Annotated in this window: 43 protein-coding genes, 2 tRNA genes and 1 pseudogene (1 of these 46 running past the window's edge); 13 read left to right on the top strand and 33 right to left on the bottom strand. The window is 45.3% G+C overall.

The window, feature by feature from the left end:
- Together QUA38_RS01565 and QUA38_RS01560 are read right to left on the bottom strand one after the other, a co-directional pair.
- Nucleotides 1–869, bottom strand: the 5' portion of a protein-coding gene (locus QUA38_RS01565) for a class II fructose-bisphosphate aldolase (protein ID WP_333158604.1). 109 nt of this gene lie to the left of the window's left edge; 869 of the gene's 978 nt are visible here — the first part of the coding sequence; its start codon is at nt 867–869; the stop codon falls past the left edge of the window.
- A 294-nt stretch (nt 870–1,163) separates the two neighbouring features.
- Nucleotides 1,164–1,898 carry a phosphoadenylyl-sulfate reductase gene (locus QUA38_RS01560; RefSeq protein WP_333158602.1) on the bottom strand — a complete coding sequence of 245 codons (735 nt, stop codon included), beginning with the start codon at nt 1,896–1,898 and terminating at the stop codon, nt 1,164–1,166.
- A 927-nt stretch (nt 1,899–2,825) separates the two neighbouring features.
- On the opposite strand from QUA38_RS01560, the gene QUA38_RS01555 reads away from it, so the two are divergent.
- The 6 genes from QUA38_RS01555 to QUA38_RS01530 all read left to right on the top strand — a co-directional run bounded on the left by QUA38_RS01555 (nt 2,826) and on the right by QUA38_RS01530 (nt 14,396).
- Complete coding sequence (locus QUA38_RS01555) at nt 2,826–3,191, top strand: response regulator (RefSeq protein WP_333062848.1); 366 nt, start codon at nt 2,826–2,828, stop codon at nt 3,189–3,191.
- A 257-nt stretch (nt 3,192–3,448) separates the two neighbouring features.
- Complete coding sequence (locus QUA38_RS01550) at nt 3,449–3,952, top strand: chemotaxis protein CheW (RefSeq protein WP_333158600.1); 504 nt, start codon at nt 3,449–3,451, stop codon at nt 3,950–3,952.
- Nucleotides 3,953–4,042: 90 nt separating this feature from the next.
- Nucleotides 4,043–9,835, top strand: coding sequence for a PAS domain S-box protein (locus QUA38_RS01545; protein WP_333158598.1), 5,793 nt, complete (start codon nt 4,043–4,045; stop codon nt 9,833–9,835).
- 277 nt (nt 9,836–10,112) lie between these two features.
- Complete coding sequence (locus tag QUA38_RS01540; RefSeq protein ID WP_333158596.1) at nt 10,113–12,923, top strand: hybrid sensor histidine kinase/response regulator; 2,811 nt, start codon at nt 10,113–10,115, stop codon at nt 12,921–12,923.
- A 189-nt stretch (nt 12,924–13,112) separates the two neighbouring features.
- Nucleotides 13,113–13,589, top strand: a complete 477-nt coding sequence (locus QUA38_RS01535; RefSeq protein WP_333158593.1) for a chemotaxis protein CheW — start codon at nt 13,113–13,115, stop codon at nt 13,587–13,589.
- A 66-nt stretch (nt 13,590–13,655) separates the two neighbouring features.
- The gene (locus QUA38_RS01530; protein ID WP_333158591.1) at nt 13,656–14,396 is read left to right on the top strand and encodes a pentapeptide repeat-containing protein; all 741 of its coding nucleotides are present in this window, start codon (nt 13,656–13,658) and stop codon (nt 14,394–14,396) included.
- 199 nt (nt 14,397–14,595) lie between these two features.
- Here QUA38_RS01530 and urtE read toward each other — a convergent pair whose 3' ends face one another.
- The 19 genes from urtE to QUA38_RS01435 form a co-directional block, all read right to left on the bottom strand.
- Nucleotides 14,596–15,294, bottom strand: a complete 699-nt coding sequence (gene urtE / locus QUA38_RS01525) for an urea ABC transporter ATP-binding subunit UrtE (protein WP_242721685.1) — start codon at nt 15,292–15,294, stop codon at nt 14,596–14,598.
- 91 nt (nt 15,295–15,385) lie between these two features.
- Nucleotides 15,386–16,132 (bottom strand): urea ABC transporter ATP-binding protein UrtD, encoded by a 747-nt coding sequence (gene urtD, locus QUA38_RS01520; protein ID WP_333158588.1) that lies wholly within the window; start codon nt 16,130–16,132, stop codon nt 15,386–15,388.
- Nucleotides 16,133–16,266: 134 nt separating this feature from the next.
- Nucleotides 16,267–16,989 carry a TIGR00266 family protein gene (locus QUA38_RS01515; RefSeq protein WP_190662987.1) on the bottom strand — a complete coding sequence of 241 codons (723 nt, stop codon included), beginning with the start codon at nt 16,987–16,989 and terminating at the stop codon, nt 16,267–16,269.
- A 190-nt stretch (nt 16,990–17,179) separates the two neighbouring features.
- Nucleotides 17,180–18,322: an urea ABC transporter permease subunit UrtC gene (gene urtC, locus QUA38_RS01510; protein WP_333158585.1), complete on the bottom strand. Its 1,143-nt coding sequence runs from the start codon at nt 18,320–18,322 to the stop codon at nt 17,180–17,182.
- A 27-nt stretch (nt 18,323–18,349) separates the two neighbouring features.
- The gene (locus QUA38_RS01505; protein ID WP_333158583.1) at nt 18,350–19,504 is read right to left on the bottom strand and encodes an ABC transporter permease subunit; all 1,155 of its coding nucleotides are present in this window, start codon (nt 19,502–19,504) and stop codon (nt 18,350–18,352) included.
- 293 nt (nt 19,505–19,797) lie between these two features.
- Nucleotides 19,798–21,114 (bottom strand): urea ABC transporter substrate-binding protein, encoded by a 1,317-nt coding sequence (gene urtA, locus QUA38_RS01500; protein WP_333158581.1) that lies wholly within the window; start codon nt 21,112–21,114, stop codon nt 19,798–19,800.
- 524 nt (nt 21,115–21,638) lie between these two features.
- A tRNA-Ala gene (locus QUA38_RS01495) sits at nt 21,639–21,711 on the bottom strand.
- A 120-nt stretch (nt 21,712–21,831) separates the two neighbouring features.
- A complete protein-coding gene (locus QUA38_RS01490; RefSeq protein ID WP_333158579.1) occupies nt 21,832–22,560 on the bottom strand; it encodes an HAD family phosphatase in 729 nt (242 codons plus the stop codon).
- Nucleotides 22,561–22,624: 64 nt separating this feature from the next.
- On the bottom strand, nt 22,625–23,524 hold the full coding sequence (locus tag QUA38_RS01485; RefSeq protein ID WP_333158577.1) for a methyltransferase domain-containing protein: 900 nt from the start codon (nt 23,522–23,524) through the stop codon (nt 22,625–22,627).
- A 234-nt stretch (nt 23,525–23,758) separates the two neighbouring features.
- Nucleotides 23,759–26,185, bottom strand: coding sequence for an ATP-binding protein (locus tag QUA38_RS01480; RefSeq protein WP_333158575.1), 2,427 nt, complete (start codon nt 26,183–26,185; stop codon nt 23,759–23,761).
- Between the two features lie 431 nt (nt 26,186–26,616).
- Complete coding sequence (locus QUA38_RS01475) at nt 26,617–27,342, bottom strand: TVP38/TMEM64 family protein (protein ID WP_333158573.1); 726 nt, start codon at nt 27,340–27,342, stop codon at nt 26,617–26,619.
- A gap of 98 nt (nt 27,343–27,440) precedes the next feature.
- Nucleotides 27,441–28,427: an arsenosugar biosynthesis radical SAM (seleno)protein ArsS gene (arsS, locus tag QUA38_RS01470; RefSeq protein ID WP_333158571.1), complete on the bottom strand. Its 987-nt coding sequence runs from the start codon at nt 28,425–28,427 to the stop codon at nt 27,441–27,443.
- Between the two features lie 201 nt (nt 28,428–28,628).
- Nucleotides 28,629–29,024 (bottom strand): arsenate reductase, glutathione/glutaredoxin type, encoded by a 396-nt coding sequence (gene arsC, locus QUA38_RS01465; RefSeq protein WP_333158569.1) that lies wholly within the window; start codon nt 29,022–29,024, stop codon nt 28,629–28,631.
- Nucleotides 29,025–29,081: 57 nt separating this feature from the next.
- Nucleotides 29,082–29,741 (bottom strand): arsenical resistance protein ArsH, encoded by a 660-nt coding sequence (gene arsH, locus QUA38_RS01460; RefSeq protein WP_333158567.1) that lies wholly within the window; start codon nt 29,739–29,741, stop codon nt 29,082–29,084.
- A 7-nt stretch (nt 29,742–29,748) separates the two neighbouring features.
- Complete coding sequence (locus QUA38_RS01455) at nt 29,749–30,453, bottom strand: MIP/aquaporin family protein (protein ID WP_333158565.1); 705 nt, start codon at nt 30,451–30,453, stop codon at nt 29,749–29,751.
- Between the two features lie 103 nt (nt 30,454–30,556).
- Nucleotides 30,557–30,898, bottom strand: a complete 342-nt coding sequence (locus tag QUA38_RS01450) for a metalloregulator ArsR/SmtB family transcription factor (protein ID WP_333158563.1) — start codon at nt 30,896–30,898, stop codon at nt 30,557–30,559.
- Nucleotides 30,899–31,037: 139 nt separating this feature from the next.
- On the bottom strand, nt 31,038–32,153 hold the full coding sequence (locus tag QUA38_RS01445; protein WP_333158562.1) for an inorganic phosphate transporter: 1,116 nt from the start codon (nt 32,151–32,153) through the stop codon (nt 31,038–31,040).
- Between the two features lie 237 nt (nt 32,154–32,390).
- Nucleotides 32,391–32,645: a hypothetical protein gene (locus QUA38_RS01440; RefSeq protein ID WP_333075830.1), complete on the bottom strand. Its 255-nt coding sequence runs from the start codon at nt 32,643–32,645 to the stop codon at nt 32,391–32,393.
- Between the two features lie 177 nt (nt 32,646–32,822).
- Entirely contained in the window at nt 32,823–33,497 is a 675-nt protein-coding gene (locus QUA38_RS01435; protein ID WP_333158560.1) for a HEAT repeat domain-containing protein, read from the bottom strand.
- Nucleotides 33,498–33,765: 268 nt separating this feature from the next.
- On the opposite strand from QUA38_RS01435, the gene QUA38_RS01430 reads away from it, so the two are divergent.
- Nucleotides 33,766–36,225: a CBS domain-containing protein gene (locus QUA38_RS01430; RefSeq protein WP_333158558.1), complete on the top strand. Its 2,460-nt coding sequence runs from the start codon at nt 33,766–33,768 to the stop codon at nt 36,223–36,225.
- Nucleotides 36,226–38,334: 2,109 nt separating this feature from the next.
- Here the strand turns inward: QUA38_RS01430 and QUA38_RS01425 are convergent.
- The 3 genes from QUA38_RS01425 to QUA38_RS01415 form a co-directional block, all read right to left on the bottom strand.
- The gene (locus QUA38_RS01425; RefSeq protein WP_333158556.1) at nt 38,335–39,588 is read right to left on the bottom strand and encodes an S-layer homology domain-containing protein; all 1,254 of its coding nucleotides are present in this window, start codon (nt 39,586–39,588) and stop codon (nt 38,335–38,337) included.
- Nucleotides 39,589–39,995: 407 nt separating this feature from the next.
- Nucleotides 39,996–41,567 (bottom strand): GmrSD restriction endonuclease domain-containing protein, encoded by a 1,572-nt coding sequence (locus tag QUA38_RS01420; RefSeq protein WP_333158554.1) that lies wholly within the window; start codon nt 41,565–41,567, stop codon nt 39,996–39,998.
- A gap of 167 nt (nt 41,568–41,734) precedes the next feature.
- Complete coding sequence (locus QUA38_RS01415; protein WP_333158552.1) at nt 41,735–42,427, bottom strand: GDSL-type esterase/lipase family protein; 693 nt, start codon at nt 42,425–42,427, stop codon at nt 41,735–41,737.
- Nucleotides 42,428–42,507: 80 nt separating this feature from the next.
- Between QUA38_RS01415 and QUA38_RS01410 the strand changes: the two genes are divergently transcribed.
- The 4 genes from QUA38_RS01410 to QUA38_RS01395 all read left to right on the top strand — a co-directional run bounded on the left by QUA38_RS01410 (nt 42,508) and on the right by QUA38_RS01395 (nt 44,486).
- Nucleotides 42,508–42,738: a DNA-directed RNA polymerase subunit omega gene (locus QUA38_RS01410; RefSeq protein ID WP_333071758.1), complete on the top strand. Its 231-nt coding sequence runs from the start codon at nt 42,508–42,510 to the stop codon at nt 42,736–42,738.
- A gap of 300 nt (nt 42,739–43,038) precedes the next feature.
- Nucleotides 43,039–43,635, top strand: a complete 597-nt coding sequence (locus tag QUA38_RS01405; protein WP_333158550.1) for a hypothetical protein — start codon at nt 43,039–43,041, stop codon at nt 43,633–43,635.
- A gap of 371 nt (nt 43,636–44,006) precedes the next feature.
- Nucleotides 44,007–44,375: a DUF1818 family protein gene (locus tag QUA38_RS01400; RefSeq protein WP_333158549.1), complete on the top strand. Its 369-nt coding sequence runs from the start codon at nt 44,007–44,009 to the stop codon at nt 44,373–44,375.
- A 37-nt stretch (nt 44,376–44,412) separates the two neighbouring features.
- Nucleotides 44,413–44,486, top strand: a tRNA-Pro gene (locus tag QUA38_RS01395).
- A 233-nt stretch (nt 44,487–44,719) separates the two neighbouring features.
- Here QUA38_RS01395 and QUA38_RS01390 read toward each other — a convergent pair.
- A complete protein-coding gene (locus QUA38_RS01390; protein ID WP_333158547.1) occupies nt 44,720–46,396 on the bottom strand; it encodes a mechanosensitive ion channel in 1,677 nt (558 codons plus the stop codon).
- Between the two features lie 234 nt (nt 46,397–46,630).
- Entirely contained in the window at nt 46,631–47,698 is a 1,068-nt protein-coding gene (locus tag QUA38_RS01385; protein WP_333158545.1) for a transposase, read from the bottom strand.
- Nucleotides 47,699–47,845: 147 nt separating this feature from the next.
- Here QUA38_RS01385 and QUA38_RS01380 point away from each other — a divergent pair, with 147 nt between their 5' ends.
- Nucleotides 47,846–48,310 (top strand): SRPBCC family protein, encoded by a 465-nt coding sequence (locus QUA38_RS01380; RefSeq protein WP_333158543.1) that lies wholly within the window; start codon nt 47,846–47,848, stop codon nt 48,308–48,310.
- A gap of 140 nt (nt 48,311–48,450) precedes the next feature.
- On the opposite strand, the gene QUA38_RS01375 is transcribed toward QUA38_RS01380, so the two are convergent.
- From QUA38_RS01375 to QUA38_RS01345, 7 genes are all read right to left on the bottom strand, one after another.
- Entirely contained in the window at nt 48,451–49,221 is a 771-nt protein-coding gene (locus QUA38_RS01375) for an alpha/beta hydrolase (protein ID WP_333158541.1), read from the bottom strand.
- 226 nt (nt 49,222–49,447) lie between these two features.
- Nucleotides 49,448–50,272 carry a transglutaminase family protein gene (locus QUA38_RS01370; RefSeq protein ID WP_333158539.1) on the bottom strand — a complete coding sequence of 275 codons (825 nt, stop codon included), beginning with the start codon at nt 50,270–50,272 and terminating at the stop codon, nt 49,448–49,450.
- Between the two features lie 425 nt (nt 50,273–50,697).
- Nucleotides 50,698–52,575 carry a DNA mismatch repair endonuclease MutL gene (gene mutL / locus QUA38_RS01365; protein ID WP_333158537.1) on the bottom strand — a complete coding sequence of 626 codons (1,878 nt, stop codon included), beginning with the start codon at nt 52,573–52,575 and terminating at the stop codon, nt 50,698–50,700.
- Nucleotides 52,576–52,759: 184 nt separating this feature from the next.
- A complete protein-coding gene (locus QUA38_RS01360; RefSeq protein ID WP_333158535.1) occupies nt 52,760–53,869 on the bottom strand; it encodes an ATP-binding protein in 1,110 nt (369 codons plus the stop codon).
- A 337-nt stretch (nt 53,870–54,206) separates the two neighbouring features.
- On the bottom strand, nt 54,207–55,469 hold the full coding sequence (locus tag QUA38_RS01355; protein WP_333158533.1) for a beta-ketoacyl synthase N-terminal-like domain-containing protein: 1,263 nt from the start codon (nt 55,467–55,469) through the stop codon (nt 54,207–54,209).
- 218 nt (nt 55,470–55,687) lie between these two features.
- Nucleotides 55,688–56,473, bottom strand: a complete 786-nt coding sequence (locus QUA38_RS01350) for a peptidylprolyl isomerase (RefSeq protein ID WP_445305016.1) — start codon at nt 56,471–56,473, stop codon at nt 55,688–55,690.
- A 309-nt stretch (nt 56,474–56,782) separates the two neighbouring features.
- A complete protein-coding gene (locus QUA38_RS01345) occupies nt 56,783–57,349 on the bottom strand; it encodes a photosystem I assembly protein Ycf4 (protein WP_333100937.1) in 567 nt (188 codons plus the stop codon).
- 203 nt (nt 57,350–57,552) lie between these two features.
- On the opposite strand from QUA38_RS01345, the pseudogene QUA38_RS01340 reads away from it, so the two are divergent.
- Nucleotides 57,553–57,671, top strand: a pseudogene (locus tag QUA38_RS01340) (photosystem II D2 protein (photosystem q(a) protein)); the annotation flags it as partial.

Raw genomic sequence — 57,671 nt, 5'->3', positions numbered from 1 at the left:
TCATCCGCGTAGGGAGAGTGATGCAAATGAGCTTTACCGACAGAACCGAAAAGTTGCAGTTTGTCAGAAATGACCCATCGCATGGCATTGATAGATTTTTCCATTATTTCCAACAAATCCGGATCTGACAAAGAAATGCTACTTTTTAACACGTCCATATAAGCTTCGCGAACTTCTGTACTCACATTGAATTTCGATACCCCGAATTGAATACATTGATGAATCATTGATTCCGGCAAACCGCTAGCACCGTGCATCACTAATGGCACTGAAACAGCAGCCCGGATTTTTGCCAGACGCGGAAAATCTAGTTTTGGTTCGCTTAAATATTTGCCGTGAACGTTACCAATTGTTACGGCTAAAAAATCCACATTAGTTTCTTTGATAAACTCTACTGCTGCTCCGGGATCGGTCATTCTTGCGGCTTTTTCATCCATTGTCAAACCGTCTTCCCTGCCACTAATTCGGCCGATTTCTGCTTCAACTGCCGCACCGTTAGCGTGGGCTAATTTAGTCATTTCCCGGCTAAATATTAAGTTTTGTTCGTAGGGCAAAAAAGAACCGTCTGCCATAATTGATTTAATGCCCGCACCTAGGCCGAGGTGAATGTCTTTTTCTGAGGTGCTGTGATCTAAGTGTACTGCGATCGGCACTACAGATCTGCGGGCCGCTTCCATGCACAGTGCGACTAAAGGCGATTTTCCGTATTGGAGGGCGCTGGGGTGAAGTTGCAGTATAGCAGGACTGTGCAGCGCTTCGGCCGCATTGATGACGGCTTTTACTCCTTCGAGGTTGTAGACGTTAAAAGCGCCGATCGCATAACCATTTCTCAAAGCCGTGTTCAGCAATTCGCTAGTTGAGGCGAGCATATAGTACCTACTTTAAAAACTTTTCTGAATATTGATCATTCTATCCAAGTTTAAGGGCAAGCTCAGCTTAATTTGTGTTTATTTTAATTGCGAATTCTTCGGCTAGCATTTATTCTGAATATTGATCGTTCTATCCAAGTTTAAGGGGAAGCTCAGCTTAATTTGTGTTTATTTTAATTGCGAATTCTTCGGCTAGAATTTATGTGAAGTGCATTTATTCTTGGGTAAGGTGCGCCTAGCGCACCCTACTATTTGTAAGGTGAGCCTAGCGCACCTTACTCCTTGAGTGATTTACTATGTTTGTGCGTTACCAGCGTGCAAACCGCATTCTTTTACGGTTGCTTCTTCCCACCACCAGCGACCTTCGCGTTCGTGTTGGTTTGGCAAAATCGGCTTCGTACAAGGTTCGCAACCAATACTTACAAAACCGCGTTCGTGCAACTTGTTGTAAGGCACATCCAAAGCGCGAATGTATTCCCAAACCTCTGCCGAAGACCAGTTTGCTAAGGGGTTGAATTTAATTAATTCATGGTCAGGAGTTGAGAATGCAGTGTCAACTTCAATAACCGGAATACCGTTGCGGGTACTGGGACTTTGGTCTTTCCGCTGACCGGTAATCCAAGCATCGAGAGTATTCAATTTGCGGCGCAGCGGCTTGACTTTCCGCACGCCACAGCATTCTTTGTGACCGTCTTGATAAAAACTAAACAATCCCTTTTCTTCTACTAGGGCTTGTACTTCTGCTGCATCGGGAAACATTACTTCTAATTTAATGCCGTAATGTTTTCTGACTTGATCCAAAAACTGATAAGTTTCTGAGTGCAATCGTCCGGTGTCTAGGGTAAAAACGCGGAAATTCTTGGTAATTTTTGAGGCAAGATCGATCAGAACTACATCTTCAGCCCCGCTGAAAGAAATGGAGATATTGTCAAAATTTTCTAGGGCAAATTTGAGAATGTCTCGCGGTGTTTTTTGACTGTATTCTGCTTCTAGCGCGGCAATGTTGAGATTTCTTTGGATGGCAACCATATTTTCAGATTTTCGGTGTTCTTTTCCTCTAGCCCTTTATTATAGCCGATCGCCGTCTCTCTCTCACCGACTAATTTGACAATCAAGCAATGTCGTCCGGTGCCTCCGAATTCATCCGTGAAGGGAGAAAAAATCTCCGACTGCTGATCACCAGCCCCCGGATTTATCAGTGTGAGCGCTTCTTCAATTCTGAAACCTAAAATCTAAAATCTAAAATCGATTGACCGTATCTTGCAGGAGTCTTTTCGGCTGGACCCGCAATCAAACTCAAGGATGGCGATCGGCTGCTGGTAGTAGTTCTGATGAACCCAACACTTCTCTACTGGGTAAAATAGGACTGCCGGGCGGTCCATTGAATTTGCCCCCAAATTATAAATCATAGACAATAAAATTCTTTAATAAATGTCATTGTTACAATCCTCAATTTTGACTTGTCTAATTTATAAAAAAATAGCGCTTACTAAGCGATATTTTGCTATTTTTTAAGTTAAAAAGAACGAGTGCCAGTAAAAATACCGCTATTACTACTTTTGAATTACTGTTAAGGGCGCTAATTAAAAAATAGTCTGCATTCTTTAGGCAATTTTATAAAGTAGGTGAGTGGAATAAAGCTAAAACAATATCATAGAAAATCCGTCTTTGATCTTCCCATCGCTCCTTCTACTAAGACCTGTTGGTTTCCAAACCGCGAATTACCGATCATCAATTACTAATTACCGATTAATTTATTCAGGATGATTCCGTTAGCCAAGTAAATTTTTATCGTTTTTTATCGCTGAGAGCTAACCTTCAGCCATACGATCGGCTATATTGTATTTGGAAGTACATTAATTTGTCGGCAAAGCGGTCTAGTCCCATCGCCGCCGGTCGCGCCAGCTTCTAAATAAACATAGTCCGCTGTCAATAACAGCAAGGAAGTGTGGAATCATGTCAAAAATTTTAGTAGTGGACGACGTTAAGACCGAACTAGAAATCATCTGCCGCATTCTTCAAGATGCCGGACTGGATGTGATCCGGGCAGGCGACGGCGAAGAAGCGATCGCCATGATCCGCAAAACCCCTCCGGCTTTGGTCGTTCTAGATGTAGTGATGCCACGAATGAACGGGTTTGAAGTGATCAGAGAATTGCGGGGCGATCGCGCAACTGCCAAATTGCCCGTAGTATTTTGTACTCATAAAAACACCGAGATCGATAAAGCTTGGGGAACGGATTTAGGCGCCGACGCTTACGTTAGCAAACCCTTTGAACCTCAGCAACTGGTTCACATAGTGCAGCGTCTGCTTTCGGCGTAATCCGAATATAAAGTCATCGGCAACTTTCCAAAAAACCTTATACCGACAAACCCCGTTTTTATTAAATAAACTGGGTTTTGGAATTCCATAAAAGTTTATGTTTAATGATAGCAACCTGCTTATTTGCCCATCGGCGATTTATTTAACAGAAACATTTGACGCACCAAAACTGATCCAGAAAAACTAGATCGGCGAGCTGCTTTAGGGTCAAAGCAAAATTCTAATTTGTAAGCTACACTATAAACTAAAAATAAGCCATGAAAAGAACGGCTCCCCCGGCTGGGGGGAATCAGACAAGTGGAACAAAGCAATTTCTCCTGTTTGGTCAAGGAGGCAGTCTGTTCGCCATAGACTTAGAGGCAGTGCGGGAAGTCCTTTCCCTCAATGAACAACCGATTTCCCTGGTTCCCAACACCCTGCCATTTTTGCTGGGATTAACCAACTTGCGGGGCGAAATCTTAGCAGCAGCAGACTTCGGACTGTTCGTCGGTATTGAGTCGGTTGACATCCACAACCCAAACAGCCGCATCTTAGTTGTAGAAGCCCCCGATCCACGAGACGTGAGATTGTTGTCGAGAATCAGCCTGGGATTAGCCGTCTCCCGCGTCGAAGGAGTTTTACCTCTCAATCCCGATCGCATTGTCTCAGCACTAGATGTGAGTTCCGACCTCGCTCCATTCTTAAAAGGTCTGTACAATTCCGAAGGACGCTTGCTAATGATTGTCGATGTAGAAGCGATCGCCCATTCCGAACGCTGGTAAAAATCAACAATACAGATAAGTCTGCAACGGCTGTGCATCAATAATTTTAACTAACGATCGCCCGCATCCGATTTGCCCATCCTTAATTTTATGATCAAAATTCTCTATACCTGGATCGCAACGACATTCACTCTGACGTTGCCTGACTTCTCCCAATCGGTGGTAGCTGGAGCTGCTAATTGCATCATTTGTGTGTGTTACTTTGCCATCGCCTGGATAATCAGCTTAGGTTTGTGGCGAAACCGTCAATTCGGGTTCGACATCTTCGCCACAGCCACAGCAGCCATATTTTGGAGCTGCGCTTTCGGCCACAGCGGCCACGCCGCCCAATACCTAGGGCTGCCGCACTCTCCGGTGGCACAAACTGTCTTCGATTGGATAACTGTAATGGCGGCGCTCGTTTTTTTGAGTTTGTCCAACCGCTACGGATTCTTAGTAGGTTCCAAGCAAATCCTGAGTTCTAAAAAAGAAACAGAACAAGCACTGAGCGAAACTAACCAGCGATTTCACGCCATCTTCGACCAAGCTTTTCAAGTGTTCGCATTATTGGAGCCAGACGGTACTCTGATCGAAGCAAATCAGACAGCGCTAGAATTGGGCGATTTGCAACCATCAGAAGTCTTGGGGCTGAAATTTTGGCTGACACCTTCGTGGGCATCATCTCCAACCAACCAGCAGCGCCTAAAAACAAACATAAAACAAGTCTCCGCCGGCAAGTTTGTCCGGGAAGAATACGAAATCACCGGCCCCAACAACCATGTGACAGTAATGGACGTGTCGTTTAAGCCGCTGTTAAATGAAACAGGAGAAGTATTTCAAATCCTCGCCGAAGGCCGCGACATTACCCAGCGCAAACAGGCAGAAGCCACATTGCAGCAGCTAACCGCAGAACTAGAGCAGCGAGTGAATGAAAGAACCGAGCAGATCCTGCAAACTAACGTACAATTGGAACAGGAAATTCGCGATCGCACCGCAGCCCAAGAGCAATTAAAAGCCTCAGAACAATTCTTAAACAACATCCTCAACAGCATCCCCGACCCGATTTATGTCAAAGACCAACAGCACCGCTGGATAATATTAAACGATGCCTTTTGTCAATACATAAATCACAGCAGAGAAGAACTAATTGGCAAATCCTACGACCTGTTCTTGTCCAAACAGGAAGCACAGACATATCGAGAAAAAGACGAATTAGTTTTCTTGACAAATACCAGCACCGAAATCCAAAAAACCATCACAGACCGAGCAGGAAAGACGCGCTTTCTCTCCGCCAAAAAATGTACCTTTGTAGATGCCGACCGCAGGAAATTTCTCGTTTGCGCGATTAGAGATATCACCAATCGCGTGGAAATGGAAGAACAACTGCGGCAGACACTGGCAGAAGTAGAAAGTTCCCAAAACTTGCTGCGAACAGTCATTGATGCTACGCCAGACTGCATCTTCGTCAAAGATCGAAACTTGCGCTACACCCTAGTCAATGCAGGTTTCGCCGCCGCCTTCGGCAAAACTCAAGCAGAAATTATCGGCAAAGACGACACAGAAATAGGCATATCGGTCGATCGAATCTTCGCCAACTTCCACGCCGAAACCGATTCCGAGAACCAAATCCAAAACTTCCGGGGCGGCAACCACCTCGCGCCGGCCTCCAACGACTTAGCCACCTTAGCCGACGGCCAAGTACACACCTTTGACACCCAGAAATTGGCCCTCAAAGATGCAGAAGGCAACATTTTAGGAATGGTCGGCTTCGCGCGCGACATCACAGATCGTCGCAAATCTGAACAAGAACTATTGCGGTTCAAAGCAATTTTAGAAACCACAACAGACTGGGTAGGCATAGCCGACACCCAACAGCGCACCATTTATCTCAACCGTGCCGCCAGAGAAATGCTGAAAGTTGCCGAAAACGCAGATGTAGCCGGAGTCAACATTTCCGACCTGACATCGCCCAAAAGTATTGACACTATTATGAATGTCGGCATCCCCGCAGCTTGCCGGGACGGGGCGTGGAGCGGTGAGACAATTTGGCAAACTTTAGACGGCAAAGAAATACCAGTTTCTCAAGTAATTATTGCTCACAAATCCGAAAAGGGAGAAATTGAATTTCTCTCAACCATCGCCCGCAACATTACAGAACGCAAGCGCGTAGAACAAACCTTGCAGCAGAACTTGCAAATGCTCGATCTTGCCAGCGATGGCTTGATCGTTCGGGATATTGACGGCACGATTAATTTTTGGAATCAGGGAGCCGAACGGATGTACGGCTGGACAAAAAAAGCAGCTTTGGGGAAAGTCACCCATACTATATTGCACACCATTTTTCCCCAGCCTTTAGCCGCTATTTTGGCACAGTTAGAAGAGCAGGATTATTGGGAAGGTGAATTAATTCATACCACCAATTATGATACCAAAATCACTGTATTCAGCCGCTGGAATTTGCAGCGAGACGAACAGGGAAAACCCAAAGCAATTTTAGAAACTAACAACGACATCACGGAGCGCAAGCAAGCCGAAATCGAAAAGCAAAGATTGATTTCGATCGTAGAAAGCAGCTCGGATTTTATCGGCACTGCCACCCTGGAGGGAGAGGCAACATACCTGAATCCCGCTGGAATGAACCTAGTAGGATTGCCAAATATTGAAGAAGTCAAAAGCAAAAGTGTTTATGAGTTCTTCTGTGCAGAAGATGTTAAGTTTTTCCAACAAGAAATCCTGCCCCCTACTGTGCGAGACGGTTTTTGGCAGGGTGAATTCCGCTTGAGGAACTTTCAAACCGGCGAAAACATTCCGGTTGACTTCACCATATTTACCGTCAAACACCCAGAAACCGGCGAGCCTATCGGGTTGGCAACAGTTACTCGCGACATCAGCGATCGTAAGCGTGCAGAAGAGATGTTGCGCGAGCGCGAAAGACTATTCCGAGCGATTTTTGACCAATCGTTCCAATTAGTGGGGCTGCTAAAACCAGACGGAACCGTTTTGGAAGCCAACCAAACAGCCCTCGACATCGCCGGACTGGAGCGCGAAGACTTCGTAGGCACGCAGTTTGCAGATAATTTGTGGTGGCAAATTTCCCCAGAAGCCAAGCAAAAAGTGCAAGCAGCGCTCATAAAAGCTGCCGCCGGCGAGGTAGTCCGCTACGAAGCCGACGTGCTCGTTGCTGGGGGTGCTGTGATAACTGTGGACTTCTCCCTCAAGCCGATCGTAGACGACAGCGGCAAAGTCGTGCTGCTAATTCCAGAAGGCCGCGACATCAGCGATCGCAAAGCCCTAGAACGAGAATTAGTTTTGCGTCAAAGCCGCTTTGACGCATTTTTCGCAGCCGCCCCCACCTCAATGTGTATTTTTGACGAGCAGTTGCGCTTCGTGCAAGTCAACGAGAAATTAGCGGAAACCACCGGCGTCTCAGTTGCCGAACACTTCGGTAAGACGGTGAGGGAAGTTATACCCGAAATGAGCGATACCCAAGTGCCGATGTTGCAGCAGATTCTCGCCACCAACCAACCGTTGTTAAACGTTGAGGTATCGGGATCATTCTTCAACGAACCGGGCGTCATGCGAGATTGGCTGGCGTCATACTTTCCTTTGCCCGGATCTGACGGCAAACCCATCGGTATCGGGGCTGTGGCGATCGAAATTACCGATCGCAAAAAAGCAGAAGTAGAGCGCGATCGATTTTTTACCCTTTCCCTAGACTTGGTTTGTATTATAGGTTTTGAAGGCAAATTCAAGCGCATCAATCCCGCTTGGGAAAACACGCTCGGCTACAAGGCGCATGAACTTGAAGACAACTATTATATCGATTTAGTCCATCCAGACGATCGCGAATCAACCATAGAACAAGCGGAAAAAGTAGCCAGCGGCGCCGAATTAAAGTCTTATGAAAATCGCTACCGCTGCAAAGACGGTTCCTACAGGTGGCTGTCGTGGAAAGTGCGACCTGTAACCGAACAACAGCTCATGTATGCAGTCGCTCGCGACGTTACCGAAACCAAACAGGCGATGGTGCAACTGGAAAAAACAACAGCCCAATTAGCCAGTTCCGAAGACCAATTTCGCCAGCAAAGCAATCTCTTGCAACTGCTAATAAACAGCATTGGCGACGGCATAATTGCTGCCGACGAAAAAGGCAATTTTGTTTTGTTTAACCCCGCCGCCGAAGATATGTTTGGCATGGGTTCGACAGAGACTCTTCCCAACGAATGGTCGGCAAAATACGGTCTATTCTTGCCCGATACCGTAACTCCCTATCCCCCTGCCGAAATACCTTTAGCGCGCACGGTTCGAGGAGAAGCCGTTGACGACGTAGACCTTTTCACCCGCCACGCAGGCAAGCCAGAGGGCCTGTGGGTGAAAATTAACGGCCGGCCGCTCAAAGACGAAACGGGGGCGCTTAAAGGCGGCGTAGTCGTTTGCCGCAACGTCACCGAACAAAGAGCATCCCAGGAGCGAATGCAGCAGTTAGCCGAGGCACAGGAACGCTTGCTGCAAGAACTCAAAACTCGGCAGAATGCTCTCGACGAATCGGCGATCGTCAGCGAAACTGATGTCCAAGGCCTGATTACCTACGTCAACGACGGATTCATTGAAATCTCCGGTTACAGCATGGGAGAACTCCTGCACCGCAACCACCGCCTCGTCAATTCCGGCTACCATCCCAAATCATTTTTTGAAGAAATGTGGGTGACACTTTCTCGCGGTTTGGTGTGGAAAGGTGAAATCAAAAACCGACGCAAAGATGGCTCGTTTTACTGGGTAGATTCGACGATCTCCCCCATCTTTGATACCAGCGGCACAATAGTCAAATATATCGCCATTCGCTTTGACATCACCGAGCGCAAAGAGGCAGAAGAACGACTAGGAAAATTGGCAGCCGAACGTAAAGCTGAAGCTGATTCTCTGACGCAACAAGTCCTTAAATTGTTGGGAGAAATTAAAGGCGCGGCTCAAGGCGACTTGACAGTCAGGGCGGAAGTGACTAACGACGTTTTAGGTGCTGTCGCCGACTCTTTCAACTTCTTAATCGGTTCTCTGCGGAAAGTGGTAACTGGAATTCAAACTTTAGCCGAACAGGTAACATCTGCCACCGACGAGTCAATTAACAATACCAGTCAACTCACCCAACAGGCGGAAATTCAAGCAGCCAAAATATCTGCCATCATGCGCGAAATCGAGCGGATTGTGAATTCGATCCGCGACGTGCGAGATGTTTCGGTGCGCGCCGAAACAGTGGCTCAGCAGTCTTCTCAAACGGCTGAAGTCGGCGGTATGGCGGTCGATCGAGCTGTCGAAGGTATTAACGGGCTCCGGTTGACGATCGCCTCTACCTCGAAAATGATGAAGCGTTTGGGCGAATCTTCGCAGCAAATTGGCAAAATTGTGACTTCGATTTCTCAACTTGCTTCTCAAACTAATTTATTAGCTCTGAATGCTACTATTGAGGCGGCGCGAGCCGGCGAACAAGGTTTAGGCTTTGCTGTTGTTGCCGAAGAAGTGCGGAAATTAGCAGAAAGATCCGCCGGCGCTACTGAGGAAATCTCGGAAATTGTCGGTACAATTCAAGAAGAAATCAGCCGCGTGATGAAGGCAATGGAATCGGGGACGCTGGAGGTAGTGGAAGGCACTAAGCTGGCAAGCGAAGCTAAAACTCACCTCAATGCCATCATCGAAGTTAGTCGAGAAATGAATGCTTTGGTGCAGAATATTACTATTGCATCTGCCAAGCAAACTGTTTCGGCTGAGGGAATTGCTAACAGTATGCAGCAAGTCAACGAGATTGCTAATACGACTGCCCAAAAAGGTGCGGATGTCAAAGCATCTTTGGACGAGTTGTCTGGTTCTCTGGGCCAATTGCAAAAGTCGGTGGCGAATTTCCGCAGTTAGTTCCGTTGACTGTTAACAGTTAACGGTTGACGGTTGACGGTTGACTGTTGACAGTTAGTTCAGTTGACAGTTGACAGTTATACGAATCACTAATAACTATCGTTGTTGCCGGGGCGGGTTGACAAATATCCTGAATGCAAAGTTATAGATAATCGTGAACCAGCCCCGACAACAATTACAGTTAAATTAACGGGACATCATATATAAAAAACCTGCCAACAGTTAACAGTCAACAGTTAACAGTTAACTGTCAACAGACAACAGACAACAAACTAATATGAATGATGACGATTTAAACGAATTAATAGATGCTTTTACCGCAGAATGCGAAGAATTTCTGCAGTCAATGGAGACGAATCTGCTGGCGATGGAAGCTGCGGGTTTGAAAGAGCGACAAGCGGCAGTTAAAGAAATGTTTCGCGCCGCTCACTCGATTAAAGGTGCGGGTTCGATGTTGGGCTTTCAAAACGTATCGGCGGCGGCTCACACGCTGGAGGACTGTTTTGTCATTTTGCGCGATCGCACAGACTTGGCGGCCCTGGAACCGACTACTGTGAGTGTTTTGCTGCAGGGGGTGGATGCTCTCAAAAAGATTACGATCGAATCAGTTCAACACTCCGATGTCACAACTCCGGATCAAACGGAAAACTTGGAGGCGATCGCCCAAATTTTCGCTCAGTTCCAGGCCAAGTACGGCAAGTCAGAACAGCCGCCAGTCCCCGCGGCCAGCCAATCGTCCGCCCCGGAAACCCTGAAACTGATTTTTGAACAGCAAGTGCCGCCACTCTTCAATCGCCTAGAAACCGAGCTTTCCCAAGCTTCCGAGGCAGATTTGACAACAAGCGTCACCACCCTCAAGCAGGTTTACTACCAACTCTCCGGTTTGGCTGGAATGCTGCAATTGCCGGATTTTGGGAAAGTCGCCGCAGCCCTCAGCACTTTGATCGAGTCTCCTGACTTGACTCTACAACGGTTGCAATCCGAGGGTTGGGCGATCGCCCAAAACTTGCAAACCGCACGCCAACAAATATTGGAAGGAAGGGCGATCGACATCCCCGAAATCTCCCCCACTCCCCCCCTCTCCCCTTCTCCCCCTCTTCCACTCTCCCCCTCTTCCACTCCCCCGGAAATCTCCCCCTCCCCGACTCTCCCAGTCCCCAACCCGCAAAGGCCGACAATCCGGGTAGACTTAGAACGCTTAACTGAATTGGTGAATCTAGTCGGGGAATTAGTCATCAACCGTACAAATTTAGAACTTCAAGAATCCGAACTGCGCGGCGAAGTCAAGCGCATCCGCCGCAATATCGTAGATTTAAGCCAATTCGGCGGTCAGTTGCGAGAAGAATACGACAGACTGAGCTTTGCAGAGTGGAGAGGGGGAAACGGGAGCTCTGGATTGGGAAAAGTTGCAGCAGTAGAAACAGAATTCCCCATGATTGCTAACGGCAAATCCTCTCCGGTTCATGCTCACTTCGATATCTTAGAGATGGATCGTTATACAGAGTTCCACTCGACAGCCGCAGAAGTCATCGAAACTGCCCAAGCAATTTCTCACTCCGCCACCAAATTAGACACCTTAGCCATAAAATTCGAGCGCAGTACCGACCAACTGCGCCGCATTACCGAACAACTACGCAGCCGCGTCATGCAGTTGCGAGTCGTGAGTTTCAGTCGCGCCGTCGATCACTTGCCCAGAGCGCTGCGGGAGATGTGCCTCACATATGATAAAGATGTCAACCTGCTGCTAGTGGGAAGAGATACCAAAATTGACGAAAGTTTGCTCGATGCTTTGCGCGACCCCTTAATACACTTAGTGAGAAACGCTTTCGACCACGGCATCGAAATGCCCGAAGTTCGGCAAGCAAGCGGCAAGCCGGCCAGCGGTCAAATAGAAATAGAAGCCCGCCACCAAGGCGGCCAAACTATTATTACTGTCGCCGATGACGGCAAAGGCATTGACCCGGAAATCATTCGCCGTAAAGTTGTCACAAAGGGTTTGGCGACGGAGGAACAAGCTCAAGAATTTTCCATTGCCGAACTCTACGATTTTCTGTTTTGGCCGGGTTTCAGCACTACAGAAGGCGTCAGCGACCTTTCGGGGCGCGGAGTCGGGCTCGACGTGGTGCGAACAAATTTGCGGACTGTGCGGGGGACTGTGAAGGTAGACTCTCGCCTGGGAAAAGGTACCAGTTTTATCATTAAACTGCCACTGCTGCTGTCGATTACTGATGCTTTGATGGTGAAGACCGATCACAATAAAATAGCGGTGCCGCTGGATGCAGTCGAGGAAATTCTGCACATTAAAGCCTCGGAAGTTCACCTTGCTGGCAATCAGCCGATGCTGTGGTGGCGGGAGGAATTTATTCGTTTGGTGAGAATGCAAGATTTGCTAGAATACAGCGTCCTCCCGCCGGATGCCCCCTCTCCTGACCCTTTGACCCAAGACGAAATTCCTGTCCTGGTTTTGGCTTCTACTGAAGGAATGCTGGCGGTGGCCGTGGAACGGCTGATCGGTCAGCAGGAAATTGTGGTTAAACCTTTGCCACCGCCTCTATCCAAGCCTCGTGGCGTTTTGGGGACTACGATTTTGGGGGACGGGCGCGTGGTGAATATTCTGGATGTGGACGATTTGGTGGGTCAACCTGTGGTAAATAGTTCGATCGCCGCTGTCTCCGGTAAACTGCAGGAGCTACCGCCGAGTTCGAGTCAGTCACCGCAGATTTTGGTAGTGGATGATTCCTATACAATTCGCCAGTTGCTGTCTCTGACGCTGACTCGTGCTCGCTACCGCGTGGTACAGGCTAAAGACGGCGTGGATGCCCTGGAAAAGTTGCAAAATGGTCTTGATTGCAGTTTGGCGATCGTGGATATTGAAATGCCCCGGATGGATGGATTTGAATTATTGCGATCGATCAGATCGACCGAGCGGTTTGCTAAGATTCCCGTAGCCATGCTGACATCCCGTAGCGGGGAAAAACATCGGCAAATGGCAATGGAATTAGGCGCAAATCAATACTTCACCAAACCTTACAGCGAAGCCCAACTTTTACAAGCTATCCCCAAATTAATCCACCACTCAATAATTTAATATGCAATCTAAAATTTCCCATCAAATAATCCCTAATCTCCAACAAAACTTAGGCAAAAAATAATTGCACCTGCAAATAAATAATAGTGGGAAGCGACGCAGCCGACTCACCTACTATTATTCAATAATCTTGAATCTAAAATCTAAAATCCAATAATCTTCAATCTAAAATCTAAAATCTAAAATCGAATGACTCACACCAATTACAATCGCCGATTTCGGAGCAAGAAACAAGCCACTGTTAGAATTGCCCCTAAAAAAATTGTTTCCTTTGAACTAGGAAATATTTACTATGCTGTTCCTATTGAACGAGTGGAGCGCATTGTTAAAAACTTTAATGCCTACGGCACTTTACCTAGCGGGAATAGTTTATTGCGGCATCAAGAAGAACTGATTACCATAATTAATTTATCCACAATATTTCCTAGCAGTCCGAGCATTGCTGAGTGCAAATACCTGATTATTTGTACCTTAAATAAGAGCGAGCGGCTGGGGATTCCTCTTCCTGATATGCCAAAAATTTTAGAAATTACCGAAGAAAGCTTCTGCGAGATTCCCGAATTGTACCGTCAACAGCAACTGCCTCCGGTAATAGAAAAGTTAATTCGCGCACCTGATGGTTCCGAAGTTTTTTATCTGAATTTTGATCTATTTAACCCAATGTAGGGTGCTCACTTTTCGAGGTATTATACCATATAAATAGTATTTTTGCAAACAAAAAGTTATTGATTTATGAAAAAACTCACAGTCATGTCGATCGCCCTACTAATTTTTGCAGCAAATCTCGAACTGCCGAAGGTGGGGCTGCAACTAAGTGCGATCGGGCAAATAGAAACGCCCCAACCAATCCCAACACCCCAATCCATCCCAACACCCCAACCAATCCCAACACCTCAACCAATCCCAACACCCCAACCACAAACACCCCAACAAATCCAAACACCCCAACAAATCCAAACACCCCCAATACAAACACCCCAACCAAAAGCAAACGACCCCAAAAAGCTCGGCTACGTCTCCCCAGAATTTGCCGAAAATTTCTCCCAGCAACAAATCGACCAAATCAACGCCAACGTCGAAACGTTGTTGCTAACTCAAAGCTGCTCCCGCTGCGACCTCCGAGCCGTAAAATTAGTTAACATTAACTTAAAAAATCCCATCCTGACAGGATCAGATTTATCAGATGCCAACCTCAGCGGTAGTCGCTTCGAGATCTCAGATTTTGTCAACACCAATTTAGCTCGCACAAACTTAAGCGGAGCCGAATTAGTAGGAGCGAGAATCAGCAACGCTAACCTCAGAAAAGCTAACTTGACAAAGACAAATCTAGACGGTGCAGACCTACGATTTTCCGACTTGAGAGATGCCAATCTTTCCGATGCCAACCTCCGCAATGCTAATATAGATGGCGCTACTATCGATCGAGCAAGTATGGCCGGCACCACAATGCCAGACGGTCGAAAAAATCAATAATATAGTCTCGTTTCCGGCGCGATTGAAATCGCTTCTTGTCCAACAAAGTGGGAATGGTGCCCGAAGGGAATGCCTTTTTCCCAGGCTCTGCCTGGGAATCAATATCTAGAGGCTCTGCCTCGTTTCCTGGTTTCCTCGTTTCCAGCTTCCCTCTTCCCTCTTCCTTCTTCCTTCTTCCTTCTTCCCTCTTCCTCCTGAATCAAACAGCCAAAAACCTCTGAATCACCTCATCGCTTAGCTCGCTAGTGCTTCCAGAAGCCACAATTCCGCCTTTTTGCATAGCATAATACCAGTCAGCTTGCCGCACAAAATGCAAATGTTGCTCCACCAACAAAACAGAAATTCCCCTAGTCGCAACCACACGGCGCACCGCAGCTTCAATATCTAAAATAATAGACGGTTGAATCCCCTCCGTAGGCTCATCCAAAACCAGCAACTGTGGCTCACCCATCAAAGCCCTAGCAATAGCTAACTGCTGCTGCTGTCCCCCGCTCAAATCACCTCCCAGGCGATCGAGCATAGTTTTCAAAACAGGAAATAACTCAAAAATTTCATCAGGAACTTCAGGATTTTTGATTTTGGTTGGTTTTGCTTCCAAACCTAACAATAAATTTTCTTTAACCGTCAAACGTGGAATAATTTCACGCCCTTGAGGCACATAACCAATTCCTAATCTAGCCCGCTGGTGAGTCAACTTAGAAGCAATAGATTCTCCGCCAAAAGCAATAGTGCCACTGCGCGGTTGCAGCAACCCCATAATCGTTTTTAGCATAGTAGTTTTGCCCACACCATTGCGGCCGATCAAGCAAACCATTTGCCCCGCCCTGACGCTTAAATCGACATCGCGCAAAATGTGACTTTCGCCGTAGTAAACATTCAAATTAGAAACTTGTAGCATAGTTTTAAATTGGTAATGGAGCCTGAAATTAGTAACAACTAACAAATAACTTCTTCCTTCTTCCTTCTTCCTTCTTCCTTCTTCCTTCTTCTTACTCTTCCGGTTTGCCCAAATATACCTCAATTACCCGATCGTCATTTTGCACCTCATCCATAGTCCCCTCACACAAAACTGCACCCTGATGCAACACCGTAACCTGCCGCGCAATTTGCCGCACAAACTCCATATCGTGTTCAATTACCAACACCGAATGACTTTCCGCCAGCGAAATTAGCAACTCTCCAGTTAACATCGTTTCCTCATCCGTTAAACCCGCCACAGGTTCATCTACCAACAACAAATCAGGAGATTGAGCCACCAACATTCCAATTTCCAACCATTGCTTTTCCCCGTGAGAAAGCAAACCCGCCGAAATATCAGCCTTAGCAACTAAACCAATTGTTTCTAACAAACCCGCCACTGTGCGTTTTTCAGCAGCCGAAGCAGGCTTTAACAAAGTCGAAAAAACATTTTTATGGCGGCTGCAAGACAATTCCAAATTTTCGCGTGGCGTTAAATTTAAGTAAACTCGCGGCGTCTGAAACTTGCGACCAATTCCCAAACGCGAAATCCTATCTTCCGACAACTTGCGTAAATTTTGTCCCTTAAATAACACCCTACCCTCTGTCGGCTGCACCTTCCCGGTAATGGAATCGAGAAAAGTTGTTTTACCAGCACCGTTGGGGCCAATGATAACTCGCAGTTCGCCCGCATCCATGCTAAAATTTAAACCGTTTATGGCTTTAAAACCATCAAAACTAACAGTCAAGTTTTCTATGTCTAATACTTTTCCATTCATAATTAACAATTCACTCACTAAGGGACAACAACCCATACCTGTTGTAGGTGCGGAAGGCAAATATCCTCCCTTATTAAGGAGATTTTCTCCCCTTCCGTGACACCCTACTTACTAATTTTTCTAGCAGTTTACTCTCAAGTAAAACTGCTAGAACTGCTCGACACTGGAGATGGAGCGGCAGCCATAATTCGCTCAGCTAATTTCGAGAGCGGCAGACTTTGCAAATAGACTTTTCCAGGCCCGGTTAGCTTGACTAAAAACAAGCCTTCGCCGCCAAATAGAGCATTTTTAAACCCGCCAACAAACTGAATATCGTAATCTACAGTCGGCGCAAAAGCTACCAAACAACCAGTGTCCGCTCGCAACACTTCGCCAACTCCCAAATTTTTCTCAACTATTGTTCCTCCCGCATGAACAAAAGCTAGCCCATCACCCTGCAATTTTTGCAGAATAAAACCTTCTCCGCCAAAGAAACCGGCACCGAGTCGCTTGGTGAATGCTACCTCAATTTCAATGCCGTTGGCCGCACAGAGAAATGAGTCTTTTTGGCACAAAAATTTACCGCCAAGTTGGCCTAAATCTAGGGGAATTACTTTACCCGGATAGGGGGCGGCAAAAGCGACGCGGGCCTTACGATTTCCGGCGTTGACAAAGGTGGTAATGAAAAAACCCGCTCCTGTGAGCATTCGTTTGAAACCTTGAAATAAGCCGCCGCCTGTGGATGTTTGCATTTGGATGTCGCCTTCCATGTATGTCATGGTTCCAGCTTCAGCCCTGACGCCTTCTTTGGGGTCGAGTTCAATCTCGATGAGTTGCAAATCGTCGCCGTAGATTTTGTAGTCAATAATATCTGCCATATGTTGCCCCTCAAGTTAAAGAACGAAGCTACTTGCTACGGATATCTAAGTAGGTGGACATATATATTACGTTTTCTCAGACATAGATAAACGCAGCGTTTGCCAAGTCTATTGCGATTGCTTTGTTTGTCTGTTGTAGGTGACATTTATTTATGTCAGCCTACTTATAAATTACACGATATTTTTGCACTCAATGTTCAAGTTCTTCTTTTTCGAGCTGCACTTGGGGGTCTTGTTCCAGGCTGGGGTAAGTAGATGCGTACTTCGGTCTTCGGAACAAGCTGCGGAGTTGGTCGAAACCTTGATGTTGCAGCCATCCGACTAAGCCGTCGGGCAGCACTGTGACTACTATGAGGAATAGCGCACCTTGGAAAAACAGCCAAACTTCGGGGAATTGTTCGCTCAAGAAACTTTTGCCAAAGTTGACTAGCAGTGTTCCCAATATTGCTCCCGATAATGTGGCGCGACCTCCCACTGCGACCCAGATTACCATTTCAATTGAAAAGGCAATATCCATTGCTTTTGGCGAAATGATTCCGGTTTGTACGGTAAATAATGCGCCTGCAATCCCGGCTAAACCGGCGGAAATTGCAAAGACTAAAACTTTGTAGCCTGTGGGATTGTAACCTGAGAAACGCAGCCGCACTTCGTCGTCGCGAATTGCTACTAGCAGGCGGCCGAAACGCCCGCTGGTCAGCCACCTACAGAGGGCATAAGTCGCTGCTAGAAATATTATGGTGAGAATGTAGAAAATATATTGAGTATCTCGGTCATTTACTGTGGCGCCGAACAGGGTTTTAAAGTCGGTAAGTCCGTTGGTGCCGTTAATTAGTTTTTGCTGGCCATTAAAGAAGTTGAAAAATACAATGGTTGCTGCTTGGGTGAGAATTGAAAAGTAAACGCCTCGAATTCGATTGCGGAATACTAAATAACCCAAAAGTGCGCCCAATATAGCGGGGATGAGAACTACTGCTAATGCTGAGAAGGGAAATGAATAAAAGGGTTGCCAAAACCAGGGGAGCTCGGTAACGCCGTAGAGGTTCATAAATTCTGGCAATTGACTGCTGGCGGTTGGGGGAATTTGCAGTTTTAGGTGCATGGCGAAAGCGTAACCGCCGATCGCAAAAAACACTCCATGACCTAAACTGAGCAAACCCGTGTATCCCCAAATCAAGTCTATGCCGAGGGCGGCAATTGCTAGTGCTAAAAATCGCCCCAATTGATTGAGCCGAACGTCGGGGAGTATTCCTGGGATGAGTAAGATGAATGTGAGGGCTATCGCGCTGACAATTGCCGCTTCTTTTAGCCAGGCTTTTTGATGTTTTTTCTGCATTTTGCGCTACACTCGCAGTTGTAATTTTTAATTTTCTACGGTCCGCCCTTTTTGCGGGAAAATCCCTCCCGGCTTCACTTGCAGAAAAGCCATAATTAAGGCGAATACCATTACTTTTGCCATGCTGGTTGTGGCGAAAAATGTGAAGAAGTCGGCTAAAGGCTTGATAGGAGCGAACATTAATGCTAAGGTTCCCGAACCGATCAGGTAATTTGCAGTGCCGATCGCGATCGCAGCAACTACACTCCCCACAATCTTGCCGACACCGCCCACAACCACCACCATAAAGGTATCGACTATATAATTTTGTCCGGTATTTGACCCTACCGAACCGATCAAACTAATCGCGCACCCAGCCACACCTGCCAACCCCGAACCCAAAGCAAAAGTCAGCGCGTCTACTTGTTCAGTAGGAATTCCCAAACACGCACTCATGCTGCGATTTTGGGTCACGGATCTAATCCGCAATCCCCACACAGACTTTTGCAAAAATAGGTAAATTCCCGCCAAGCAAATTCCGGTAAGGACAATAATAAAAATTCGGGCGTAGGGCAACTGAAAATTGCCCAGCGGTATGCCGCCCCGCAACCATTGCGGTGCAGTTACGTCCACATTTTGAGCGCCAAACCAAGGTTTAGTTACTGCGAGTTGGTAATTTTGCCCTAAAAAGGCGCTCACCGCCCAGGAAATACCGAAAGATAAGGGCAAAATTAGGGCGATAACTTTGCTGCGAATGCGATCGAAATCCAGGCGAGATTTCAGCACCCGCAAACCGCCAAAAAACAGCAAACAAAACACCGCAATCCCAATTACCAGAACCCAACTAACACTGCGGACAAACTGCTGCAAAATTAAGCTTACGCCCCAAGTTGCTAGCAGAGTTTCTAGCGGCCTCCCGTAAAGATAGCGAATCACTCCGCGTTCGAGAATTAATCCTACCAAGGCAGCTACTAAAAAAGCTAGGGGAATTGCAAATAAAATATAGGTTTCAAAAGCAAATCCTCCCATACCTTTGAAGACATTTTGCACCACGAAAGTTGTATAAGCCCCCAGCATCATCAACTCGCCATGAGCCATATTAATCACGCCCATCAGCCCGAAAATAATCGCTAGTCCCAGGGCTGCAATTAGTAAAACAGCGCCGATGCTAATGCCGTTAAATAAACCATCTAATATCGCCAATTTTGTTACTCCTGCATCAAGTCTGTTAACTTTGTTCGCGGATAATTAGGGGCGGATTTTACCACGTTGGTGTCAACTTAAACGTCAATTTTTCTATAAATTATGCTTAGAGTGGGTATCTCGATACCCCTAAGTCTCCCTTAATCAGGGGGACTTTGAAGACTCCAGTTCCCCTTGATTAAGGGGAGTAGGGGGTGACGCAAGAACGCTTTTGTCCCCCCCCTTATTCAGGGTGGCTAGGGGGGATCGAATGATACGTTGCCAACGTTAACAAAATTGGTATTACCTACTTATCAAGCTTTGAATTTGCCACCTTTTGCGGGGTCTGACCAATCGCAAGCAAAGCCTTTTGTTTCAGCGACAAATTGATTCCAAGGCACCGGCTTCACTGCTTCTGGTGTAGAAAAAGCGATGTTAAATAAACCGTCGTCTCTCACTTCACCCAATCGCACAAATTTAGAAAGATGATGGTTAACATCCATCGTTACTGTGCCCCCTGGCGCGTCAAAGGTTTGACCCAAAGCTGCTGCCCGTACTTTTTCCAAATCGTCGGCTGTCCCGGCTTTTTCGACGGCTTGCTTCCACAGGTAAACCATGATGTAAGCTGCTTCCATCGGGTCGTTAGTCACTCTATCGTTGCCGTATTTTGCTTTGAAAGCTTGCACAAATTTTGTATTGGCCGGAGATTCCACAGTCATGAAGTAATTCCAGGCGGCGTAATGGCCTTTAAGATATTCTACGCCGATCGCCTTTACTTCTTCTTCTGCAATACTGACCGACATTGACGGATATTTGTCCGGGCCCAAACCAGCACCCTGCAACTGTTTGAAGAATGCTACGTTGCTGTCGCCGTTTAGAGAATTGAAAATGACGCCGCCGTCTGGCAAAGCTGCCTTAATTTTAGTAATAATTGGCGTGACTTCTGTGCCGCCTAAAGGAATGTAATCTTCCCCAACTAATTCGCCGCCTTTGGCTGCTAGCTGTGCCTTGATAATGGTATTTGCCGTGCGGGGGAAAACGTAGTCCGACCCGACTAAGAAGAATTTTTTGCCTTTATTTTCTAGCAGCCAGTCAACTGCTGGTTCGATTTGTTGGTTTGGTGCCGCGCCGGTGTAAAAGATATTTTTGGAACACTCTTGCCCCTCGTATTGTACGGGATACCAGAGCATATGATTCTTTTCTTCAAAAACTGGCAATACTGCTTTGCGACTAGCGGAAGTCCAGCACCCGAAGACGGTGACAACTTTATCTTGGTCGATCAATTTTTTTGCTTTTTCGGCAAAAGTCGGCCAGTCTGAGTTGCCATCTTCTACGACTGCTTCGATTTGTTTGCCGAGGACGCCACCCGCTTTATTAATTTCTTCGATCGCTAATTGTTCGGCATCGACCACGCTTTTTTCGCTGATTGACATCGTGCCGCTCAAGGAATGCAAAATTCCTACTTTGATCGTGTTTCCGCCCCCGGCTGCTGGTGTAGTTCCTGTTGATGTGGGAGAAGCTGCGGGAGTAGCTGTTTGAGTTGGAGTTCTACAAGCTTTGAGAAATAAACTTGATGTTAGGGTAGCAGAACTGTATAAAATAAATTTCCGCCGATCGAATCGCTTTGTCATTTTTTCTTGTTACTCTTGAATAGATGAGTCAGATGATTGAGAATAATAACACATAGCGACTTGATATTAAGACTCGCTTCAGCAGACTGTTGTATTTTTAGCTACAAAACTTATTGTTTTTGACAAATTGAATGTTTTGTGGGGATTGAGGGTAACTGCGACAGAAACCGGGCTGAAATCATGTTGGATTTTAGATTGACTGATGACATCAGGGTTGGGATCACGGGCTTACCGGATTTTTTTGGGAAACCGGGTTTAGACACCAAAATACGTCTTTTCAGCAATTAGTGTGTAATTAGAAACCCGCTTTCTTTACATAAATTATCTTATTGATGCTACCACTTAGGCAGCAACCGGGTCGATCGCACAAAAGAGCAACCGGCTTTCTCGCTCTCAACAGATTATTGATGCTAAAACTTAGGCAGCAATCCGGTAGATCGCATAAAATAGGCAAGTGTCAAAGCAGGTGACGATCGCACTTCGCTTTGAGTACGATCGTCACCTGTAGAAATGCCCCTGATTTATGGAGAATAGCGGACTCGAACCGCTGGCCTCTGCGGTGCGATCGCAGCGCTCTACCAACTGAGCTAATTCCCCTGATTGAGTTTTAATTTAGCATTTTAGATGCGAGATTGCCGAATCTAAAAGGCTTACAGGTCTTGCTGGATATCACGTTCGCAGACCGTCACTTACACTAGCACGTAACTGCTAAAAAGGTCAAGTGTTCTCCGCAGCCGGCTCAGTGGGGGCGATCGAGCAAAGTGCGGCCACTCTGTCCAACTCTAAATCAGCAAAATAGTCCACCGTCCAATTAGCTTGGCGCTGGATCATGTGAAACGGGTAAGTGTGAGTCACACCCGCAACCTGAATCCCCGCTTTTTTGGCCGCTTCAATCCCCGCAAAAGTATCTTCTATCGCCAAACACTCGATCGGTTGCAGCTTAAAGTCGGGATATTTCTGGTTGAGAAGTTCCACAGCCAATAGATAGCCGTCGGGTGCAGGTTTGCTCGCCATCAAGTCGTCGCCTGCGACAATTAACTCAAAGTTTGCTGCCAAACCGGCCCGATCTAACACCAATTCTATATCCGATCGCATTGCCCCGCTAACTACGGCCATTTTCAGTCCGGCGACCCGAATTTTGTCAATAAATTCTGCCAAACCGGGATAAATCGGCACTTTCTCCAAAGTATCTATTTGAGCTTTGTAAGCTTGGGCCTTGCACCGCAGCAGCCGATCGAGGTATGTTTCTGTTAGATATCGTCCTCGGCGCTTGAGTAGTTCGGTAATGCAAGCGCGATCGCTTTTTCCCAAGCAAACTTCTCGAAACTCCCCACGTTTGAGCTGGAGATTTTCATCGAGCATCAATTGTTCGATTATTTTTTCGTGAATCGGCTCGTCATTAACAATCACGCCATTAAAATCAAATAAAACTGCTTTTAGAGTCATTAGTCATGAGTCATTAGTCATTAGTTTGCTAACAGTTAACCATTAACAGGCAACAGTTAATAGATCAAGCAGGAGCTGGAATGCCTGGTAAATCGCCATCAAAATCAGGAGTTCGATCGCCCCAATTCCACTCCCTCGCCACCGGCACCTGTTCCAAATCTTCCCCCGGCAAAGGTTTCACACCCTGCGTCACCTGATTAGTCCACCAGTGTTCGTGAGTTTGCACCGCCGCAAATCCAGCCGCCCCCGCCCAAGCATCGAGGCTGCCAGCCGCGTAAGACTTAATATAAGGCTCCTCAAAGATATCAGTCAGCCACTGTGTCTGCCGCAAAGTTTTTTGATTTCCGTCCAAGATTGCCACTTGTCCCCCAACCTTCAGCAGTCGGAAGCTTTCTCGCAAAATTGCCCGCGATACAGCAGGCGGCGTCTCGTGAAACAGCAAGGAAGCTGCTACTAAATCGAAGCTGGCATCGGCAAAAGTAACGCTTTCGGCATTTCCATGCAACCACTCGATATTTAAGCCGGCTTTTTGCGCTTTCATTTCGGCAACTACCAGCATATAAGGCGACAAGTCCAGCCCGACAACTTCTGCTTGGGGAAAAGCTTGCTTGAGCATGAGCGTTGTAGAACCGGTGCCGCATCCCAAATCGATGATTCGGCGCGGTTTCACCCGCACAGCGTCAATTAAGCCTTGCCTGACGACTGTTTCGTGGGGAGGCAAAACATATTGCGTGATGGGATCGTAGGAAACGGCGGCACTGGGGTTGAGGTAGCCACCTTTAATGCCGTGAAAGTTTTGGCTGCTGTAATATTCGGGATAAACTAAGTTGGGTTGTCGGTAGCGATCGCCCGCTGTTTCCCAGTCGATGCCTTCGTAGAGTCGTTTCAGTGCTTCTTCGTCGATCGCCAGTCGAATCAGGGGCGACAAAAAGCGCTCGAAAATTGTATCCTTGCCAACAGCCATAAAACACCTTTAACAAAAACTCTTATAATTTTACCCAACGGCCGTCAACTTAGCATGAATTCAAACCGTTGAACCCCTCGAACCTCTCCCCTCTATCAGTTACCTCGGTTACCAAATCCGTGGGCTTCCTTTCCCACTTTCTTCTTATACCAGTTTTTATAAAAAATGCAACTGTATACCAGCTTCAAAAGCTTGTTTTATCAGGTATTCCAAAATCTAAAATCTAAAATAGTATTACTTCCCGTTACTAATAGGAAGTTTTACCATAAACTCCGTGCCGCCGCCGGGAGGTTTAGAAATTTCGATGCTGCCACCGTGTCCGTCCACTATAATTTTGTAGCTAATTGCTAACCCCAAACCAGTACCTTTGCCCACGGGTTTGGTAGTAAAAAAGGGGTTATAAATTTGGTCTTTAACGCTGTCGGGAATGCCTGGGCCGTTGTCGGCTATCGCCACTTTCAGAAATTTACCGCCATGTTCGCGAACTACTCCTGTGGAAATAGTAATAATTTTATCCAGGCGATCGATCTCGTTCAAGGCATCGATCGCATTGCTCAGCAAGTTCATAAACACCTGATTGAGCTGAGACGGATAGCATTCGACTGAAGGTACTTTTCCGTATTTCTTGACTATATAAATTCTATTTTTGATGCGGTTGGAGAGCAACAGCAAAGTATTTTCTATACCTTCGTGAATATCCGCCTGCTTTTTGTCAGATTCATCAAGGCGAGAAAAGTTACGCAAAGAAAGAACGATGCTGCGAATGCGTTCGGTTCCTATTTTCATAGAATCCAATATATGCGGCAAATCTTCCTCGATAAATTCTAACTCAATTTCTTCTGTAAAATCTGCTATTTCCTGGGGGACCTCTGGGAAGGCTTCTTTGTATAAACTCACCAACTCTAATAAATCTTTAGTATATTTGCTGGTGTGAGGCAAATTAGCCGAAATGAAGTTAACGGGGTTGTTAATTTCGTGCGCTATTCCCGCCACCATTTGACCTAGAGATGACATTTTTTCGCTTTGCACCAAATGAGTTTGAGTTTTTTTCAGTTCATTTAAGGCGCTATTAAGCAGTTTTACTTGGTCTTGGGTTTGACTGTAAAGGTGAGCTTGAGTAATTGCGATCGCCAATTGGTCTGCCACAGCTTTTAATAGTTGGATTTCCTCCCGGCTCCAAAGCCAATGACTAACGTGGCTGCAAATTAAATACCCCTGCGGCTGGTTTTGAGTGTGGACAGGAACCGCTAAATAGCTATTAGCTTTAACTTCGCTCGTTTGAGCTGCACCCTCCGCCCAAGTATCCCTCGAAAGAATAATTGGCTCGCATTGGCCACTCGGTATTGACAAATTTCCGACAAAGTAAGACTCAAACTTATTAGCGACCGTCGAACAATCAGATGGGCAACATTCCCATAGGATGTGTAACATTTTTTCTTTGGGTTTGTACCACCCAAAAGCCGCCCGTTCTAGGTGCAGCAAACTTACTATTTCTTCGACTGTACTTTGCACAATCTTGTCTAATTCCAGGGAAGCGCGAATGCGTCCAGCAATCCGGTTGAGCATGGCTTCTCGCTCCGCTTGAGCGCGATTGTTTTCGGAGGAGTAAATTAGCCAAATTGCTGCTAGCATTGCTGGACCGAGCAGTCCGGCGACGACCGATGTCAGCAAATTTAAGGCTTGCAGTTGGGATTCAATATTTTCCCGGGGAATTACTAAAGCCATCGACCAGCTAACTTCCTTGAGGGGTGCGTAGGCCACATACACCCATTTGTTATCTATTTTTACCAGTTCGATGTTCGTCTGGCCGTCGATCATCTGCCGCGCAATTATGGAGAGTGCGGGGTCTTGTGACTGTAAAAAGCTTGGGGCCTCCCGGTCGATATTTCCAATTAAGCTACTGTTGGGATGAACAATTGGCACTCCTTGTGAATTGAGCGCAAAAGCATAACTGTCAGAACCGTACAGCAAGCTGTTAGCGACAGATGTAACTCGGTCTAATTTAATGCTGCCCGATAGGACTCCAATTACTTGATTGGGAGCGGGAGGAGAAGCCCAAATAGGAGCTGAAATAATGATTGTAGAAACTTTTGTACTGCGGCCTATCAGCGGGTCGGAAACGTTGAGCTGCCCAGCCATTGCTTTTTGAAAGTGTTGGCGGTCTTTACTGTTGGCGCGATTGCCTAAAGTATTGATAAATAAGCCGTCCGGTTGAGTCAATGACAAAATAAAATACTCTTTTAATCTGTATATTTCTCCTTGTAACCGGGGTTCGACTAATTTCCAATTAAGAGTGTTAACCGTAGGATCGTAAGCAAGGGTTTCTATTTCTGCTTTGCGAGTGCTGAGCCAGCGGTCGATTTCGTCCGTGCCTTTTTCTAGTTTTAATAGTGCTATTTGCTTTAAATTGTCGAGGATTAGCCCGCGCACAAAAAAATAGCTGATGCAAGCAGTTGTGCTAATGGTTAAAGCCGTGGTGGCCAGAATTAGCAGGGTCAGCAAATGGCGGCGCTGCCGTCTGTGCTGCCAAAGACTATGCGCTTGCTGCCACCGCGATTGAGCAGAACTACTGATGTTGTCCCAAAAGTGGCGCAGCTTTTTTGCTTGGTGTGGCGGCGGCGCAGACACTGATCCGGCTTGATTTGCTGGGTTTTGCATCATCAAATGTTCTCTCCGAATCAAATTCATCAAACGGTATTGGTCATTCGCCAGAATTAATATCCGGCAAGTCGTGAGACCAGTTTCAGAAAATAATGCAACTCTAGGCTGGTGATCCCAACCCTGGTTCCTCAGTCATTCCCAATCTCAAATCTCAAATCTCAAATTTAAAATGGTATGACTTGCATTCCTGGCTGCAAACAATTCTTATTCCGATCGCACGCTCGCCTTCTATTTTGGCATCAGCTTTATATTTTGACCTTCGGTTTACCTAATAGAGGTTACTGCTTTACGATATCTTTAATATCTATCTCGTTTGTATAACAAAATAATTGTAAATAACATAGAGAAACTACGGAGTTTTTTAAATTAGCAATGTATTCTAATGTAGAGGTAAATACTTATTGACAGTTTGACTAATTTGTGCGCTGGCTTCAAGGAGAAATTTTTTCGTCTAAAGCTTTTTTGGCGAAGCGGGTTGCATAAACGGTGAGGGCGATCGTTGCTAGCAAACCAATGCCGTAGAGAGTCCATTCAGCAGCAGTGCGCGATCGCCCTTGCGATCCAAGTGCAGCCAAACTCCCGGCCAAGGAACCGATATAAACATACATGACAGTTCCGGGAATCATGCCGATCCAAGATGCGAAAAAATAGTCTTTTAGAGATACCTGCGTGACTCCAAAAGCATAGTTAAGTAAATTAAACGGGAAAATGGGAGAAAGCCGCGTCAGCAGCACAATTTTCCATCCTTCAGAGGCAACTGCGGAGTCGATCGCCTTAAATTTTTGATTGCCCTCTATCTGTTTGGAAACCCAGTCGCGAGTTAAATACCGCCCTACCACAAAAGCGCAAGTTGCGCCTAAAACCGAGCCGATGGAAACACAAACCGAACCGCCAACGACTCCAAACAAAACGCCAGAACCAAGGGTCAGCAAAGAACCGGGGATAAATAGAACCGTTGCGACAATGTAAATTAAAATAAAAACTGCCGGGCCCCACGGGCCTAGAGTCGCGATCGACTCTAGGGTATTTTTCACAATTCCTTGGAAGTTAAAAAACTTGGTCGCAGCAATTAAAGCCACAGCTAAACCAATCCCTAAAATCAGCTTCCACCTGTTGGATGGCGGCGGGTTTTCACGGGGCGATCGCGAATCATTCATTACCTAAATTCCCCAGTCTAAATTGCATACACCCTAAGCTTGGCAGTTGCGCTTTAGCGCTGCAATACTCTGTAATAAAGCGCAACTTTTCCCTTAAATTAAATCAAAGTACCGCCGCAGCTAGAACCGCAACCTGCCGTACAGCCGTAACAATAAGCAGCAGTTTGCACCTCTTGAATGACATCTAAACTGCCAGATGCGAGCAATTTAGCAGTATTTATCTTTTCCCCGCTGCCAGTTTTCGCGGGCAGATTTTCCATTTGGTTAAAATCGCAGTCGTAGACATTGCCCAAATAGTCGATCGACAATTCGTTACGGCACATTAAATGTTCGACAGTACCGGGATTAAAATTATCCTCCAAAAACCCGAGATAAGGCTTGTGCAGTTTCTTATGTTCCAAATGAAACTTAGTCCGTCCCACCGGCAAATTAGTAATTGCGAACAATTGATTAAAACAAATCCCAAAATGTTCGGCTAAATAAATTTTGTAATCTTGCTGCAACTTGCCTTGTTCCGGTGTTAGCGAAAATTTGTCTGTTGCCGGCACTTGTGGATTGTACACCAAATCGATCATTAAATTTGGGTTTTTCCCGTATCCCAACTGATTTAGCTTTTGAAGTGCCCGAATTGAACTGTCAAAAACACCGCTGCCGCGCATTTTGTCCACATTGTCAGCTTGGTAGCAGGGAAGCGACGCCACAATTCTGAGTTGGTGCTGCGCGCAGTATTCGGGAATATCTTCAAAACCTTTTTCAAAGTAAATCGTCAAATTAGAACGAACAATTACCTCTTTACCTGCAGCCCTGGCATCTTCCGCTAGCGGTTTAAAACCGTAAAGCATTTCGGGAGCACCGCCGGTGAGGTCAACAGTTTTAATTTGAGGAAAGCGGCGAATAATTTCAATTAATTGGTCGCAAATTTCCGGGGAAAGTTCTTCTGTTCGTTTCGGGCTAGCTTCAACGTGGCAGTGAGTGCAAGCCAGGTTGCAGCGTTTGCCGAGATTAATTTGTAAAACTGTAATCTGCTTTTTAGTTAAAGCTGAGTTAATTTTGTTTTTGAAAGGCGTGACTGCTGTCTGAATCATGTGCTAACCTTTTGGTCTTTGCTCGCAACGAATGTAGAGGCGTTCCGGCGGAACGCCTCTCATAATTTAGCACTAATTCTAATAGTTCTGGACCCATCAAAACCCAAGAAACCGGGTTGTTTGCCGTTTTTGCGGGATGTAAAGCGTCTTCTGAGAAAAAACCCCGGTTTCTGACCACTCGTGCGTGTAGGACGATTAATCTTACTTTAGAGAGTCAACTAATCTTTCAACTCGTGCTTTAATTCCATCTCGAACACGGTGAAAAGTTTCGATGGGTTGTCCGTCGGGATCGTCGAGTTGCCAATCTTCAAACACTTCTCGCAATACCCACGCTTCGGGTAAATTCACGCCGCAGCCGCAGAGAGAAATTACGGCATCGTAGTCTTCTGCATTGAATTCGTTTAATGGATTAGATGTTTGATCGGTGATGTCAATGCCGATTTCTGACATGACTTGAATTGCTGTCGGATGAACTCTGCTTGATTCTAACCCGGAACTGGTGACTCCAATCTTGCCGGCTCCGAGGATTTTAGCGAATCCTTCTGCCATTTGCGATCGGCAGGAGTTTCTTTTGCAAACAAACATTACTTTTTTCATGGTTTTTGTTGGTTGTGAGTTGTTGGTTATTGGTTGTTGGCGGAGTTCCGGTGGTTTCTAAGCGCCCGGTAATTCAAGGGCGCGATTTGCTAGTGCGATCGCCTGTTTAGCGGCTTGTTCCTTGCGTTCGCTGTAGCGATCGGTCAAATAGTCGGTTTGCTCCCGCAACAGCAACGTAAACTTGTACAGTTCCTCCATTACGTCGATCGCGCGATCGCGATAAGGCGAATCCTTCATCGTCCCATCGTCGTTAAACTCCTGATAAGCCTTAGCAACCGAAGACTGATTCGGAATCGTAAACATCCGCATCCAGCGGCCCAAAATCCTCAAAGTATTCACAGCATTAAAAGATTGGGAACCGCCGCTGACTTGCATTACCGCCAAAGTTCGGCCTTGAGTCGGTCTGACAGCCCCAATGCTTAAAGGAATCCAGTCAATTTGATTTTTCATAATGCCGGTAATATTGCCGTGCATTTCTGGACTAGACCACACTTGCCCCTCCGACCACAGGCTTAATTCCCGCAACTCTTGAACCTTTGGATGAGTATCGGGAACGCTGCCGTAAATCGGCAATTCTAGAGGATGAAAAAATCTAACTTCTGCACCGAAATCCTCAATAATTCTCGCCGCTTCTTCCGCCAACAAGCGGCTGTAAGAACGCTCTCTTAACGAGCCGTATAAAAACAAAATTCTCGGTTTGTGCGTCAAACTTGTCATGCTACTTTCAATGAAAATCCCGAAATCCGTTAGATATTTCCCGATAAACTGCGACTGCTAATTGTGATCCCCAAATAGGAGCAACCCAGTAAACCCAGTGGTGTTCCCAAATGCCACCAACTAAAGCCGGGCCGAGAGAACGTGCCGGATTCATACTCGCTCCGGTAATTGGCCCCATAAATGCAGCTTCTAACCCTACAGTTAACCCAATTGCTATCCCGGCAAAGCCGATGTGAGCGCGTCTATCTAATCCAGAACCGAGGATAACAAACATTAAGATAAAGGTCAAAACAGTTTCTAAAATTAGAGACTGCAACCAGTTACCATTGAGAGGGAGAGTTGCACCGAGATTTGCTACTTTTCCTAGGGTAATTAGCAGCACTTGAGACGCGGCGATCGCACCCGCACACTGCCCTAAAACGTAAGGCAAAACTTTATATTTTGGGAAAAAACCGCTCGCCCAAAACCCTAAAGTTACGGCTGGATTAAAGTGTGCACCGCTGATGTGTCCTAGGGCGTAAATCATCGCAGTTACTACTGCACCAAATACAAAACTGATGCCTAAATGAGTTACAGAACCACCGCTAGTTTTGTTAACCATCACCGCACCGGTGCCTGCAAAAACCAAAACAAATGTACCTAAAAATTCCGCGATCGCCTCTCGCCTGCAATCTGGTCGAGCACAAGCTAACCTATGAGCTGTTGCATCCATCGCTCTCAACTAATTTGTTCCATACCATCATATCAATAAAATTTGATATGTCAATCCTCAAAAAGCCCTCCTAGTATTTCAGTGATCAAGAAATGTTGATAGGTTAACCTGCGTCGGAACAGGGGCGCGCCGGCAGGATCTGGCTGAAGCGGCGGTATTCGGCGAGGTACTGTTCGAGGGCGACAAACTGAGCTAAATTGAGGCTATAGTAAATCCAGCGCCCTTCTTGGCGGCTGCGGACTAAAGCTGCATCCCTCAAGGCTTTGAGGTGAAAAGAGAGTTTAGACTGAGGAACAGAAAGTCGATCGCACAAATCGCATACGCACAACTCCTGTTCCCGCAACAACTCCAAAATCTGAATCCGCAGGGGGTCAGAAAGAGCGTGAAAGCCAGCAGCGATCGATTTATCTGCAACAGGCAGCGCGATCGTAGAATTTTTAACCATAAATTACCCTTAAATTTTTATTCAACAACTCCCGGCACGATTTCTTGTTTTTACCGTTAGATTTGATATGGTTATCCTTTGATGGCAATCCCAAATCAACTGCGAACTCTTTCTCTTCTAGGACTAACGATTAATTCCCTTACCGATGCAACACCCAGTAAGCGCAGCCGCTGATTGCAGCAGCAATTGGCAAGGTCAAGATCCATGATAGTAGAATCTGATAGAAAACACGCACATTAGCTTTTTTTGAAATCAATCCTACACCAAAAATTGAACCTACCGAAACATGGGTAGTAGACACTGGAAGTCCATAGCGACTGGCAGCAATAACTAAAAATCCCGTCACTAAGTTAGCCACAAGTCCTTGACCTGTATTCATTGCTGTCAGCTTTTTGCTCATTGTTTCTGCCACTTTTCGAGCATTCAATAAACCGCCGATCGCCATTCCCAAAGCTACTGCCAAACTTCCCCACTGAACTGATATTGATTGACCGACTAACATGAGCGAAACAATTTTCGGCGTATCATTCAATCCTCTGGCAAAACTGACGATTCCCGCACTCATAAAATGGCAAACATCGACTAACTTTTGGCTGGGGATTTGTAAGAAATTTCCCAGGTACCTTTGCGTGCATTTATCTATAGAATCGACCGCGACATCAGCGGTTGTGATACACTTCAGTATGTTAGTTGCATCCGGTTGGGGAATGGGAATAACCTGTTGAATTTGACCAGCACAAATACACCATTCTTTCTGGATCCCCAAATAAACTCGCAGGTAGCGAGACAGCCCATAAATTAAAGCTGCTAATGGAATCGCAATCATGGGACTCAGCAACAAAGGCATTAGAAAAGTTTTCTGCAATGCTGTAAAATTAACTTGAGTACCAATTGCTACTAAACCTGCACCGACAAGAGCACCTGTAAGACCGTGAGTTGTGGAAATAGGGAATCCAGTTAAGGTAGCAAGAATAACGGTTAAACCCGCAGCGATCGCGACTGCCAAATGAAAATCTGGGGCATTGGCGATCTCGTTTGGAACTAGCCCTTTTCCGGAAAAGCTTTTTACCAGAGTTTCTGCTATAAAAATAGAAAATATTGAACCTGCAAAAGTTGTAATCGTGGCCCAACCAATTGCTGTTTTATAGTTCGTCGTCTGACTGCCAAACAGTGTCGCCACGCCTTTAAAATTATCATTAGCACCATTGCAGTATGCTAAAAACAACGTGGCGATAAATAGGGCAATAAGTAACATTTTCTTACTCAGAATAAGTGTGGTTTATTTAAAACTGTTATTTGCCTCGGCCACTACAGCACTGAATTTGATTGTATAGACACAGTTGCATCAAATTAAATAATGAAAATATTAAGATTTTTTTTTGGAATAGGCGAGCGATCGCATCTTAATTACGCGCCAGCAACATGGGCCGGATATTGAACGATACTATAATTAAGGCTCGGCGATCGCTTCAGGTACGCTCAACCCACACATTCACTTAGGATTCTGTACCCTTGCCGGCACATCAGTGAGTCCCGCCTTCTGCATCAGCGAAATCACCCCTATAGATAGAATTCCCCCAATAATTGCCCCCACAACTACCAGGATGATAAAGACTTTTTGCAGAGTTTTTTTAGTTGCCGGGTGGTACTGTTTCGGCAATGCTTCACCTTGCTCGTCAACTTCTTGCTCCAAGGGGTCTAGCGGATTGGAGGGATTTGAGTTAAAGGGATTGGGCGCTTGATTCATGGTTAGTTTAGGTTAAAGGAGATCGACAACTATTTTAACTTGCGATTTAGCCGCGCAGCTTAAATAATACATTCTGGTTTTACTGAATACTCTATAAATTTTATTAAGATTGCTAAAATACTGAAAAACCCGGTTTATTGAATAAACCGGGTTTTTCAACATACTAAAAGTTTTACGTCACGCTTCTGCTTTTGACAGGCGATCGAGAGAAATTGTTGCCGCCTCAGATACTTGAGAATTACTATCTTTTTCTAAGTATTTCAAAGCCGAAACGCTCTTAACACTCGGCAAATTGCCCAAAGCTTCAGCCAGCCTCTGGCGAATCAGCCAATCTTCCGACTGAGCAAAATTGAGGATGCGATCGATCGCCCCAATATCTTTAATTTCCCCCAAAGCCGAAATTGCCGCCTGCTGGATCACTACTTGCTCACTGTCGAGAGCTTTTAGCAGCACATCGCGAGCCCGGGGATCTTTGAGATTCCCCAGAGAAACAGCAGCACTGAAGCGCACCAGCCATTGAGTATCTTCGTAAAAAGCCCGCACCAAAGCATCAAAAGCTCTGATATCTTCCAAATAGCCCAAAGCACCTGCAGCGTCAGCGCGAATGCCGTAATCCGGGTCTGTTTCTAGCAATTTGACTAGAATAGGATAGCACTCTGCTGTCGGTTTCACGCCGAGAGCAAACACAGCCATCGATCGCACTTGCAAACTTTCATCGTTCAACACCTTTTTAATCAAAGGCACCGCCTCTGCAGCAGGCACATTCCGCAAGTTGGCCAAAGCCACCATTCGATCGGCGGAATTTTGGCTTTCTAACTTGGCTGCAATTTGCTCTAAGCTTAAAGTTGTCATTATGGATAAATCTTGTAGTAAAACTTTACATTCGGGTTATTTTGATTATAGGGGAGTCTCAGGGGAAAAGCAGGCAGTAAAAACCGCCCAAGGATTTGAGATGAGTAAGATTGCGGATAAGTGAGACGATTAATCTAAAGCTCAGATTGCGTGGAAATAATCAATAAGAAAGTTTATTATTTAAATCCCAAGCACAGGCGAGGTGTTTCTGCCGTTCCCTAAGGCTTTGCCCGATAGTTAGCCGCCCTCTGACAACCTGCAATCAACTATGCCGTTCTACCACCCGCCCCTTTACTCCTCAGCCTTAGAACAAGCGATCGATCGCTACCCCCTCACTGCCGGGCCAGACACTTCCTTAGCAGTGGCGATCGCCCTGATGAGTCAGTTGCAAAACAGTTGTCCCCTAGTCAAAACACCTGTACCCGCAGACCGGGCGGCGATAACCGAAACATCCGCGCCGGAAAAGGTGCGGGCCCGCTGCGTGTTCGTCGTGCAGAACCAGCAGACTATTACCACAGGCAACTTATCCGAAAACCCCAGCCGCGGACTGTTAATCGGCATATTAACTCCCGCCGACCTAGTGAGGCTGATAGCTTCTGGCACAATAGACAACCAGCACAAAGTAGCCCTGCACAAAATACCAATTTCCGAAGTGATGTCCCCGGTGTCCGTCTCCCTCACAGAATCCGATGACCAAGACGTGTTTACCGCTTTATCCTTATTTCGCCAGCACAAGATTCGCTATTTGCCGATCGTCAATCAATTTCGCCACTTGGTAGGAGTGCTGACACGGGAAAGAATTCGCCAAGTATTGCAGCCTTCAAACATTCTTAAATTGCGGCGGGTAGCAGAATTAATGACTACGCCAATTACAGCGCCTCACACCGCCTCGCTGCTGAGCATAGCCGAACTGATGTCAGAGCATCAAGTCAGTTGCGTAGTGATTACAAAAAACAAAGAATTAACAATGGAGAAGCCCAAAGATGACTATACCTCCATTTTTCACTATTCCTTTCACCAACCTCTGGGAATTATTACCGAATATGACCTGGTACAGGCACAGTTTCTCGAACTAAATTTCCAGCAAACCCCTGCTCAAAAAGTCATGAGAACTCCCCTGCAATTTCTGCAACCTTCCGATTCCCTATGGACGGCACACAAAGAAATGCAGCAGCAACAAGTGCAGCGGTTGGTCGTCTGCGGGGGGCGCGGAGAACTGTTGGGAATTATTACTCAGACCAGCTTGCTCAGAGTCCTCGATCCCACCGAAATGTACCGAGTTGTCAAACAGTTGCAGCAGTCGGTTTATCAATTGCAAGCAGAAAAAGTGGAACTGTTGCAAAGCCGCAACGCCAAACTAGAACAGCAGGTGCGGGAACGGACTGCAAAACTCCATGAACAATTGCAGCGCGATCGGCTGTTAACTCACATTTCCTTGCGGATTCACCAATCCTTAAACCTCGAAGAAATTCTCAACGCCAGCGTCGATGAAGTCCGCCAGGTTTTGCTAGCTGACCGAGTAGCAATCCTGCATTTAGAGTCCAGCAATTACGGCATTGTAGTGGCAGAATCCGTTGCCGAAAATTGGCCTTCAATCTTGGGAGAAATCATGCCGGATAATATTTGGCAAGAATCTGCTTTCGTGCTTGAACAGGAAATTTATGCGGTTCCGGATCTCGACCAAGCCTGTTTGAGTGCCGAAAAATATGCCCGTTTCCAGCAAGCGCAAATCAAAGCTTATTTGATTGTACCAATTTTGCAAGACGGCAATTTGTGGGGGATGATGTGCGTCCATCAGTGTTCCCAATCTCGGCAGTGGCAGCCTTCGGAAGTGGATTTGCTACTGCAACTGGCAACTCAAATCGCGATCGCCATTCAGCAAGCCCAACTCTATCAGCAAGTCCAAAATCTCAACACCGACCTCGAACGCCAAGTCCAAGAACGCACCGCCGAATTGCAGCAAAAAGTTCACGAACTCCAGCATTTAAACGTCCTCAAAGATGAATTTCTCAGCACAGTTTCTCACGAACTGCGGACGCCTTTAGCTAATATAAAAATGGCTATTCATATGCTGAGAATTTCTCCCACACTAGATCGGCGTCAGATTTATCTAGAAATTTTAGAAACAGAATGTACTAGAGAAACAGATTTGATTAATGCTTTGCTAGATTTGCAGCGCCTCGAAGCCGCAACTTGTCCGATCGACCTCGAACCAGTAAACTTAGAAGTCTGGCTGCCTACTATTATCGACCCTTTTTACACCCGGGCCCACGACCGCCACCAGGATTTGCGAGTAGAGTGCGATCGCCACCTCCCCACGATCAGTTCCAACCGCGCTAGTTTGGGACGAATTTTAGCCGAGCTCCTCAACAATGCCTGCAAATATACTGCCAATGACGGCGAAATTTTTCTGAAAGTCGAATGCAAAAACGGAGACGGCGAACAAGGAGAACAAAGGACAAATTCGCGACAAGCAAGTGCTGTGGCTTCCAAAATCCAATTTACACTCAGCAATCAATCGTCCATTTCTATAGAGGAATTGCCTCGAATTTTTGAGAAATTTTATCGAGTTCCCAACGCCGATCCTTGGAAACAAGGAGGTACAGGTTTGGGTTTAGCTTTGGTTCAAAAACTTGTCGAACAGTTGCAGGGAAAAATTGAGGTTGAAAGCAGGGATGGCTGGACTAATTTTATCGTCACATTTCCTACCAACCCGGATGGAAATTAGTCGGCCATCAGTCAATTTTAGATTTTAGACTTCGGCCGAAGAGGTGCGGCTAGCGCGAGCGTCAAATCGCGCTCAGTCGAACGATTTTAGATTTTCGATTTACTCCACAGATGAATCTGGGAGCTTGAAAAACCCACATTCCGAACCCAACTGTCACGTGGGGTGCGGGCGGGCTGTAAATTCCGTGGGATGGTCTAGCGGGAAGAGATCGAGAAAGTATAAACCCACATTCCGCAGCCCCAACTGGCACATAGGCGGATTGAGGGGGTAAAAGTGAATCATCGGAGATCATAGTAAGTCAAAACACCCAAAAATATGTGCAACGATCGCATCACTCACTTAAGAATTCCTAAAAAATGACATGAGGGTATGAATTAAATCTTCTTCACCCATAAAACTTCAATAATCCCACCATTACTAACTATTAATTACCAGCATATAATTTGAGCAATCTGGAAATTATACATCACTGCTAAACCAACACTTAATTAGAGTTGGCTGAATAATTGAGCGCAAACCAAGAGCAGGAGGGATCTATATATTCAGGATCAATTTACAATAACTTTTTGCTGCGTTAATTTTCTATGCCTATAAGTGTAGATTATATTTAATTTAAAAACAGGTGTTGTTTTGCCCGAACAACATAAAAACACTTCACGGGGTGACAACCCCGTCACAACATAGATAGAATCAATGACTTCGCGGAGTGACAACCTCGTCAAAAGCCCCGCCTGTGGCAGATTTACCTGACTTAAGTTAAAAAAAGATGGGGTCGAAATTCTATCGTGGTCTCATCTAGCAATAATGTTCCCTCAATTTTACCAAATTAATCTCGAAAAACAACTTAAACCCGCAGAGTACCTGACTCTAAAAATTTTAGTCTATCTGTTGCAGACCCAAAAACAAGTTAATATCGAATTACTGGCTACCTTGATGCTTTATTCGATTCAATTTGAGAGCAAAAGGTGCAACTTGCAAAGTTTTCTAAAATTGGATTGTCTGAACATTAAAAGTTGATGATTTCCGTTAGTAAAAAAGTCTAAACCTTTGAAAATAGCGATTAATCGCACGCAATAGCGATCGCAAAATGTATTTATGCTGAGATTGATATGGGAGAAAATAAGTATGCCATTATACAGGTTACCTCGATATAAAAAAGGAAGTAGTAATATTGGCGAAGAAAAAGCTCTAATCACTCCTGTTTGAGAGTTACTGTCAGATTAGAACATTATCATTTTAGGTGATCGAGAATTTGCTAGCATCAAGTTGATATACTCGCTCTGTGAAAAAAAAGTTAAGTTTATCCTTATGGTGAAAAAAGGGCGCTATATACAATAAAAAAAATCTCATTTCATCCTCTTGTCTGACATGGAGTTACTGCCAAGGGAAAGCTTTTATTTGTCAGATGTAAAAATTATCAAACAACAAGGATGTTTAACTTTTAATATTGCTGCTTATGGGCGCCGCAAATATCGCGGAAAACAGTATGATGTTGCGTTGGTATTTTTTCACTAATTTAGGCGATTTAAAGCAGTCGATTGATACTTTTAAATGTCGGAGTCGAATTAAAGCAATCTTTAAAGATTGTAAGACAGGAGGTTATAATTTAAAGAAGAGTTCGGCTAATAATTATGGTTGAAAGAGTGTGACATTAGTGATAGCAATTGCCTATATACTTGCGCGCTCTTACAAAGGTAAAAATTAAGAGGATGGGACTTTAAAAGCAGTGGTTAAACATTCAATAGTTAATGAATTTAACTCGAAATAAACTTTGCTTGTATCAACAGGGTATACGTGTTCCAACCCTGTTGCGTCTCTCTCCTAAACCTCTTTGTCACCCCCCCAGATGCACCACAGCTTAGCATCGGGATTATTGATGATATCTCTATTTTCTACATCTACGTGAATCAGGGTCAATCCCTTGTCATCTACGGTTCATAAATTATATTTTTAAAACCGTAGATACAGGCAAATAAACACAGATTAATGCAGATGAATTAGGTCAATTCCGGTTTTAGCCTCCGTGATTGTTGACTGTTGACGGGATTTTAATATTCCAATGCTACCGGAATTGATATCAGTTATGTTCTTCCTTCTGGTATATCGCCTCTATCGAGCGCTACAAATGCCTGTGCTGGCAGTACCAACTACTAAATCGGAATTCAAAAGCAAATCTAAATCAGTGTCGGGATTAACAGCATACAAATCGACTTTATCTCGACCCAAAAATACTCCGATCAAAGTCCCGATTCCCGCACCCCCGAGCACCTCTTCAGTCGCGATCGCCCGATCGCCCGTAACACCTGCGATCGCCGCCGCTGCTGCTGCACCCAACGCCGTATTCTTAACCAGATTACCAACATTAACACCCTTGGTAACAGTTTCTTTCCTAGTAATCACTTGCGAAGTGGCATTGAGAGGCACTCTGGTGCCGTTGATGATACTTAATTCTTGAGCCACAAACTGAACACCCGAAGCAGTCGATCGCAATTCGCCGCTAATTTTCGAGCCTTCAGGTATCAACACTTGGCCATTATTGCCCGTGATATCCGCAGCTACAGTCAGCGTAATCGGAGACTTGTCATTGGGGGCGAGCAAAATCTTGCCTTTTGTGTACTCGATGGGGATAGTTACCCCCCTGGGAATTTGCACAGCAACCGACTCGCTAACATCAATCTTAGCAATGTAAGGAGAATTAATTGGTCTTGCTTGATTGGTACTCACTAATGTTTGATAGATAAAAGCAGCTACTTCAGCTCGCGTTGCTGACTTGTTAGGTTTGAGAGATTTAGGGCTGGGATAGCTGACAACTAACTGTTTTTCAGTAGCCGCAGCAACGCTTTTGACAGCATAACTTTGAATCTCACCAGCATCATTATAGTAACTGAGAACATCTTGAAAATCGCACGTAGGCTCATAGCCCATTCCGTTATTTAAAGCGACTACAACTTGAACGCGAGGAATCTGCTGTGTCGGTCTGAAAACATTGCCGGGATAGCCAGACATCCATCCCATTTCGTAAGCTTCTGCGATCGCCCCGCTTGCCCAAAAATTGGATGGAACATCGGCAAACCGCACAGCACCGCGGGTTTTTGCCTTTTTCACAGAACGCACCATTGCCGCAAATTCAGCCCGCGTTACCGGTGCATCCGGGCGAAAACTGCCATCGGGAAATCCTTTGATAATTCCTCTTTCTGACAAATCTTGAATAAAGTCTCTTGCCCAGTAGTTATTATTAACATCCGAAAAAGCTGTCTGAGCAAAAGAAGGTGCGGGAGCTAGCATCGGCGCTGCGGTTCCGGCAACTGTTCCCAAGGTTAATAAAACAGATGTACCGGATTTGATGCGATTTAATACAGACATTTTTTGATTCTCCAATTTACACATTTTTTTTATTGAGGACAAGTAAGCTTTTGATAGGCTGATTGATTCCTGTTCAACTTGCTTTTTCCCTCGGTTATGTAATCATTATTGAAGAATTTTACTTTGGGTGCGGGGAAGATACGGTCTTTTAAAATAAATATTTTGATGCTTGTTGTGGGAGTTTAAAATGCTTAAATTCCTTAAAATCCTTATGTTGCTTATCTCCCTTATCTACCTTGTGTCTGCAATTAACAGGATTTAGAGACCAAGCCGTTTGATATGCGATCGCGATCGCATACCAAATTGTATGAGATTGATTTAACAAAAAAGCAATTGCCTGTCGCTAAAATTTAACCATCGGCGATCGCAATATTTTGGCTCTACATTAAATCGAATACACTTTTTTTTCAATTTTTATAGGTAGTATTGCAGTAGGGGTGAGTTAATTGTGCGTTTTTTAAAGTTCCTAAACCCCCATCAGCTTTTCTTGTAATATGATCGATACTATTAAATCTGCAAGGCAGATAGCCTCCACAAATTTTACAAACTGGCCAGCCTGGTAGAGCCTCTCTGATAAACGCAGATGCTTTGGTTTCTCTAGAAAATTCTTTACTCTGAATTTCCCCAGTGTCGGCTTTCTTTGGAATTTTCAGAGTCGCAAATCTTTGATCGCCGGAGCTTATTTCTGTGATAACATTCTTTTTATCTATACCTCCTGACAACTTATTAATGACTTCTAAGTAGAAGTCTCTCACTCGCTCTCTAGCTTGTAATGCGTCACTCTTCTTGGCAACAAGTTGTGGAACCATATCATAATTCCAAATTACCCATTCAAAGTCTTTTCTTACCTCGATCAATTTAGACCAAGATTTAGTCTGTTGTAAATGTAAAATTAAACTAACCACCCCATAAAAGGAACCAATTTTTGGCTTTCCTTGTTGAGTATAAAAGTATAGCAGTGGATGTAAACCCAGAGATGAAGGATCTTTGCTATTGATTCTTTGAGCCACTTTTTTGCACTGCTTTAGTAGCTCAATAGTTTTATCGCCTGTTGAATCTTCTCCCAACTGATTATCGGTTGATATGTTATTGACAATATTTATAAATTCTAAAATCAATTCCAGCTTATCCGAAGATGAAAGATTCCCCACAATTGGTACATCTAAGGTTTTAATGGGATTTGAAAGTTTGGGCTGAAATATAAGTTGGTGTATTTCTTGCGCTACTTTTTCAATCTCATCCTGTTTTTCTTTAGTGAAATCTGACCAATATTTATGACCATTACCACTTCTCACGATCGCACGTGCAGCCACACCATTAGGTGTTTTACGTGCTTGTAGCAACCTCATCTCAGTCTCGCTAATGGGGGCTGCTTTCTGGTTGATTTTGAAAAAAGATTCCTCCGCTTTCATAGCATCACCTTCAACCCATTGAAGTGAAATCGCTGAGGCCCCTAAGTTCCTAGCTCTTTCCAGCATTTTAGGATTAAATTGACCAGGCTGTGAAGTCAATGATTGATAATCCTTGTAAGCTCCAATTTTCTCTTTAATTAGTTTGCGAGTTTCTTTGGCTGCCTCTTTCTGTTCGTCAGTGATGTTGCCGTCATAAAATTGTTTAGAAATTTTACCATCCCCATAATCATCATTAATCCAAGCAAGTAACGAACTCAGTCGATGAGAACCATCAACAACAAAATAGTGGCTACTACCTCGCCAAAGAATAACTGCGGGAATTAAATCTCCATCTAAAAAACTTTCAATAAACTCGCATATTTTTGTGGCATCCCATTCATTAGTTTCTCTTTGAAAATCCGGTTTTCGCAAAAACGGATAGAAAAAAGAACTTTGTTCTAGATCGCGAATACCTATAGTGAGGATACTTCTTCCCATATTGCGTTCGGGCTGATCTTTAATTTCAAATGCTTCTCGGGGAATAAGTGCATCTAGACTAACTGGGGAATTTTTGGATAATTTTGCCATTTTAGGTACCGATTGTTACTTTTTAGTATTTCTTGAGTTTTCGCTTAATAAGCTTCCGTTTGAGCGTTGCAAGCCAGATCAATTTTTATGGCAGGATCAGGTGGCATATTGGGAGTTCAGAATGCCACGGAAGTCAGCCATGATGACGAATGACTACTGACTAATGACTAATGACTAATAGAGGCTAGCGGTTCCCAACTTGTCACATCTTCAAATAAAGATTGATAGCCCGCTGCATTGGGATGAAGCCCGTCTGCAATCAGGCGCGATCGCCACCAATCACTACCCCGATTTATCCATTTATCAAAAATATCTAAATAGGGAATGCCCCGCAACTGACAAGCTAATTTCGTTGCTTCCTTGTAGCGATATTGGTCAGCATGACTGTAATACAAACAATCTTGAAAAGGCATTTTACTTTCATCCACCGGCACCATCCCGACAAATATCACCGGACAAAGTTGTTGGGACAGGTTTAACAAATTATCCAAAACAGTTTTAAAATGTTCAAGATCAGTGTAGCTGCGCCCCGTCGGCGACTGCACTCTCGCCGAATCGTTGAGGCCTACCGAAAGAATAATCGCATCAGGGACGCGGTTTCTGAGTTCGCCCCGGTGGCGGAACTCGTTTTCCAGGCGTTGGGAGACTTGATAGGTGCGATCGCCCCGAACGCCCAAATTGTATAAAACGTGTCCTGCACTCTCCGGTAACATCCACTGGCGCCGCAATCTTTCCACCCAGCCACCGCCTACACCGTCGCCGAAACCGTAGATTAAGCTGTCACCGAAAGCAACCAATTTGAGGGGATGAGAATTTCCCCGATGCAAGTGACCAAAGGAATAGGCTGTTGCTACCTGCATAAGCAATGATACTCAGTTAATAAATTATGAATCTTGACATACTAGACTAGAATGTAACATTACATAAAGTAGGTAGTCTCATGGCTAAGCGTCAACCCTTCGATTCAACTCAGCTAACCCGTCGCGCGGAAGAGTTGATTAACGGTGCATCCAACCGCTATCGGATTACGGTACAGGTAGCGAACCGCGCAAAACGCCGTCGTTATGAAGATTTTGACAATATGGACGACCATCAAATGAAACCTGTAATGCGGGCGATATTTGAGATGTCGGACGAACTGACTCAGCCGGAAATAATCGGAGATATCTAGGCTTCGGGAGTTTTGAGTTTTGAGTGGTGAATTGCCCAAAGTTTTTGTCAACTCAAAACTCAAAACTTTGTCAAACTAGACTTGGGTGCGGGTGACGAGAAACCCGGTTTATTCCTAGTTCCCTCGTTAAGAAGCCTCTAATTTTTCAATAAAACCGGGTTAATGATCGTAAATCTTAAAATTGTAAACTAGGACATCTGCTTACGGCTAAGTTTATGAAATTATTCTATTTCTCAAATTTTTGTCAAAACCGTGAATAGATTAAAGCAGGGCTTAAGTTTTCTTTTTGTTACTTTGAGTGTGGCTATTTTCACGCTTTTGAGTTGGGTATTGGAATCGGGCGAACTGAGTCTGTCGGCTTTGGAACCTTCGCTGCTGCGGACTGCTGAATCTGCCTCTGTGCAGCGGGTGGCTCAACAATCTGAGCCGCAAGTGAGGGTGCAAGATGCGTGGAAATTGGTGTACGAAAAATTGCCGGATTTCCCGATCGAAAATAACTACATTTCCAAGGAAACTGGAAAAGTCGATCCTAGCAATACTTTAGTCGGGCGGTTGATTCGATATCACGTATTTGTCAAAGGACGGCCGCCCAATTACCGCTTTGATTGGAAGTTAAGTTTAGCTGACTATCTGGGGGCGACTCCAGATTATTTGGTGGAAAGCGTTTATCCGGGAAAGGACGTTTTGCGATCAAATCCAATGGAACAGGATCGTGCTGCTATTCAGAGGTTAAATAGAGCACAGCGGGATGCTTTAGTTCAAGCTTTGGTTGATGTTTTTACTGAGAATTCCGGGTCTGGGCGCACACCTGCTGCGGGGGAAAAACCACAAGGGCGATCGAATTCGCCGGAAATACCGCAGCCGCAGCCGGGAGATGCGAAGTTGCTGCTACCGTAATACTCAGGAATGCAGAAACCGGGTTTTTTACGGAAATACTGCATCCGGGCCTTTGAAAATGGTAAAAAACCCGGTTTATTTCATATTTATGGGTAATATCAAATCTGTTAGTATTAAAATTATTCCTATCTCTATTCTCTTCATCGGGGTGAATCAGCCTCAATCCCTTGTCATCTGCGGTTAATACATTATCTTTTTTTGACCGCAGATGAGGGCAAATCAACACAGATTAATGCAGATAAATTCTATCAATTTCGGTTGCACAATCCGTGATTGTTGACTGTTGATTGCATTTGACTATTCCCCTGTAACCAGAATTGATATAAGTCCTGCTCATCTAAAATCCAAAATCTAAAATCTAAAATCCCTCAATGGTGGAACGTATAATTAAGACTGGTAGCGGATGGCGTTTGGGATGGAACCCGGAGGTGGAGGAGTTTCAGGGTTTGGTGGCTGGCGACGGTTGGGCGATCGAACTCACGGAGGCTGAGTTGAACGATTTTTGCCGATTGTTGGGGCAATTAGCCGGCACAATGAGTCAAATGGCCTCTGAGTTAATGGACGAGGAAAAAATCGCCATTGAAGCCGAAAGCGATTTGCTGTGGGTGCAGGTGGAAGGATATCCAGAAGCTTACAGCGTGCAATTGATCTTGAATGCTGGCCGAAGGTGCGAGGGTTTTTGGCCGGCCGCTGCGGTTCCGACTTTGGTGCAGGCCGCAAAAGTTTTAAAAGTTTTTTGACTTTTTCGGGAATTCTATGCTAAGCTATTAAAGCTGTCGGGGCGTAGCGCAGCTTGGTAGCGCACTACTTTGGGGTAGTAGGGGTCGTGGGTTCAAATCCCGCCGCTCCGATTGTGATAAAACCTTCTCTATGAGAAGGTTTTGTTGTTTTAGGCCGGCGACGCAGCTCTTAACATTCTCAATTAGGGGCATCGGCCCAGAAACAAAAATCAATCTCTGCTGCCAAACAGTCTATAGCTGTATCCTCAAATTCCAAGGCTTTGCGATTGCTTCGGGCCCTCACTCACAATGAAATTAATCAAAAAAAAATGGCGTTTGTACTGGACAAACGCCATTTTATAGAATTACAAACGTGGCGTCTTATCTTGTTTAAACGACGCTAACAATTCGCGAATTTGGTCGGCCGCAATCTCGCGCCCGCCCAAACCAAAAGCTAGAGCAATGCCCACTGCGATCGCCCCGAGCAGCAGCCCGAAAGCCAAATTGACAATATCGCTGCCAATGCCCATCTGTTGCAGCGCCAAGGCCGAAACAAAGGCAATAATCGCAATCCGAGCCGCTTGGCCCAAAAGCCGCGCTTGGCGAGTTCCAGAACTAGCAATCAAACTAAACGCCAGATTCGCCAAATACAAGCCGATCGCAAATACCACCAAACCTGCCAGCACCCGACCTGCAACCAGGACAATACCGCTAACAATCGCCGTCAGCGCTGGAATTTGCAGCACGTCGGTAGCCGCAACCACTGCAAATAGCAGGATGCCCACCTGCACCACAATGCCGACCAACTCAGAAGGCGTGCGGGCCGGAAGTTCCGGTTCCTGAAGAATCGTTGCCTCCGGATCGATCGAACTTGGCGGTAGCCTCAGCGACTGTTTCGGTGCCTGCACTCCCAACCAAGAAAAGACATTGTTAAAGCCAATTCCGGTCAGGATATTAGTAACCAAATCGCCTACCCAGCGCCCCAAAATGTAAGCAAGCGCCAGAATCAGCGCCGCCGTGAATATTTTGGGAACCGCGCCCAAAATGTCGTTGAGCATCGCGACTGCCGGCTGCGAAATCGCCTGAATGTCTAAAGCGTTCAGAGCTGCGATCGCTGTTGGAATCAAAATTAAAACATAGACGATCGTCCCGACAATCCACGACAGCGATTGTCCGCCCGAAGTCCGCGAAATTCCAAACCGAGCGCCCAAACTGTCCGCCCCAGCAGCAGCCAACAGATTTGTGACAATCCGTCGCACCACCATAGCCAGCAGCCAGCCGACAAACCCAATCAGCACAGCTTCCAGAATTTTGGGAATAGCCGCCAGAATTTGGTTGAGTAAATTATTAACCGGCAGCAGAGCCTGCTGCATTTCCAGCGAGTCGAGAATCAGTGGCAAAAACAGCAGAAAAATGAACCAGTACAGCGCATTCGCCACAGTATCGCTCAGCAGCAAAGGGCGCTCAGTGGGTGCAGCGCCCACTTCCTGATTCAAGCGCTCGTCCACACTAAAAGCCCGCATCGCCCGCGATACGGCCATTTTGGCGACAGTTGCCAACACCCAAGCAATTCCCAACCAAATTAGCGCGCCGGCTAACTTCGGCAAGAAACCGGTAATTTGATTGAGAAAAGTATTGAGGGGTTGCGAGACAGCCGTTAGATTCAGGCGGTTGAAAAAGGCAATTAGGAAAAAGACAAAAATGATCCAGAACACCGCTGCGGAAATCCATTTTTCCACTTGCGGGGCTCCAGCTCCTTCTGGGCGGCCTGTAATCCAAGCAGCCAGACGATTGTCCAGCGTAGTCTTCTTGAGCAATCCCCCCACTACAGATGAGACGAGGGCTGATACTATCAAGCCAATGAGCAGGATACCGACGGCCCAGAGGAGATTTTCAATGTTTGAGCCCTGAAGGAAATTGTTAATTCCGCGTTCTGCATCTGTCAGCGGATTCCCGGGCTGGGCCTGGGACAAAATGCGATCGGACAACGCCGCTATGGGGCCCGATATGGGTTGAGTTATTTCTTGCCAAGTTTCATTCATTTTTTTCTCAGGTTAACGTCAGATTTGACAAGGAGAAGACGAAACTTTAATAATAGTTCCAAAAAATCTAGACATCGCCTAAATTTAATGTTTGTACACTTTTAATCGTACTGGGTTAACTACAAAACCCTCTATCGAATTTGGGATCAACCCATCTCCGACTGCTTTTGAGCCAATATTCCAAGAACCTTTCACATCGGCATTTATGAATCCTCCTGTTTTGGTTCTGAACAATCATCTTTTTACCCTACTGCCAATGTAGTCGGAATGTTGTTGAATTGGTTCCAAATCCAAACCTGAACATATGGATGTGTAACTCTCTTCAACTAACCCAACTTGAGTTGCCGCAAGTTGTCCTTTGTACTGCCATATTTGCAGAAATCGGCGCTGGGGAATACAGGCAAAATTTTGATTTTTAATCAAACCAGTATTAATCCCCTCTTTAAAATCCTGGGTCCCGCCTATAACCAGCAAGCCCATTTGATGATTGACGAGTCCTTTAATAATTGCGGAACTCGTCGTGTGGAGGTAGTAATCTACTTTACAGTTAAGCTTGCCCCACAATTTGGCAAGTTTTTTACTGGTTTTTTGCGCTGCAGGCAGCAATGATTTCAAGGGCGCTGAAACTTGATTGCAGAATTGATTGGTTGACTTAACAGCTCGTCCGTCGTAGATTGTGGGTACTAATCCAAGAACATTGTAGGTTAATGTTGCCAGATTGTTTAACCCTAAATCTATGGCAGCTACTCTCTGATTAACTTGTAAAGGCTGTTCTAACTTCTCATAGAGCACCTGAACTCCATAACAACCTACTGTGGGAACAATCCGGATTTCCCGAATGAAGATGACTCTTGAGGGCAACCAAATATTAGTCCCAGAGGGGCGAACATATCCTTTTTTTAAGGCTCTTTTGCTGATAGCTTGACACTTAAATACAAATACATAGCGCACGTCCTCTCTTTTTCGATCTCTTGAACCTTGATAATGAGGGATTTTCGGTGCTGCTTGAAATTTAGTTGGGTCTTTCTGATAGTTTCGCACCCAAAGATAATAGCTAGTCCATACTTTGAGGACTAAGCCGAGCGTGGTTTGTGCTACTTTTGCGGGCAGTGCTTTGTAATCAAGACTTGTTTTAAGCGCGCGATCAACAGCCAGAGCGTTTGTTTCTTGGCTGGCGAAAAAGTTTTGACGGTAGATGTAGTTAGCGCTGTTGTAAAGATTTTTGCACAGCCAAGAAAGTCGATCGGCTTTTCGATAAAACCTATGATTTGGTTTAATGACGTGCCTTTCGACTAGCTGCATAATTGGTATATATAGTTTAATTCAAGATGATACACTGTATTTATGAGTGTGTCAATCTTTTAATTTCTGGAAAAATTGACGGTACAAGTAAATAAATGACTATCAAGTAAGCAAAGTTTTGTAATACCCTTCTTGTTGCAGGTTCTCATGTCAATTCGTCAAGTTTTCGAGCAATCCATTGAAATTCGCGCTGCTGCTACTCTGGTGGAGCAGTGTATAGTCGATCGCACTTTAATGCACAAGTGGCTCAATCCCCTGCTGCGCTGCGATCCCCAGGGCGAATGGGATACTGCTGTAGGAAGTCGTAGTTTGTTTATCATAAAAATTCCTGTTTTGCAACCCACTTTGGAGAGTGTTGTGTTGGAGCGACAACCCGGTTTAATTGTGTGGGGGTTTGACGGATTTTTCAAAGGATGCGATCGTTGGGAATGCCAGCCGCAAATCCAAGGAACTCTCTTGATTAACCGCTTTGAATTTCAAATTCCCAATCCTTTAATTAGATTTGGTTTCAATCGCTTTGCAGCCCCTTGGACAGAAAAAGATATGAAAGACCAACTCCGCCGCCTCAAGCGGGTAGCCGAGCAATTATCTCAAAAAATGGGTAATGTATAATGAGTAAGGGGTAATTGGGAATTTTTACCCTAGCGTAGCCGAAGTATGGGTAATTTGTAATAGCTGAAAACCAAGAGCTAATAGGAAAAAAAGCACCAACTTCCCAATTCCCAATTCCCCATTCCCTCAAGTTAAGTTATTTACTTCGTACTTCCCGATGGATTGGGCTGACAAATCATTTCTCTCGCCGAATTCACGGCTTGGTTAGCCGTATTTTGCAAAGCCGGGGAATTTTGATACAAAGCTTGCAAATCTTGCACATCTTTAATCACTCGCTCGTAGATCACCATCGCTTGATTGCCGTCAACCTCTAATGCAGCGGGGCTGTAGTTTTGCATTACTTCAATCAGCGATATTTTGCCATCTTTAGAAGCTGCGACTAAAGCATCACGGAGTGCCGGCGCGCTTTGCAGCCGAGTTGCCGGCGCATAAGCAACCTCTCCCAATTGTTTGAAAACAATTTCCCCAAAATAAGTGCTTGCCAGCCGCGCTACTAATTGAGAATCTAAAGGCACTTCTCGCGTTAATATTTCGCGCACCGACTCGGGAGTTTGTTTCGCAAGACTCAGAACGCTTTGTAGTTGAGATGAGGCTTGACCGGTTTGTGCAAAGCTTTGCAAGTCGCTCATCGGTAATGTTACGTCAACAGCACCGTATTTTACGGTAACATTATCTAATGCAAAGGCTTTGCTACTGCTTAGGAATACTGCACTTGTTCCCAGCAAAAGCGCCAAACCTAAAGATAAAGACTTTGACATTCTTTTGGTTAAATGGGCTGACAGCGGTTGCATTCCGTTGAGATAACCTTGTTGAAACTGAAAGTTCATGAGTTTTTGCCTCTTTACGTCAAAATACTTTTTAGATAGCTCGTCTGTGCGGGTATCTGTGCGGGTATCAGTCGGGAAAGTCACATCGGAATTTCCGTAAATGACCTATGATTCTACAGTCAAGTCAAGCAAATTCAACCTATCAAAAGATAGGTGTTAATTGGGAATTAATATGTTATAGTTACCGTTTTGATAATTTTAGATACCTTTGCAAAAATGATAAAAGCGAAATTTGGTCGTCGCGCAGCAGTTTATTGAGTGTCACTTTGAGGTCTTATAGTGTGCTGTGCGACATATAGCGAATTTAAGTTCAAAGATCTAGATCGAGCCGATCGAGCAATTGGCGAATTATAGCAGCATCCTCAGCATTCGGAGCATTTTTCAGGTATAGTTCCAAATCGTGGCGCGCTTCGGTCACGCGTCCCAGTTGATAATAGAGAATTCCGCGATCGCGCCGTTCACCCAGCGCATCCGGAAACAGCAGCAAAATCCGTTCGATTGCCAAGAGTACCCTCACAGCATCTCGCTGCTGCAAGTAAATCGCCTTCAGATTTCCCAGCATTCGCCCCAAAAAATGTCGGCGACTTACCGGGGCGAGAAAAGCGGGCTGCAACTTCATAGGTTGGCCGTAAATTTGAGAAAGTCTCCCTTGACAATCTTCAGGAAATAATATCTCGCCGCCATTAAACGCATCAACAAAAATACCAGCATCTTCAAAATCCGGTCTAATTAAAAAATGTCCCGGCATCCCAATTCCCACCATCGGAAAATCAATGCGCTTAGCAACCTCCAAATACACCAAAGATAAAGAGATCGGGATGCCAGTACGGCGATCGATCACTTCATTCAAAAAGCTATTGCGGGGGTCGTAATAATCCGCATCATTCCCCGTAAACTGCAACTCCCTGTATAAATAGCCGTTAATAGTTTGAATAATCCGCAGCGGATAATTCTGTGCCGGCAGGCGTAAGCGCACTTCATCTGCGATCGTGTCGAGAGCGTTGAGGTACTCATCGGGCTCTAAATTCGGGTATTCTTCCAAAGCCATGTAAAGGGCAGCTTTCGCCAGGTCGATCGAGCCATCCGGCTGATTTATTTCTTGATAAAAGAGTTGTCGCGCGATCGAAAAATCCATATTTATTATTGATTTATGTTTTATTGACATTTTATACACATATCATGAACAGGCAAGATGCCTGTTCGTTGTGGAACAGGCAAGATGCCTGTTCCACAACAAAGATTATTCGGGTAAACCGACCTTTTTCCTAGTATGATCAACCTTTTTTATTGTAATAGAGGCATTTTTCCTTGTGAAACAGGCATTTTTCCTGTTTCAGCTTTTGGTAGTATAACTAACCTTTTTATGGTGATACAGGCATTTTTTCTTGTGAAAAAGGCAACAGGCATCTTGCCCAAAAAATATTAAAAACAGTGCATTATTTTAATTTAGATCTATTCTAAGTTTTTTCATATAAATCAGCTATTATTTTTAATAAAGCTTCACGATATATTTTTTTGCATCGAGATTGAGGTGAGACCCCTCGGATATCAAATCAACTTTCAAATTCCATGGCTTTTGCCAATCACCCAACTGCGGCGAAAAATTCGAGCCAAAGTCGATTCTTCCAAAGCAAAATAGATAGGGCGGCCGTGAGGACAAGTGCGCGGATTGCGAGTTTGCTGCCATTCATCCAACAAATTTTGCATTTGGGAAAGACTCAAAGGAGTACCGTTTCGCATAGCGCTACGGCAAGCAGTCGCAACTTGAGCAGCTTGTAAATCTGCGACTTTACTGAGTTCAAAAAGCGCATCCGCACAGTCATCTCGATCGGCTAACAATTCAGGAACTTCGCGGGCTGCCCATAGCTGTTCCCCAAAACTTTCTACTTCCAAGCCTAAGCGAGATAAATTTTCAATTTGTAGCGCCGATAATTGACTAAGAATCACGGGTTTTTCTAGACATTTTAGCTGCCAAGCCGCGCACAATTGCTCGTACAAAACGCGCTCGTGAGCGATGTGCTGTTCTATCAACCACATTCCGTTCGGGTGTTCCGCAACAATGTAAGTATTGTGAATTTGAGCGATCGCCCTCAATTCCATCAATCCTATTTTATTAGCTTTTTCCTGTTCGCCGCCGTTGTCATTCTGCCTACCCGAAATCCCGACACTGTAAGCACTTTTTTGTTCCGATGCCTTCAGCAATTTTCCCACTCGCTCGGGAATTGGGGCAGGCGGCAAAACTTCATCGTTCAAATGCAAAGCACGAGCAATTGCTGCGCTAACTTGTGCTTGCCAAAAACTCGGATCGTGCAGATAAATTTCAACCTTAGCCGGGTGGCGATTCCAGTCGATTTCCGAAGGGGAGATTTGCAGGTGGACAAAACACACGGGATAGCGATCGCGCGGACAGGTGCGGGCAAAGGCGCTGAGAATAGTTTGCTCTAATTCGGGCGATCGCACAACTCGCCGATTTACCCCAACTTTCACCCAATCCGGCCGCCGGCGGTGACAGCGATCGGGCAAACCAATTACTAATTCTAAAAACTGGGAATTGGGAATTGGGAATTGGGAAGTAGCAACTGGGAATTGGTAATTAGGTTTAACTGTAGCGCCAACAAGTTGAGTTTCTACCAATAAATTTGCTGCTTTCTGATTTTGAGGACTCGCAGGCAAATCTAACTTTAAATACTGCAAATCGCTCGATCGCACACCGCGCACGAATTGAGGTAAAAGTTGTTCCGCTGTGCTACCAGGAGTTACGTGCAAACAAGGCGTGTTTCCTTGACGCAACTGCCAATTAACGTGCGGGTGACAAATAGCAATTTGCTGAAGGGTTAATTGGATCGATCGCATTTGCTGTGTCGGTGACAAAAAACTGCGACGCACAGGCCAATTGCCAAACAAATTATCAACAGTCACCACCGTACCGGGAGCGATAGCCGCTGTTTCCACCTCCACAGCAACGCCTGCGTTGTTGTAAATCACCCGCCAGCCAGATCGAGCATTTTCAACTCCCCCCTTGTTAAATGAAGATTTGGCGGGGGTTTGCGCCGACTCTCGATTTTCCGAAAAATCCCCCAATCCCAAATCATTCGATCGGCTCAAAACCTCCAAACAGCCCAACTGAGCTAAACTGTGCAAAGCTTCCCCACGAAATCCCAAAGTATCAATTTTGTAAAGGTCTGCTTCAGTGGTAATTTTGCTCGTACTGTGAGGCGAAGCCGCCTGTCGCAAATTTTCCAGATCCATTCCCGTACCATTATCTGCAACTTGCACCCGCCACTGTTCCGGCCAGACAGAAACAACGATGCGAGTTGCACCAGCATCCAGAGAATTTTCAACTAATTCTCTTACCGCTGCGGCGATCGAGTCAATGACTTCACCGGCGGCAATTAAATTGATAACTTCTGTGGGTAAGGTTTGAATAGTAACTGGCATCAAATTTTTAGCAGTTATTTAATTTAATTATACTTGATTCTGTAACTCGTTGCACAGTATTAGAACTTAGGATTTTAAACCCGGTTTATTACGTAAAAAATATTGTTTTATAACAAGATATCTACTCATAAACCAAGTCTGTGAGGCTTACTGAAAAAGTCCTAAATATAATCTTCGTACCGACTTAAATTTGATCTGCTAAAGCCATAATTTTAGGCAAGCGGATGTAAAAAGTTGTGCCTTTACCATCCTCTGACTCATAAGTAATTTTTCCTTTGTGAGCCTCAACTATCGACTTAACAATCGCCGTTCCCAAGCCAGTACCAGTTCGCTTGCCATAAGTCACAAACGGTTCAAATAACTTTTCCTTAATTGTCGGCGGAATGCCCGGGCCGTTATCATAAATGCTAATTTCTGCCCACTCCTGACTTTGTGTCACCGCAATCTCTACCCTGCCCCCTCTCCCGCCAAAAGCCTCAACAGCATTCCCAACTAAATTTTGTAAAACACGCAAAATCTTATTTTCATCGGCTTCCACGATGACTTCTGTCACCCGTACTGCTAAATCTACTTTTGCTGCTTCACAATAAACTCTGTTCAACTTTTCAAACTGTTGCAACGTCTGAATTAGATTAATGGGTTTTTTATGTAATACAGAATTACCGCGCGAAAACTCTAATACTTCTTCAGCCATCCCCAACATTCGGTGAACCTGCAATTGAATAAGTTCGCACCACTCCTGAGTTTCCTCATCTTCGTGCATTTCTTTGAGCATTTCAGTGGAGAGTTTAATTCCGGTAAAAGGACTTTTAAAATCGTGAATAATTGTACTCACCATTTCTCCTACTAATACCATTTTTTGTTTGTGTACCAACTGGCTAACATATTGATCGGTGGTATCCCGTAAATTTTTAGTAATGAAACTAAACATTTGCAGTACCGAACTGCCTTTAGCAAACTGGAGAGTTGTTATGAGTTCTTTACGGCCTATTTTTGCCAAAGTAGAGCCTGCAACTGCCACAGCTCTAGCACTGCGTGGCTCTCCGTCTAAAACTCCGAGTTCGCCAAAATAATCATCTGGCTTAGCCACAGCAACAATTTGATATTTATGGTTTTCAAGGCGCTTGCTAAACTCGACTTTACCTTCTAAAACTAGATAGAAAAAATCCGCTGTTTCTCCTTCTTCAAAAACCAGCGTTTCCTCATCAAAACTCTCCAAAACAGCTATTTGGCAGAGGTGAGCAGCTTGCTCTGGTTCAAAATAAGACATAAATCGATGAAATGCCAGATCCATGTTAAGATACCTGAAACTTAATTGAAACAGTTTCTTTCTTCTATTTTCGCCGATCGGGATCGGTGCGTTAATCAAATACAATACTGCTTTAATCTGCCTCTATTTTCTGACCTCCCAGGCTTGGAGGCAAGGATCAGCGTCGGGATGCAGAGCCAGGCTAGCATAGCAGTAGCAGTAATCTCACCACAATTCTCAGTTAATTGAATAAAATACATAAATATTGTACTATTTTTGAGATTTAAATTAGATCCGCGGGTGGGTTCTCCTGCCACCTTAGAAGATTTTAACTGTAGAGATATCGTGTAATTTAAAAGCCGCTCGACCGAGTTTACAAAAATTAACGATCGCCCGATAGAACGATCGCAGCATTCTGCCCGCCAAAGCCAAAACTTAAACAAACCGCATTTCTGACAATAGCCGATCGCGCACAGCGAACCAAATCTAATTCAAACCCCGGTTTTTTCATTCCCACGCAAGGTGGCAACATCTGATATTTAATACTCATTAAACAAAAAGCCACGCCCAAAGCTCCCGAAGCTCCCAAAGTATGACCCGTAGCCGCCTTGGTCGAACTAACAGCAACTCCTCGGTTAAATAACTTTTCAATTAACAGTGCTTCGTGTCGGTCATTTAAATCAGTTGCAGTACCGTGAGCATGGATAAAATCTATATCAACCGCCGCTAAATTGCTCCGTTTTAAACATTGATTTACCGCCGCGATTGCACTTTCCCCCCCCTGCTCCGGCGCATTAGCATAGCAAGCATCATTTGTCAAGCCAAAACCAGAAATTCGACCGTAGATTTTAGCACCACGACGCCTTGCCAATTGGGCTGATTCTAATACAAATAAAGCCCCGCCTTCACCGAGCACAAAGCCTTCCCGATTTTCATCAAAGGGATAGCACCCATTGTTTGCCAAAGCACCCATCCGGCTAAATCCAGCCAGAGTCAGCGGTGTGATAGGCGCTTCGACAGCACCTGCGATCACCCGCTGACACTCACCGGTACGGATTAAATCAACAGCGCGGGCGATCGACCAAATACCCGTCGCACAAGCAGCCATCGGTGCCAATACCGGCCCCGTCGAACCAATTGCCCTCGCCGCTGCGATCGCCCCCATGTGAGGCAAAAAATTCACAAATTGAGAATTGGGAATCGGTAATTGATAATTGGGAATCGGTAATTGGGAATCGGTAATTGGGCATTCCCTTGTTTCTTGCGACTTCCCTCTTCCGAATTCCCTCAGACTTCTTCCAACTTCCCTCTTTCTTCCATCCGTTACACAATCCGTTGCCGAACTTCCTTCGCTTGCTAACAGTTCCAAATTTGCCTGGAAGCCTCGGCTAGAACCGATCGCAATTCCGCAATCAGGCAAAGGCAAAGTCAAATTAGCATCTTGCACAGCATCTATTAAAACCTGCCGAGTTAAAGTTATTAAATCGACAGGTTTTGTCCCTATTAAAGCCAAAGGTCGCCGTTCAAGTTCTATAAAAGGTTGATATTGCCGAATTCCTGATTCCCCAGACAACAATCTTTTCCAGCTACCATCCAGAGTGCCTAAAGCAGAAACCAGGCCAATTCCCGTAACAACAACATCCACATCTGCCCTCTGATTCCCAATTTTTTAGTCATTAGTCATTAGTCATTAGTTATTAGTTATTTATGATTGGAACTAATTATTAACTACTAACCAACGACCAACGAGTGATCTCATTTCCGGTTGCATCGGAATGATAAAATCGAGTCAACCGTCAACAGTCCACAATCATCTCGATCGTGCAACCGGAATTGATCTGAGGAGTGACGACTGACTACTGACTACTGAACAGGCTTAAAATTTTCCAAACCCTGAGTAACAGTAGCTTTATCTATTCGATCGCCAGCTTCAATCTTATCAATCACATCCATCCCTTGCTTCACGTACCCAAAAACCGCATAGCTGCCGTCCAAAAAGGGTACATCGGTCAAAGTAAAATAAAACTGAGAAGAAGCCGAATCAGGACTCTGCGATCGAGCCATAGCAACAGCCCCGCGACTGTGCATCAACACGGGTTTCTCCTTAACCCCAGCTTCTTCTAGGGTTTGGCTGTAAGTCGGATTGGCAGCACCTTGAGCTTTAATTTCCAGAGGAATCCTGCGTTCGCTAGAAGTTTTTGGGTCAATAAAACCCCCAGTTCCCAGTCGCGCTGTAGGGAATTTAGGGTCTTTGCCCTGGGGGTCACCGCCCTGAACTACAAAAGGCTGAGGTTCCCGCACGACTCTGTGAAAAACCAATCCGTCGTAGACACCTTTCTGAACCAAATCGACAAAATTGCCCGCAGTAATTGGCGCATTTGTGCCGTCGAGTTCGATCGTAATTGGAGCACCTTTAACCGTCATTACCACCGTTGCTTTTCCTTCCAATCGTGGCAAATTGCTAAATTGCGAACTCGCGGCTACAGCAGCAGGAGAAGGAGACGGAGACAAAGAAATATTTTCACCCGACGCCGGATTCGACGTCGGAGTCGAGTTTGCCACAGGAGAACTAGCGCATCCTCCGACAAACAACGCGCCAATTATTAAAAGTGAGAACAACCACCGCTGAATTTTGACTTGCATTTGCATTTGTATTTTCACTTTGAGTCAATTACGGACTTTGCAACTAAAGATGTTAATTCAATAGTCCGAACAGTTTTTAGTTCGTAGTTTCAAACCCGCGATTTTCCTGGAATACCGAACTTGCCTGGGAGCCTTGAAACCCTTATTCTACGGTTGGCCATCAAAAACTGTCCGAAGTATTGTTAATTGATAGATTCAAAAATTGGTAACGGGCTTACTCGCAAAGCGATATTTTTCACTTACCAGGTAGGCAAGGTGCGCGGCCCGGCGCACCCTACGAGACATTACCAATCTAAAATCGCAAATTGCAAATCCCTATAGTCCTTCTAGGGGAACTTGCAAAAATCGAGCCAATTCGGCCGCTTGATTTTCCACTTGCGACAAAGCAATCGGCTGTCCGACTCTAGTCAGGGGAAACTGACGGCGGTCTTTGAGCTTAAGATAAATACTGCGACGGGGACTGAGACCTTCTTTAATGTCCACCCGCACAGATTGCACGTCCGATGTCTTGCAAGTAAAATCAAGCTTGCGGTTTTTGCCGGGAAAACCCCAGCGAAAGATCCGAATGTTACCAGTTTGTCGATCGAACTCGTTGTAACCGCCACCGACATCCCAGAGAATAGTCAGCCACAGGTAAAGCGCCAAAAGCACGCCACAGACACCGTAGAAACCCATCGCAATGCCTTGGGGGATGAAAATGAGCTGAGTCGGGTCAGCAAAAGGCAGCAGGTTAACGTGCAAGTAGCTGGAAATGCCCGACAGCAGGAAACCAGTCCCTCCAATGCTGACCACCGTCGCCCACCAGTAATTGCTGAAGCGGCGGGAGCCCAAAACCGGGTAGCGCAGGACAGGATCGATCGAGGTCATTGTTTTTGCAGTCATAAAATTAAACAGCCTTAAAGCCAAATCTTAATTCAATTAGCCCACGGAGCGTCACGCTTCGCTGACGAGATCGCGATCTACCGATCGGCATTGTGTATCAACTCCTGCTAATTATGTTGAAAAATTCTGAACTTCTAATATATAGTTATGTTAACTTTAATTAGAAACCTTGGTCTTTTAACAAGCAAAAGGATTTTACCGCAATGACAATCGCAGTCGGACGCGCCCAGACCGAAAGAGGCATATTTGATGTCCTCGACGACTGGCTCAAACGCGATCGCTTCGTCTTCGTAGGCTGGTCTGGCATCCTGCTATTCCCCTG

Source organism: Microcoleus sp. Pol12B4 (genome assembly GCF_036701385.1).
Taxonomy (GTDB): Bacteria; Cyanobacteriota; Cyanobacteriia; order Cyanobacteriales; family Microcoleaceae; genus Microcoleus.
Note: the sequence above shows the minus strand (reverse complement) of the source record. Positions and strands in the feature narration are given on the sequence as shown.

Coding starts and splice junctions, on each gene's coding strand:
- QUA38_RS01380 (WP_333158543.1), top strand. CDS start 47,846: ATGTCAATTCGTCAAGTTTTCGAGCAATCCATTGAAATTCGCGCTGCT.
- QUA38_RS01400 (WP_333158549.1), top strand. CDS start 44,007: ATGGTGGAACGTATAATTAAGACTGGTAGCGGATGGCGTTTGGGATGG.
- QUA38_RS01345 (WP_333100937.1), bottom strand. CDS start 57,349: ATGACTGCAAAAACAATGACCTCGATCGATCCTGTCCTGCGCTACCCG.
- QUA38_RS01370 (WP_333158539.1), bottom strand. CDS start 50,272: ATGGATTTTTCGATCGCGCGACAACTCTTTTATCAAGAAATAAATCAG.
- urtD (WP_333158588.1), bottom strand. CDS start 16,132: ATGAATGGAAAAGTATTAGACATAGAAAACTTGACTGTTAGTTTTGAT.
- QUA38_RS01385 (WP_333158545.1), bottom strand. CDS start 47,698: ATGCAGCTAGTCGAAAGGCACGTCATTAAACCAAATCATAGGTTTTAT.
- QUA38_RS01480 (WP_333158575.1), bottom strand. CDS start 26,185: ATGATGCAAAACCCAGCAAATCAAGCCGGATCAGTGTCTGCGCCGCCG.
- QUA38_RS01390 (WP_333158547.1), bottom strand. CDS start 46,396: ATGAATGAAACTTGGCAAGAAATAACTCAACCCATATCGGGCCCCATA.
- QUA38_RS01455 (WP_333158565.1), bottom strand. CDS start 30,453: ATGGATGCAACAGCTCATAGGTTAGCTTGTGCTCGACCAGATTGCAGG.
- QUA38_RS01530 (WP_333158591.1), top strand. CDS start 13,656: ATGAAAAAACTCACAGTCATGTCGATCGCCCTACTAATTTTTGCAGCA.
- QUA38_RS01420 (WP_333158554.1), bottom strand. CDS start 41,567: ATGGCAAAATTATCCAAAAATTCCCCAGTTAGTCTAGATGCACTTATT.
- arsC (WP_333158569.1), bottom strand. CDS start 29,024: ATGAAAAAAGTAATGTTTGTTTGCAAAAGAAACTCCTGCCGATCGCAA.
- QUA38_RS01475 (WP_333158573.1), bottom strand. CDS start 27,342: ATGAATGATTCGCGATCGCCCCGTGAAAACCCGCCGCCATCCAACAGG.
- urtC (WP_333158585.1), bottom strand. CDS start 18,322: ATGCAGAAAAAACATCAAAAAGCCTGGCTAAAAGAAGCGGCAATTGTC.
- QUA38_RS01550 (WP_333158600.1), top strand. CDS start 3,449: ATGAAAAGAACGGCTCCCCCGGCTGGGGGGAATCAGACAAGTGGAACA.
- QUA38_RS01490 (WP_333158579.1), bottom strand. CDS start 22,560: ATGACTCTAAAAGCAGTTTTATTTGATTTTAATGGCGTGATTGTTAAT.
- QUA38_RS01555 (WP_333062848.1), top strand. CDS start 2,826: ATGTCAAAAATTTTAGTAGTGGACGACGTTAAGACCGAACTAGAAATC.
- QUA38_RS01450 (WP_333158563.1), bottom strand. CDS start 30,898: ATGGTTAAAAATTCTACGATCGCGCTGCCTGTTGCAGATAAATCGATC.
- urtE (WP_242721685.1), bottom strand. CDS start 15,294: ATGCTACAAGTTTCTAATTTGAATGTTTACTACGGCGAAAGTCACATT.
- QUA38_RS01350 (WP_445305016.1), bottom strand. CDS start 56,473: ATGCAAATGCAAGTCAAAATTCAGCGGTGGTTGTTCTCACTTTTAATA.
- QUA38_RS01540 (WP_333158596.1), top strand. CDS start 10,113: ATGAATGATGACGATTTAAACGAATTAATAGATGCTTTTACCGCAGAA.
- QUA38_RS01485 (WP_333158577.1), bottom strand. CDS start 23,524: ATGGCTGTTGGCAAGGATACAATTTTCGAGCGCTTTTTGTCGCCCCTG.
- QUA38_RS01440 (WP_333075830.1), bottom strand. CDS start 32,645: ATGAATCAAGCGCCCAATCCCTTTAACTCAAATCCCTCCAATCCGCTA.
- QUA38_RS01560 (WP_333158602.1), bottom strand. CDS start 1,898: ATGGTTGCCATCCAAAGAAATCTCAACATTGCCGCGCTAGAAGCAGAA.
- QUA38_RS01425 (WP_333158556.1), bottom strand. CDS start 39,588: ATGTCTGTATTAAATCGCATCAAATCCGGTACATCTGTTTTATTAACC.
- QUA38_RS01515 (WP_190662987.1), bottom strand. CDS start 16,989: ATGGCAGATATTATTGACTACAAAATCTACGGCGACGATTTGCAACTC.
- arsH (WP_333158567.1), bottom strand. CDS start 29,741: ATGACAAGTTTGACGCACAAACCGAGAATTTTGTTTTTATACGGCTCG.
- QUA38_RS01445 (WP_333158562.1), bottom strand. CDS start 32,153: ATGTTACTTATTGCCCTATTTATCGCCACGTTGTTTTTAGCATACTGC.
- QUA38_RS01415 (WP_333158552.1), bottom strand. CDS start 42,427: ATGCAGGTAGCAACAGCCTATTCCTTTGGTCACTTGCATCGGGGAAAT.
- QUA38_RS01410 (WP_333071758.1), top strand. CDS start 42,508: ATGGCTAAGCGTCAACCCTTCGATTCAACTCAGCTAACCCGTCGCGCG.
- QUA38_RS01430 (WP_333158558.1), top strand. CDS start 33,766: ATGCCGTTCTACCACCCGCCCCTTTACTCCTCAGCCTTAGAACAAGCG.
- mutL (WP_333158537.1), bottom strand. CDS start 52,575: ATGCCAGTTACTATTCAAACCTTACCCACAGAAGTTATCAATTTAATT.
- QUA38_RS01545 (WP_333158598.1), top strand. CDS start 4,043: ATGATCAAAATTCTCTATACCTGGATCGCAACGACATTCACTCTGACG.
- QUA38_RS01360 (WP_333158535.1), bottom strand. CDS start 53,869: ATGGATCTGGCATTTCATCGATTTATGTCTTATTTTGAACCAGAGCAA.
- QUA38_RS01435 (WP_333158560.1), bottom strand. CDS start 33,497: ATGACAACTTTAAGCTTAGAGCAAATTGCAGCCAAGTTAGAAAGCCAA.
- urtA (WP_333158581.1), bottom strand. CDS start 21,114: ATGACAAAGCGATTCGATCGGCGGAAATTTATTTTATACAGTTCTGCT.
- arsS (WP_333158571.1), bottom strand. CDS start 28,427: ATGATTCAGACAGCAGTCACGCCTTTCAAAAACAAAATTAACTCAGCT.
- QUA38_RS01535 (WP_333158593.1), top strand. CDS start 13,113: ATGACTCACACCAATTACAATCGCCGATTTCGGAGCAAGAAACAAGCC.